Source organism: Massilia jejuensis (genome assembly GCF_042656795.1).
GTDB lineage: Bacteria > Pseudomonadota > Gammaproteobacteria > Burkholderiales > Burkholderiaceae_D > Telluria > Telluria jejuensis.
In genome coordinates this window covers 57,672-114,442 of the sequence record NZ_JBHSMS010000036.1, presented here as the reverse complement: position 1 = coordinate 114,442, position 56,771 = coordinate 57,672, and the positions used below count along the sequence as shown (strand labels likewise).

48 protein-coding genes and 1 tRNA gene (2 of these 49 cut by a window edge) are annotated in these 56,771 nt (G+C 65.7%); 15 read left to right on the top strand and 34 right to left on the bottom strand.

The window, feature by feature from the left end:
* Positions 1–1,512, top strand: partial view of a bifunctional diguanylate cyclase/phosphodiesterase gene (locus ACFPOU_RS11155; RefSeq protein ID WP_379720780.1) — the 3' portion only. 1,161 nt of this gene lie to the left of the window's left edge; only the last 1,512 of its 2,673 coding nucleotides appear in the window; its start codon lies off the left edge, out of view; it ends in the stop codon at positions 1,510–1,512.
* Between the two features lie 81 nt (positions 1,513–1,593).
* On the opposite strand, the gene ACFPOU_RS11150 is transcribed toward ACFPOU_RS11155, so the two are convergent.
* Entirely contained in the window at positions 1,594–3,102 is a 1,509-nt protein-coding gene (locus ACFPOU_RS11150) for a CYTH and CHAD domain-containing protein (RefSeq protein ID WP_379720777.1), read from the bottom strand.
* A 155-nt stretch (positions 3,103–3,257) separates the two neighbouring features.
* Between ACFPOU_RS11150 and ACFPOU_RS11145 the strand changes: the two genes are divergently transcribed.
* A complete protein-coding gene (locus tag ACFPOU_RS11145) occupies positions 3,258–4,712 on the top strand; it encodes a Ppx/GppA phosphatase family protein (RefSeq protein WP_379720774.1) in 1,455 nt (484 codons plus the stop codon).
* Between the two features lie 46 nt (positions 4,713–4,758).
* Here the strand turns inward: ACFPOU_RS11145 and ACFPOU_RS11140 are convergent, their stop codons facing one another.
* A complete protein-coding gene (locus ACFPOU_RS11140; RefSeq protein WP_379720771.1) occupies positions 4,759–5,220 on the bottom strand; it encodes a SixA phosphatase family protein in 462 nt (153 codons plus the stop codon).
* A 2-nt stretch (positions 5,221–5,222) separates the two neighbouring features.
* The gene (gene ppk1 / locus ACFPOU_RS11135) at positions 5,223–7,352 is read right to left on the bottom strand and encodes a polyphosphate kinase 1 (RefSeq protein ID WP_379720768.1); all 2,130 of its coding nucleotides are present in this window, start codon (positions 7,350–7,352) and stop codon (positions 5,223–5,225) included.
* A 164-nt stretch (positions 7,353–7,516) separates the two neighbouring features.
* Here ppk1 and ACFPOU_RS11130 point away from each other — a divergent pair, with 164 nt between their 5' ends.
* Positions 7,517–8,671: a DUF3616 domain-containing protein gene (locus ACFPOU_RS11130; protein ID WP_379720765.1), complete on the top strand. Its 1,155-nt coding sequence runs from the start codon at positions 7,517–7,519 to the stop codon at positions 8,669–8,671.
* Between the two features lie 20 nt (positions 8,672–8,691).
* Here the strand turns inward: ACFPOU_RS11130 and ACFPOU_RS11125 are convergent, their stop codons facing one another.
* Positions 8,692–9,837: a glycerophosphodiester phosphodiesterase family protein gene (locus ACFPOU_RS11125; RefSeq protein WP_379720762.1), complete on the bottom strand. Its 1,146-nt coding sequence runs from the start codon at positions 9,835–9,837 to the stop codon at positions 8,692–8,694.
* Positions 9,837–12,185, bottom strand: a complete 2,349-nt coding sequence (locus tag ACFPOU_RS11120) for a TonB-dependent receptor (protein WP_379720759.1) — start codon at positions 12,183–12,185, stop codon at positions 9,837–9,839. The genes ACFPOU_RS11125 and ACFPOU_RS11120 overlap by 1 nt, the downstream gene beginning before the upstream one ends.
* Positions 12,186–12,455: 270 nt before the next feature.
* Here ACFPOU_RS11120 and ACFPOU_RS11115 point away from each other — a divergent pair, with 270 nt between their 5' ends.
* Positions 12,456–12,662: a hypothetical protein gene (locus ACFPOU_RS11115; RefSeq protein ID WP_379720756.1), complete on the top strand. Its 207-nt coding sequence runs from the start codon at positions 12,456–12,458 to the stop codon at positions 12,660–12,662.
* A gap of 2 nt (positions 12,663–12,664) precedes the next feature.
* On the opposite strand, the gene ACFPOU_RS11110 is transcribed toward ACFPOU_RS11115, so the two are convergent.
* The 10 genes from ACFPOU_RS11110 to ACFPOU_RS11065 form a co-directional block, all read right to left on the bottom strand.
* Complete coding sequence (locus ACFPOU_RS11110) at positions 12,665–12,985, bottom strand: transposase (RefSeq protein WP_379720753.1); 321 nt, start codon at positions 12,983–12,985, stop codon at positions 12,665–12,667.
* An 82-nt stretch (positions 12,986–13,067) separates the two neighbouring features.
* On the bottom strand, positions 13,068–14,531 hold the full coding sequence (gene rng, locus ACFPOU_RS11105) for a ribonuclease G (protein WP_379720750.1): 1,464 nt from the start codon (positions 14,529–14,531) through the stop codon (positions 13,068–13,070).
* Between the two features lie 148 nt (positions 14,532–14,679).
* Complete coding sequence (locus tag ACFPOU_RS11100) at positions 14,680–15,297, bottom strand: Maf family protein (protein WP_379720747.1); 618 nt, start codon at positions 15,295–15,297, stop codon at positions 14,680–14,682.
* Positions 15,298–15,310: 13 nt separating this feature from the next.
* The gene (gene rlmH / locus ACFPOU_RS11095; RefSeq protein WP_379720744.1) at positions 15,311–15,781 is read right to left on the bottom strand and encodes a 23S rRNA (pseudouridine(1915)-N(3))-methyltransferase RlmH; all 471 of its coding nucleotides are present in this window, start codon (positions 15,779–15,781) and stop codon (positions 15,311–15,313) included.
* Positions 15,782–15,798: 17 nt separating this feature from the next.
* Positions 15,799–16,503: a ribosome silencing factor gene (gene rsfS, locus ACFPOU_RS11090; RefSeq protein ID WP_379720741.1), complete on the bottom strand. Its 705-nt coding sequence runs from the start codon at positions 16,501–16,503 to the stop codon at positions 15,799–15,801.
* Complete coding sequence (locus tag ACFPOU_RS11085; protein ID WP_379720738.1) at positions 16,503–17,174, bottom strand: nicotinate-nucleotide adenylyltransferase; 672 nt, start codon at positions 17,172–17,174, stop codon at positions 16,503–16,505. Before ACFPOU_RS11085 ends, rsfS begins: the two co-directional genes overlap by 1 nt.
* A gap of 20 nt (positions 17,175–17,194) precedes the next feature.
* A complete protein-coding gene (hemF, locus tag ACFPOU_RS11080) occupies positions 17,195–18,106 on the bottom strand; it encodes an oxygen-dependent coproporphyrinogen oxidase (RefSeq protein ID WP_379720735.1) in 912 nt (303 codons plus the stop codon).
* Positions 18,107–18,344: 238 nt separating this feature from the next.
* Positions 18,345–19,610 (bottom strand): phosphoribosylamine--glycine ligase, encoded by a 1,266-nt coding sequence (purD, locus tag ACFPOU_RS11075; RefSeq protein WP_379720732.1) that lies wholly within the window; start codon positions 19,608–19,610, stop codon positions 18,345–18,347.
* Positions 19,611–19,638: 28 nt separating this feature from the next.
* Positions 19,639–20,367 (bottom strand): YebC/PmpR family DNA-binding transcriptional regulator, encoded by a 729-nt coding sequence (locus ACFPOU_RS11070; protein ID WP_379720729.1) that lies wholly within the window; start codon positions 20,365–20,367, stop codon positions 19,639–19,641.
* Positions 20,368–20,444: 77 nt separating this feature from the next.
* A complete protein-coding gene (locus ACFPOU_RS11065; RefSeq protein WP_379720726.1) occupies positions 20,445–21,227 on the bottom strand; it encodes a DUF2182 domain-containing protein in 783 nt (260 codons plus the stop codon).
* Positions 21,228–21,487: 260 nt separating this feature from the next.
* On the opposite strand from ACFPOU_RS11065, the gene ACFPOU_RS11060 reads away from it, so the two are divergent.
* The 4 genes from ACFPOU_RS11060 to ACFPOU_RS11045 are packed head-to-tail and all read left to right on the top strand — an operon-like array spanning position 21,488 to position 23,908.
* Entirely contained in the window at positions 21,488–22,381 is an 894-nt protein-coding gene (locus ACFPOU_RS11060) for a DMT family transporter (protein ID WP_379720723.1), read from the top strand.
* 11 nt (positions 22,382–22,392) lie between these two features.
* Positions 22,393–22,794 (top strand): methylglyoxal synthase, encoded by a 402-nt coding sequence (locus ACFPOU_RS11055; RefSeq protein WP_379721234.1) that lies wholly within the window; start codon positions 22,393–22,395, stop codon positions 22,792–22,794.
* Positions 22,791–23,768 carry a quinone oxidoreductase family protein gene (locus ACFPOU_RS11050; RefSeq protein ID WP_379720720.1) on the top strand — a complete coding sequence of 326 codons (978 nt, stop codon included), beginning with the start codon at positions 22,791–22,793 and terminating at the stop codon, positions 23,766–23,768. Before ACFPOU_RS11055 ends, ACFPOU_RS11050 begins: the two co-directional genes overlap by 4 nt.
* On the top strand, positions 23,765–23,908 hold the full coding sequence (locus ACFPOU_RS11045) for a hypothetical protein (protein WP_379720717.1): 144 nt from the start codon (positions 23,765–23,767) through the stop codon (positions 23,906–23,908). The genes ACFPOU_RS11050 and ACFPOU_RS11045 overlap by 4 nt, the downstream gene beginning before the upstream one ends.
* A 70-nt stretch (positions 23,909–23,978) precedes the next feature.
* On the opposite strand, the gene ACFPOU_RS11040 is transcribed toward ACFPOU_RS11045, so the two are convergent.
* A complete protein-coding gene (locus tag ACFPOU_RS11040; protein ID WP_379720714.1) occupies positions 23,979–24,626 on the bottom strand; it encodes a DUF4136 domain-containing protein in 648 nt (215 codons plus the stop codon).
* Positions 24,627–24,818: 192 nt separating this feature from the next.
* Between ACFPOU_RS11040 and pepN the strand changes: the two genes are divergently transcribed.
* The 3 genes from pepN to ACFPOU_RS11025 all read left to right on the top strand — a co-directional run bounded on the left by pepN (position 24,819) and on the right by ACFPOU_RS11025 (position 28,680).
* Entirely contained in the window at positions 24,819–27,464 is a 2,646-nt protein-coding gene (pepN, locus tag ACFPOU_RS11035) for an aminopeptidase N (RefSeq protein ID WP_379720711.1), read from the top strand.
* Between the two features lie 34 nt (positions 27,465–27,498).
* Positions 27,499–28,500, top strand: a complete 1,002-nt coding sequence (locus ACFPOU_RS11030) for a class 1 fructose-bisphosphatase (RefSeq protein WP_379720709.1) — start codon at positions 27,499–27,501, stop codon at positions 28,498–28,500.
* Between the two features lie 104 nt (positions 28,501–28,604).
* Positions 28,605–28,680 (top strand) — tRNA-Thr (locus ACFPOU_RS11025).
* Positions 28,681–28,741: 61 nt separating this feature from the next.
* On the opposite strand, the gene ACFPOU_RS11020 is transcribed toward ACFPOU_RS11025, so the two are convergent.
* From ACFPOU_RS11020 to ACFPOU_RS10990, 7 genes are all read right to left on the bottom strand, one after another.
* Positions 28,742–29,092, bottom strand: a complete 351-nt coding sequence (locus tag ACFPOU_RS11020; RefSeq protein ID WP_379720706.1) for a DUF3147 family protein — start codon at positions 29,090–29,092, stop codon at positions 28,742–28,744.
* A 61-nt stretch (positions 29,093–29,153) separates the two neighbouring features.
* Positions 29,154–29,528: a hypothetical protein gene (locus ACFPOU_RS11015; RefSeq protein WP_379720703.1), complete on the bottom strand. Its 375-nt coding sequence runs from the start codon at positions 29,526–29,528 to the stop codon at positions 29,154–29,156.
* Between the two features lie 59 nt (positions 29,529–29,587).
* Entirely contained in the window at positions 29,588–32,686 is a 3,099-nt protein-coding gene (locus tag ACFPOU_RS11010) for an efflux RND transporter permease subunit (RefSeq protein WP_379720700.1), read from the bottom strand.
* A gap of 58 nt (positions 32,687–32,744) precedes the next feature.
* Positions 32,745–33,857 (bottom strand): efflux RND transporter periplasmic adaptor subunit, encoded by a 1,113-nt coding sequence (locus ACFPOU_RS11005; protein WP_379720697.1) that lies wholly within the window; start codon positions 33,855–33,857, stop codon positions 32,745–32,747.
* The gene (locus ACFPOU_RS11000) at positions 33,854–34,417 is read right to left on the bottom strand and encodes a hypothetical protein (protein ID WP_379720694.1); all 564 of its coding nucleotides are present in this window, start codon (positions 34,415–34,417) and stop codon (positions 33,854–33,856) included. Before ACFPOU_RS11000 ends, ACFPOU_RS11005 begins: the two co-directional genes overlap by 4 nt.
* Positions 34,414–35,631, bottom strand: coding sequence for a TolC family protein (locus ACFPOU_RS10995; RefSeq protein ID WP_379720691.1), 1,218 nt, complete (start codon positions 35,629–35,631; stop codon positions 34,414–34,416). The genes ACFPOU_RS11000 and ACFPOU_RS10995 overlap by 4 nt, the downstream gene beginning before the upstream one ends.
* 78 nt (positions 35,632–35,709) lie before the next feature.
* On the bottom strand, positions 35,710–36,093 hold the full coding sequence (locus tag ACFPOU_RS10990) for a hypothetical protein (protein ID WP_379720688.1): 384 nt from the start codon (positions 36,091–36,093) through the stop codon (positions 35,710–35,712).
* A gap of 533 nt (positions 36,094–36,626) precedes the next feature.
* Here ACFPOU_RS10990 and ACFPOU_RS10985 point away from each other — a divergent pair.
* Complete coding sequence (locus tag ACFPOU_RS10985; RefSeq protein ID WP_379720685.1) at positions 36,627–37,484, top strand: ElaB/YgaM/YqjD family protein; 858 nt, start codon at positions 36,627–36,629, stop codon at positions 37,482–37,484.
* Between the two features lie 156 nt (positions 37,485–37,640).
* Here the strand turns inward: ACFPOU_RS10985 and ACFPOU_RS10980 are convergent, their stop codons facing one another.
* Together ACFPOU_RS10980 and ACFPOU_RS10975 are read right to left on the bottom strand one after the other, a co-directional pair.
* Positions 37,641–40,754, bottom strand: coding sequence for an efflux RND transporter permease subunit (locus tag ACFPOU_RS10980; RefSeq protein ID WP_379720682.1), 3,114 nt, complete (start codon positions 40,752–40,754; stop codon positions 37,641–37,643).
* Between the two features lie 10 nt (positions 40,755–40,764).
* Entirely contained in the window at positions 40,765–41,925 is a 1,161-nt protein-coding gene (locus tag ACFPOU_RS10975) for an efflux RND transporter periplasmic adaptor subunit (protein ID WP_379720679.1), read from the bottom strand.
* A gap of 277 nt (positions 41,926–42,202) precedes the next feature.
* Here ACFPOU_RS10975 and ACFPOU_RS10970 point away from each other — a divergent pair, with 277 nt between their 5' ends.
* A complete protein-coding gene (locus ACFPOU_RS10970) occupies positions 42,203–42,556 on the top strand; it encodes a hypothetical protein (RefSeq protein ID WP_379720676.1) in 354 nt (117 codons plus the stop codon).
* Between the two features lie 305 nt (positions 42,557–42,861).
* On the opposite strand, the gene ACFPOU_RS10965 is transcribed toward ACFPOU_RS10970, so the two are convergent.
* From ACFPOU_RS10965 to ACFPOU_RS10925, 9 genes are all read right to left on the bottom strand, one after another.
* Positions 42,862–43,599, bottom strand: coding sequence for a 2OG-Fe dioxygenase family protein (locus ACFPOU_RS10965; RefSeq protein ID WP_379720674.1), 738 nt, complete (start codon positions 43,597–43,599; stop codon positions 42,862–42,864).
* 61 nt (positions 43,600–43,660) lie between these two features.
* On the bottom strand, positions 43,661–45,694 hold the full coding sequence (locus ACFPOU_RS10960; RefSeq protein WP_379720671.1) for a TonB-dependent receptor: 2,034 nt from the start codon (positions 45,692–45,694) through the stop codon (positions 43,661–43,663).
* Positions 45,695–45,701: 7 nt separating this feature from the next.
* Entirely contained in the window at positions 45,702–46,190 is a 489-nt protein-coding gene (locus ACFPOU_RS10955; protein ID WP_379720668.1) for a DUF6702 family protein, read from the bottom strand.
* Positions 46,191–48,581, bottom strand: coding sequence for a M1 family metallopeptidase (locus ACFPOU_RS10950; RefSeq protein WP_379721231.1), 2,391 nt, complete (start codon positions 48,579–48,581; stop codon positions 46,191–46,193). It abuts the gene before it with no gap.
* Positions 48,582–48,735: 154 nt separating this feature from the next.
* On the bottom strand, positions 48,736–51,126 hold the full coding sequence (locus tag ACFPOU_RS10945; RefSeq protein ID WP_379720665.1) for a M1 family metallopeptidase: 2,391 nt from the start codon (positions 51,124–51,126) through the stop codon (positions 48,736–48,738).
* Between the two features lie 133 nt (positions 51,127–51,259).
* On the bottom strand, positions 51,260–52,387 hold the full coding sequence (locus ACFPOU_RS10940; protein ID WP_379720662.1) for a HupE/UreJ family protein: 1,128 nt from the start codon (positions 52,385–52,387) through the stop codon (positions 51,260–51,262).
* Positions 52,384–53,556: a tetratricopeptide repeat protein gene (locus ACFPOU_RS10935; RefSeq protein ID WP_379720659.1), complete on the bottom strand. Its 1,173-nt coding sequence runs from the start codon at positions 53,554–53,556 to the stop codon at positions 52,384–52,386. The genes ACFPOU_RS10940 and ACFPOU_RS10935 overlap by 4 nt, the downstream gene beginning before the upstream one ends.
* Positions 53,557–53,626: 70 nt before the next feature.
* Positions 53,627–53,905 carry a hypothetical protein gene (locus ACFPOU_RS10930; RefSeq protein WP_379720656.1) on the bottom strand — a complete coding sequence of 93 codons (279 nt, stop codon included), beginning with the start codon at positions 53,903–53,905 and terminating at the stop codon, positions 53,627–53,629.
* A gap of 15 nt (positions 53,906–53,920) precedes the next feature.
* Positions 53,921–55,408: a DUF4331 domain-containing protein gene (locus tag ACFPOU_RS10925; RefSeq protein ID WP_379720653.1), complete on the bottom strand. Its 1,488-nt coding sequence runs from the start codon at positions 55,406–55,408 to the stop codon at positions 53,921–53,923.
* A 265-nt stretch (positions 55,409–55,673) separates the two neighbouring features.
* Here ACFPOU_RS10925 and ACFPOU_RS10920 point away from each other — a divergent pair, with 265 nt between their 5' ends.
* Complete coding sequence (locus tag ACFPOU_RS10920) at positions 55,674–56,258, top strand: sigma-70 family RNA polymerase sigma factor (RefSeq protein WP_379720650.1); 585 nt, start codon at positions 55,674–55,676, stop codon at positions 56,256–56,258.
* Positions 56,255–56,771 carry the 5' portion of an anti-sigma factor gene (locus ACFPOU_RS10915; RefSeq protein WP_379720647.1) on the top strand. It continues 188 nt past the right edge of the window, so the window shows 517 of its 705 coding nt (coding positions 1–517); it begins with the start codon at positions 56,255–56,257; the stop codon falls past the right edge of the window. The genes ACFPOU_RS10920 and ACFPOU_RS10915 overlap by 4 nt, the downstream gene beginning before the upstream one ends.

The window sequence follows — 56,771 nt, the reverse complement described above, 5'->3', positions numbered from 1 at the left end:
GTAGGTCAGGAGATCATCGATACCTACCGGCTGGCGATGTCGAACGGTTTCTACGAGGAAGACCGGCGTATGCCGGTGGACGACCGGCTCACGATCACCTGGGGGCGGCGGCGATTGGTACGTGTTGGCAATGGCTTGGCCATTACCTTGCAGGACATTAGCGAACGCAAGCGGCACGAGACCGACCTCGAGCGACTCGCCAACGAGGATGCGCTGACCGGCCTGCGTAATCGCAGCTGGCTGCTGCACTTTTTCCCGACGCTGCTTCGCGCTGTACCGAAGGCCGGCAGCGGCCTGGCCGTGCTGTTCATCGACCTGGACGAATTAAAGCAGGTCAACGATTCGTACGGCCATGTCGTCGGCGACCAGTTGCTGGCCGCAGCGGCGCGGCGGCTCGGCACCCTGCTGAGGCCGACCGACCAAGCGGTGCGCTTCGGGGGCGACGAATTCGTGGTATTGCTGCGCCCGGCCATCGACGAGCGCTCTATCGATGAGGGACATGTCGCGGCCGTAGCCGAGCGCATCGTCGCCACCTTCGCAACGCCCTTTGCTTTGGATAGTGGCGTGCAGGCGGTCACCGGGGCTTCAGTTGGTATCAGCCTGTACCCGCGCGATGGACTCGACGCCACCACCTTGCTGCGCAATGCCGATATCGCGATGTACGCAGCAAAGAACGAAGGCAAGGGGCACTACCGCTTCTTCGACCAGTTTCTGTCGGGACAGGCCGAACGGTGCGCCTTCCTCAAGGGACAGCTTGCACGGGCAATCGAGGCCGACCAGTTCCTGCTGCACTATCAGCCGCGGGTCGATACCGTGTCAGGCGCGCTGCTGAGCATGGAAGCGCTGCTGCGTTGGCAGCATCCCGAATTTGGAATGGTCCCGCCCGGCGAATTCATCCCGTTGGCTGAGTCGAGCGGTCTAATCCTGCAGATCGGCGCGCTCGTGATCGACAAGGCGTGCGCCCAGCTGGCCGCCTGGGGGGCGGCGGGCATGCAACCGGTGCCGGTATCGATCAACGTCTCGCCCAAGCAGTTTGGCCGCGGCGTCGTCGCCTGCCAGTTCGAGGCCGCGCTGCGTCGCCACGCTCTGCCGGCTGTGCTGGTGGAGGTCGAAATCACTGAGTCGGCAATGATGGGCGAGCATGCCGTAGTTCTGGCGGAGCTAGCTGGGCTGCATAAGCTCGGGATCAAGCTGCACCTGGACGATTTCGGCACGGGCTACTCGTCGCTGTCCCAGCTGCGCACGCTCAAGATGGACGTGCTGAAGGTCGACCGCGCTTTTACGAACGAACTCGAGCAGGGCGAGGGAAGGGTTTTTTTCGAGGCGATCGTTTCAATGGCGCACGCGTTGCGCATGACGGTCGTAGCCGAGGGCGTGGAAACGGCGGCGCAACTGCGAATCCTGCAGGAAATCGGCTGCGACGAGGTGCAGGGCTTCCATATATCGCGGCCGCTAGCGGCGCAGGACATCGAAGCGTGTTTCCTTGGCGCGCACCGAGTCGCCTGTGCCTGATATCTGCATTGAGACTGCCAGCCTGAAACCTGCGGCGGGCATGTTGCACGCGCCGCCGCATCCAGGTGTACCAGCGGGGCGCTATCGCGGCAGGCGCAGCTTGACCACCGCCTTCAGCGAGGCTGCCAGTTCGCCGTTGTCAGCTTCGGCAGTAGCGGCGAGATAGCCGCGTGCGTAGGCTGCCTGGCGTCCCAGTTCGCCAGTGCCTTTTTGAAGTTCAGGCAACAATTTGTCGGCCACGGCGAAATCGTTCAGCAGTCCCAAGCGGTCCTGAAGATCTGACAGCTGCGCAACATAATGCTTGACCTCCTTCGCCGGCAACAGGTCCCGGAAAAACTCGGCGCCATAGCGGGCTTTTTTGGCCGCGATCCGAATACGGTGGCGTTGCTCCGGTTCCTTGCCGTCGAAATCGGCGATGCGGCGGCTGAGACGCTTGTCTGCCTTGCGCAGTAGGGGCACGCAGGCTTTGGAGGCGCGCTCGGCCAACGACGAACGTTTAGGCAGCTTGCCTTCGGTACGCCACTGGCGTGCGTGCAGCCAGCCGTTAACGCTCAGCAAAACCTGCGTGAAGCGCGACGAATGCAGAGACTGCAGCAGTTCCTTGTGCAGCTTGTCGGCCCTGGCCCGCGCCGCTTGACGCAGCGCGGCCGGATCGATGCCGTGCACCTGGTCCAGCGTCGAGTCTGCGAGCACGTCCCAGTCGCGCGTGGCGCCGAGCGCTGCCGCCAGCCAGTCGAGTCCCTCGGCGATCTCGGCGGGTAGCGGCGCCAGTTCCTCGAACATATCGACCAGCGCGCGCAGGCGCCGCAGCCCAACGCGCATCTGGTGCAGGCTTTCGATATTCTGGTCGAGCACGCCCGGCACGTTGGCTTCCATCTGGCGCAAGCAGTTCAGGCCGATCGCCTGGAAGGTATCTTCTAGCGTGGCATGTCGGCCGAGCTCGACCGCTTGCGCCTTGACCGGCTGCGTCGCCGGGCGCTCGAGCATGGCAAAGCCGCGCGCCGCTTTGCTGTCATTCGACATGCGCAGCGGGATGTCAGCGTGTAACGCCAGTGCCAGTTCGAACAGGTGGGTCGACGAACCGTGCTTAATTTCCAGCTCGAGTTCAGCAATTTCAGTGTTGTTGCCGCCAGACTCGATGCGTCCGGCGTCGAGCGCGCATTCGACTTCGTCGCCGTTGGGCCAGCGTAGCGACCAGGTGGTGCGGCGCGTGAGGTTGCGGAAAATCGGCACCAGTTCGCGGGCCTCGGCATTCGCAAGCGCCTGCGACAGCGCCGCCTGTTTGATCTGGCGCGCCAGCAGTCCCGGCTGCGGTGTCGCATCAGGCAAGGCACACTCCCATTCGCCGCGTTCGTGCAAACCGGGGGAGGTGGGCGCCGCCGTCTTCACCGTTTGGATCCAGGCGCCACCGGACTCTCGCACGCGCAACGTCAGGCCTTGTTTCCACAGGTCGTGGGCGGCGGTGTCGTAATAGGTGTCAACCAGCTGGTGTTCATGGGCCCCATCGGGAGCGTGTTCTGCCAGCATCGGATGCTGGCGTATACGATCGAGCTGAGCGGGCGGTACCTGCAACTTAAGTTCGGTTTCCATATCAGTCCTTTTGACGGTATGAATGGTAGAGCGCACGGTGGCGCGCCCATTCGGAGTCAGCATTAATAGTAGTGTTGCATCCTACTCCATCCGTGTATCTACTGTCGCCCTTGCAGTTGTATACTTCGTCAATCAAGCTCACGAAAGAAACCAGTATGTTCGCAGCAGTAGACCTCGGTTCGAACAGTTTTCGCCTGCATATCGGCGAACCCGTCGCTGGCGACATGCGGATCGTGCGCAGTGCACGCGATCCGGTGCGCCTCGCCGCCGGTCTCGGCACGGACGGCAACCTCACGGCCGAGGCGATCGCGACGGCGCTCGGCAGCTTAGCGGGCTTTGCGCAGATCCTGCAGGAATACCGTCTGGACGATGTGCGTGTGGTCGGCACCAACACCCTGCGCGTGGCGCGCAATGCGCCCGAATTCCTGCCTCTGGCTGAAAAAGCGCTTGGTTATCCGATCGAGGTCATTTCCGGCGAAGAGGAGGGCCGTTTGGTGTATATGGGCGTAGCCCGCGCGCTGGGCGACACTGGCGAGCGGCGCCTGGTGATCGATATAGGGGGCGGCTCTACCGAAATAGTCGCAGGCAGCGGCAACGCGACCGCACTGGTGGAATCCTTTAGCATCGGCACCCAGCCCCAAGCTGCGCGCTTCTTCGCCGACGGATGCATTGAGCACGCTCGTTTCGAGGCGGCCACTACGATGGCGCGGGCAATGTTCGAGGATGCCGCCCCCGCATACCGCGCGCACGGCTGGAGCGCCGTATACGGCTCGTCTGGAACGATGCGCGCGATGGCCGAGGCGATCGCACGCGGCGCCCTAGGCGACGGCACGCTCTCGCTCGCGGGCCTTGGCGCGCTGCGCGCGGCGCTGGTCGCCTGCGGTCACGTCGACCGGGTCGACCTACCGGGGCTCAAGCGCGAGCGGGTGGTTGCGGTGCTCGGCGGCGTCGGCATCCTGACGGGCGCGATGCAGGAACTCGGGATCGAGCGTGTCTGTGCGATCAATGCCGGCCTGCGCCTGGGCGCCTTGTCCGACCTCGAGCTGCGCTCCCTACAGCATGACCGGCGCGAGCTCGCGATCCTGGCCTGCATGGACAGGTTCGGCGTCGATGCCACGCGCGCCGAACGCACCGCTGCCATCGCCTTGCGCCTGTACGGTCAGCTCGGCGCCGCGGACGCCAGTGGCCTGCACTACCTGGGCTGGGCTTGCATGCTGCACGAAATCGGCCTGGCGGTATCGCACACGGGCGCGCACAAGCACGGTGCCTACTTGGTCGAACATGTCGACCTGCCGGGTTTCACGACACGCGAACAGCGTCTGATGGCCACCTTGGTGCTAGGCCATAAAGGCAACTTGCGCAAAATCCGCGATGCATTGGGGGAGCCGGCGCTGGCGCGCATGGTGCTGGCCCTGCGCTTGGCGGTGGCCTGCATGCATGCACGCGTGGACGAGGACCTCGACGGCTTCAGGGTGCGCATGAAGAGCCGCATCGAGGTCGAGTTGGCGCCGGGCTGGTTGGCGACCCATCCAACTATGCGGTTCTGGCTCGAGCGGGAATGCACGGCCTGGGAAGACGCGGGCCAGACCTTCCAGTTCAGGGAGGCCTGAACGAAGGGGCGGGGCCAGGCTGTGCTGGCCAAACCGGTCCAGCGCGTCAACGCATCTTGCCGATCAGCTCCGGTCCGACTGCGAGCCGGATGAAGGGCGTGCTGTCCTCGGCGTCCGACCCTTTGATCCAGAACACGCTTGCCTTGCGGATCTTCCAGGGCTGCGGCGCGCCCGTTACGATCAGCGACGCCAGTTCGCCCAGCAGCGGCTGGTGGCCGATCAGCAAGGCGGGAAAGCGGTTTCCGGGCCAGCCGCAGACCTCGAGCATGCGTTCGGCTGTCGAATCGGTGTTCAGGGCTTCATGAATCGTGTAATGTCGCCTTAGGGCGTCCGCAGTCTGCAGGCAGCGCACGGCCGGACTGACCAGCACACGGCAATGTTCCGGTAGCTGATGATCGAGCCAGGCGCCGACGCGCGCCGCTTGGCGCCGCCCCTTCGAGGTGAGGGCACGCTTGGCGTCCCGTTCCCCGTCTTCCGCTTCGGCGTGGCGCCACAGAATTAGGTCCATGCCTATTCTCCTTTTGCCGGGTCGCCGTTGGCGCCCGCTCCAAGCATCTCCATCAGCGTTTCCTGCGCGTTGCAGGACTTTTGCCCGGAGCGCGGCTTGCGGCGCCGGTATTCACCGTCGCTTCCAAGCTCCCAGGCGCTGACATTGTCCTTCAGGTAGAGCTGCAGGCCTTCGCGCAGCAGTCGCTTCTTCAGCGCCGGTGAGTTGACCGGAAAAGCCACCTCAATTCGGCGCATCAGGTTGCGGTTCATCCAGTCGGCGCTGCTCAGGTAAATATCGTGCTTGAGGTTGTTGCGGAAGTAGAAAATGCGGGTATGTTCCAGAAAACGCCCTACGATAGAGCGCACCTTGATGTTGGCCGAGAGCCCTGGCACGCACGGTCGCAACGAGCAAGCGCCGCGGACGATGAGGTCGATCTTCACACCATCGGCAGAGGCTTCGTATAGGGCACGGATGACGGTTTCGTCGATCAGCGAATTCATCTTTGCAATGATGCGCGCGGGTTTCCCTTCCCGCGCGATCGCCGCTTCCTGGCGGATCGCGCGCACTATCTCCTTCTGTAGCGAAAACGGCGCTAGCCATATGCAGCTGAGCTGCTTGGGCTTGGTCATGCTGGTAAGGTGGATGAAGACCTCGTTGACGTCGGCGGTCAGGGCCGGGTCCGCCGTGAGCAGGCCAAAATCGGAGTAGAAGCGGGCCGTGGTCGGGTTGTAGTTTCCGGTGCCGAGGTGGGCATACGGGCGCAATCCGGCCGTTTCGCGGCGCAGTACCAGCGCCATCTTGGCGTGGGTCTTGAGGCCGACGACGCCGTACACCACCTGGGCGCCGGCTTCTTCGAGGCGCTCAGCCCAGTTGATGTTCGCTTCCTCGTCGAAGCGCGCCATTAATTCGACGATCACCGTCACTTCCTTGCCTCGCTGGGCGGCGCTGATCAGCGCTTCCATCAGCTCCGAGTTCATGCCCGCGCGGTAAATCGTCTGCTTGATCGCCACGACCGCCGGATCGGTCGCCGCAGCCTGGATGAAGTCGATCACGGGCTGGAACGATTGGAAGGGATGATGAAGAAGCACGTCCTGGCGCGCCAAGGTACCGAAGATGTCGTGCGGGTTGAGCTTGGCCGGAAAGCCCGGTGCGAAGGGCGCGAACTTCAGTTCGGGCCTAGCATGGCTGTTGACGATTTCAAGCAGGCGGCCCATGTTGACAGGACCATCGACGGCAAATACCCTGCTGTCCTCAATGCAGAACTGATCGCGCAGGAAATTCGAGAGGTGCGCCGGGCAGCCGCGCCCGACTTCGAGGCGGACCGCGAAGCCGTATTGTCGGCTGTGCAGCTCGCTTTGAAGCGCCTGGCGCAGGTTTTTCACTTCTTCTTCGTCGACCCATAAATCGCTGTTGCGCGTTACCCGGAACTGCGAATAGGCGACGACCTCGCGCCCGGTGAACAAGTCCGGCAAATGGGCCTGGATTACCGAGGATAACAGGCAATAGGAGGCTCCCGGCCGGTCCGACAGCTCATCGGGCAGGCGGATCACGCGCGGCAGCACGCGCGGCGCCTTCATAACGGCGATAGCGGTGCCGCGTCCGAAGGCATCCTTGCCGGAGAGCTCGACGATGAAGTTCAAGCTCTTGTTGACCACACGCGGGAAGGGGTGGGCCGGATCGAGCCCGACCGGGGTTAGCAGAGGCCGCACTTCCTTGTCAAAGTATTGTTTCACCCAGGCGCGCTGGGCCGGATTGCGGTCGCCGCGACGCAGCATGTGAATGCCGTTTTCGGACAGGCGCGGCAAGATGTCGTGGTTAAGGAGCGCATACTGGCGAGCGATCAGGCGCCGGCATTCCTCGCTCGCGCGGGCCAGCGTTGCCGCGAGTGTTTGCGGCATGCCGTCCATGCCGCGGTCCATTCTGTGCTGGGCCAGCAGGCTGGCAACCCGCACTTCGAAAAATTCGTCGAGATTGGTACTGACAATGCACAGGAAGCGCAGTCGCTCCAGTAAAGGCACCCGCTCGTCCTCGGCTTGGCTCAGGACACGTCGATTAAATTCAAGAAGGGACAGTTCACGGTTCAGGAACTGGCTTGCGCGGTCGAGCACGGGCGCCGGGCGCGCCTCGTCATGTTTCACCTTCTTTTCCATTTTGCGGCGCGAATTCATGCGAAAAGATCAGTATCGTTGCCAAATGTGTCAGGCATGTTACATACGGTTCAGGCTGAACACGGAAGATTATCATCAGCGCAGTTTCGGGCGCGCGCAGCTCGGCAATAGCGCGTATGCTGCCAGAAATCACCATTGGAGAGCACATGCATCCGACGAATATCGTCTTGCTTCAGTTTCATGCGGAGCACGACAATCTCACGCACGACAAGGAACTGCGCGATGGCCTCTCGGTTGTGCTGCGCATGGGCCGCACGCTTTGGCTGGCCAACGACGAGACGGTCAGCTTGGAGCGCCTGACGCTGGAGGAAACAGACAGCACCGGTCGCACCAGCTTTACGCGCGACCACCGGCAGTACAGGCTACACGACTTCCTGCGGCTGCCGCTTCCGCCACATGGCGAAACGCCGGCCGACATCAACGAGGTCGACATCGAAGGCCTGGCCTGCGACAGCAAATATTTATGGCTGACGGGCTCGCACAGCCTGCGGCGCAAGCAGCCCAGGCATGATGACAGCGTGAAAAAGGCTCACAAGCGGCTGTGTTCGGTGAGTGCGGACGGCAACCGCTACCTGATTGCGCGCATTCCATTCGTCGAGGACGACGAACAGCCAGGAACTTCCACCCTGATCAGGGAAACGGGCCGCAAGGGCAGGATGCGCACTGCGGCAATGCTGCGCGGGGACGAGCACGGCAACGAGCTGACCATTTTGCTGGCCGCCGACCCACATTTTGGCCCCTTCCTGGCAATTCCGGGCAAGGATAACGGCTTTGACATCGAGGGTATCGCGGTGGTCGGCAAGAATTTGCTCCTGGGACTGCGCGGCCCGGTGCTGCGGGGCTGGGCGGCGATCGTCGAGATCGCGCCGGTCGATGATGCCGAGGCTGGATGGTTGCGGCTGGGGCCGGTCGACGCCGATGGACAGTTGCTACGCAAGCACTTCCTCGACCTGGGAGGGCTGGGCATCCGCGATCTGTGCGTGCAGGGCGACGACTTGTTGATTCTCGCCGGGCCGACCATGGCCCTGGACGGGCCGGTGTACGTTTACCGCTGGGTCGGCGGCGCATTGGCGCAGAGGGATGCCGTAGTATCGGCGGACCGGCTCGAACGTGTCCTGGCGCTGCCGTACGGCGCGGGAGTAGACCATCCTGAAGGCATCGCCCTGTTCCACGACAAAAGCGGCGCCAGCGACGAGCTGATGGTGGTCTACGATGCCGCCTCGCCCGGGCGCCAGATCGGCGAGAGCACGGTGCTGGCCGACGTGTTCGCCCTGCCGCGTTCTAAGAAGCGCAAGGGCTGACGGCGCCCGAAGGTGCCGCCTCAGGGGCCGATCGCGCTGCGTGCCAGCGCGCTGTCGTCGGAAAACAGACCATCGATGCCGGTCTCGAGGTAGCGCCGCATCTCGGCGACGGAGCCAGCTTCGTTGCGTGCGTCCGGGCCGTCGCCATTGCGGAAGTCCGCTGGTAGGAAAGCGTTCTCGGGACGGAAGGTCCAGGCCACGACCTGAAGTCCGGCCCGGTGGGCGTCCGCCACCAGGGTTGTCGGCTTGGCAAGGCGCTCGTCGGTGCCGAGCGGGATGACGGCGCGCGTGATCGGCGCCAGGACATCGGCGTATTCCGCCAGCTGGCGCAAGCCTCGGGGCGACACCATCTCGCCATAGGTCAGGCTGCCGCCGGACAAGGCTACGTCGGCTGGGCGAACGGCATCATAGCGGCCGCCCGCCACAACCAGCTGGGCCAGTCGCACGTGTGTCGAGCGACCCAGGGTCTTCCTCAGTGCCTTGAGATTCGCCGTTTCGAACGACTGTACCGTTACGGGGGCGCGCCGGGTGTAGGCGTGCGCGTTCAGGGTCGATACCAAGCGCTCTTCGAGCGCCAGGCCGGCGGTGGCAAACCAGGTCGAGTGCTTCAGCTCCGGGATCAAGCCGATCGTGCGGCCGCGTGCAGCCGCCTCAGCGGCGACGAAATCAATGATTTCTTCGAGGCTGACTACTTGAAACTGGCCGTCGTGGCAGGTACCACGCATCTTCGGCAGCCGTTCCACGGCGCGCAGCATCTTTAGTTCGTCCAGGGTAAAGTCGGAGACGAACCAGCCCTCGTGCGCTTCGCCGTCAATGAGTTTGCGTGTCTTGCGGTGGGCGAACTCTGCGTGGGCTGCGACGTCGGTGGTGTCGGTGATCGCGTTCTCGTGGCGCGCCACCAGCACACCGTCCTTCGTACAGACGAGGTCTGGCTCGACGTAGTCGGCGCCGTCCGCGATTGCCTTGGCATAGGCGGCCAGCGTGTGCTCGGGGAAGAGGGCGCTGGCGCCGCGGTGGGCGTAGAGGGACGGCGTCGGGCCCGGTATTGGACGCGTGGCCGGGGACTGCCCCAAGGCCAGACGCGGGAACGCCGTCAGCGCCATGATGCCGCCGAAGCCCCGCAGCAAGCCGCGCCGGGCCGCGCCGGCAGGAAGGATGATCGGCATCAGATATCCGCCTTCAAGTTAAAGAAACCCATGCGCGGCGGGATCGGATAGGTAGCGTAGCTGCCGCCGGCCTGACCCACGTTCGGCTGAAGCACGCCCTTGCGGTTGGCCAGGTTGGTCACGTTAACGCTCCAGCGCATGTTCTTCAGCAGGCTAGTGGTCAGCGGTACCTTGCCCGAGACGTTCAGGCCGAGCAGGAAGTAGCTACCCACGTTCAGGTCGTTGGTATAGGTCGCGTAGCGCTTGCCGACGTAGTCTCCATGCAGTTGAATCTCAATGTCCGCGCCCGCCTTGAGCGTGGCGATGAACTTGTTCATCCATTCGGGCGTGTTCGGCACGGTCTTGCCTGCGGTAGGGACGGTGGTCGTGCCTGAAAGGTAGCTGTCCTGGTAGCGCGAGCGGTTGTACGACACCGCATCATAAAACGAGAACGCGCTGCCGAAGTGGAAGGTGCCGCCCAGGTCGACACCGTCGGTCTTCACGCTACCGACGTTCGACAGGATGGTGGTGCCGCCTGCGAACGAGGTGATGATCGGGTTTGAGCTGATCGCGAGCTGGCGGTCGCGGAAGTCGACGTGGTATAGGGCCACCTGGCCGTCGAAGCCGGTAAGCGGGCCGAGGCCAAGCTTGCGCGAGCCACGCAGTCCGAGCTCATAGGTGACGGACGTTTCCGGTTTCGCAGTGGCCTTGAAGTAGTCGAAGGCCGCCTGCGAAGACAGGCTCCACGGCGAATTGCCGCCACCGCCGTAGGTAACGAACTGGCGCATGTTCTTCTGGATGTTGGCAAACACTTGGACGCTATCGGACATGTCCCAGCGCGCGCCGACTTGCGGCAGTAGCCATTTTTTGGTGGTGATCTTCCCTTCCGGTAGTCCTTGCGAGCCACCGCTGAGGGTCGCAGGCAACTGCTGCACCGGGAAGATACCCTCGGCGAATTGCAGGCTCGACTTGACGCCGCCCTGCAGCGTCAGGTCCGGGCGCAGCTTCCATTCATCCTGCAGGTGCAGCTGGACGACGTTGTTGTCGATGTCGCTGCCGTACTGCGTGATGAGCGGGTTCGACGGGCGCTGGTAAGGCGTGCTCGGACTGTTCACGTCGAGTGGGTACCAGCGTCGGTAGGCGCCAGAATTATTATGCTCGAACCAGAAACCAGCCTGGATGCGGTGCGCGCCCAAGTCCCAGCGCAATGTCGATGTCAGGCCCTGGCGGTTGATCTTGTACTCGGTGGTGCGGGTCGCGTAGCCGGAATTGCCGAACACGGTTTTTAGATTTTGGTTCGGATAGTAAGCGCGGAACAGCGCAGGCAGGCCGGCCTGGTTGATTGGACCGGCTACCACCCCGACGCCGTCGTTGTGGTGGAAATAGTACTGGTTGGTCCAGGTGACGTCATCGTTGAAGTAGGCGTCGTACCTGACGTAGGCCAGCTTGTCGGTGCGCTGAGCGTCGCTGTAGTAGTTGCGGAAATTCGCACCAACGGCTGCTGGTGGCGCACCGTTCGCATCGAGGTAGGTGAGCGCGGCCGCGAAATCCGGATACAGGAAAGGGCGCGTGTAGGGAGCGGCCATGCCGGCCTGGTGCAAGGTCGAATCTTCGTTCGGTTCGATCTTGTCTGACCAGTCCGCAAAAATGGTCAGCTTGCCGCTGTCGCTCTGGTGCACGAACTTGGCGTTGATCTGGTCATTGCTTTGGCGGCCATCGAAATCCCACGCCTTGGCTTCGTGGCGCAGGCCCGAGATATAGAAACGGTTGCCGCCTCCGAGCTCGCCCGAATCGAAACGCAAGAAGCTACGGCTGGTTTCGTGGCTGCCCACGGTCTGCTGCAGGTTGACGTTGCGGCGGCTTTGCGGCTCGATGGAATAGGTTTCGATAGTGCCGCCCAGGTTACTGGTCGAGGGCGTACCGATATCGCCGGCGCCCGTCGACAGGACGACGCTCCTGACGTTCTCGCTGGTAAGGGCGCGCTGGGGCGCCAGCCCGTTGTAGTTGCCGTATTGCTGATCGCCGAGCGGAACGCCGTCCATTGTATAGCCAAGCTGCTGGCCGTTGAAGCCATGCACGAACAGCGACAGGTTCTGCTCGTTGTTGCCCCATGGGTCGGCGGTCTGGAAGCTGACGCCGGGCAATGCCTGCAGGGCTTTTAGCGGGTTTACGCCCGGCATCACTTTCTGAATCTCGGTGCCCGACATGGCCACCGCGGAGCGTGTCTTGCGGGTCGATATCTCCACGGTAGCAACGGCACCTGCCGGCGGGGTGTCCTGGATGATCGGTGCCTCGGCTGCGGCGGCCTCGTCGGCCGGGGCGGCGTGTGCCAGGGAAGCGCACAAGGCGCCGGCGGCAATGGCAATCATGGAAGGGCGTATGATCGCGGAAAGGTGGCACTGTTTCATAAGCTTCATCAGGTAGGTTGGAAGTAACTGAAGCGTAAGCTTGCAAGATGACTAACACGTGACAGCGCGATGACCCTTTAATGACGGGTATCATGCGCCTGTCGCTGCCAACACACTGTCATCATGCTGTCATGATGTCGGTGCATCCTGAGGCATGCGCCAGGCACGAGCGCTCGATCCTCGTCCTGGGTAAGGAAGACGAGTAGGCTTTATGACTAGTGGGATATATTGATGAATGCATCAACAATCGAACGGCGTTCTCTTTCGCACACCGGCACCAGCGGCGCCGAATACGATGCCTGCATCGTGGAGTGGGGACTCAAGTTGCAGCAGAGTGCGAGTACCGTCAGCGCGGTCGAATACATGAAAAACCGCGGGGTCGACGCTGCGGTGATCGTTCGCGTCCTGACCAGTTGCGGCAGGCGTATCGTCGACTAAAGTCAAACGGTCGGCTTCCTGATGACGTGGTCATCGAAGCCGTCCATACGGCGCCGGTGGTTCGCCACCAGCTTGGTTTCGAACCTGCCTGAACGGTCGTGCGGAATCGTCAGGCGCATCCGCGCCCCGCGTTCCAGGACGGTCTTGCGGCCGCTGCCATTGCGGTGCTTACCCTCGTCTTCCTTGTCTGCCAGGTAATGGCTCAGCTCGGCCGCCGGCATGCGCTGTGCCCGCATCTTCTCGAGTTTGCCGGCCAGGCCTGATTTGCCAAGGATCGATTCGGCACCCTTGTTCTCGACCTGGTCCAGCAGCTGATCGATCAACGCGACGGGGACGACGCCATGTCGTTGAGTGATTATTTCACAATAAGAATTATTAGGTCTCTGATTTGATGTCAGATTCTGCTTACATAAGAATCACGTCGTACTGTTCCTGGTGGTAACCCTTTTCCACCTGCAGCGAGATTTTCTTGCCGATGAAGTCGCCCAGCATCGCGAGGTGCTGCGATTCTTCTTCCAAGAACAGGTCGACCACTTCCTGCGAGGCAAGGATGCGGAATTCGCGCGGATTGAATTGCTTCGCCTCGCGCAGCAGTTCGCGCAGGATTTCATAGCAGATCGTGCGCGAGGTCTTGACCTGGCCCTTGCCGGAGCAGGCCGGGCAGGGCTCGCACAGGATGTGGGCCAGCGACTCGCGCGTGCGCTTGCGGGTCATCTCGACCAGGCCGAGCGCCGAAAAGCCGCTTACCGAGACCTTGGTGCGGTCGCGCGCCAGGGTTTTCTTGAGTTCGGCGAGTACCTGGTTGCGGTGCTCGCTGTTTTCCATGTCGATGAAGTCGAGGATGATGATGCCCCCCAGGTTGCGCAGGCGCAGCTGGCGCGCGATCGCATGCGCCGCCTCCAGGTCCGTCTTGAAGATGGTATCGGCAAAATTGCGTCCGCCGACATAGCCGCCGGTATTCACGTCGATCGTCGTCATCGCCTCGGTCTGGTCGACGATCAGGTAGCCGCCCGATTTCAAGTCCACGCGCCGGCCCAGCGCGCGCAGGATTTCTTCTTCGACGCCGTACAGGTCGAACAGCGGACGCTCGCCCGTGTAATGCTGCAAGCGCGCCAGCACGCTCGGCGTGTAGACCTTCGCGAATTCCACCAGCATGGCATGGTTTTCGCGCGAGTCGACCTGGATCGTCGCCGTTTCGTCGTGCACGAAATCGCGCAGCACGCGCTGGGCCAGGTTCAAGTCCTGGTACAGCAGGCTGGTGGCCGGACGGGTGCGGGCGCCGGCCTGGATCGCGGCCCAGGTCTTGCGCAGGTAATCGATGTCGGCGGCAAGGTCGGTGTCGGACGCTTCCTCGGCCTGGGTGCGCACGATATAGCCGCCTTTTTCATCGGCCGGCAGCAAGAGCGCCATGCGCGAGCGCAGCAGTTCGCGGTCGGCTTCCTTTTCGATCTTTTGCGAGATGCCGATGTGGTTATCCTGGGGCAGGTACACCAGCATGCGCCCGGCGATCGAGATCTGGGTCGACAGGCGCGCACCCTTGGTGCCGATCGGGTCCTTGATCACCTGCACCGTCAGCACCTGGCCGTCGAAGAGCAGCTTTTCGATCGGCGTGGGCGGGGTATTCGAATTGTCGTGCGGGCGCGCTTCCCAGATGTCGGCCACGTGCAGGAAGGCCGCGCGTTCCAGGCCGATGTCGATGAAGGCCGACTGCATCCCCGGCAGCACGCGCACGACCTTGCCCGAATAGACATTGCCGGCCAGGCCGCGCGTGAGCGTGCGTTCGATGTGCAACTCCTGCACCGCGCCCTGCAGGACCAGCGCCACGCGCGTTTCCTGCGGAGTGATATTGATGAGGATGTCTTCGTTCATGGCACGTCGCGCACTGGGATATTGTTCAGAGTGCCATGATACACGCTGGGCAAGGCGGAAGGCGGGGGATCTGGCGGTTGCAGGGATGAAGCGTGCCTCCCGACTCCGCGCGGCATGCCGGCACCGCGGCCGTGCCGCGGTGCGGCGCCTAGATCAATACGCCGGCCTTGCGCAGCAAGCCCGCCGTCTCGAACAAGGGCAAGCCCATGATGCCCGAATGGCTGCCCTCGATATGCTCGACGAACAGCGCCGCCATGCCCTGGATGCCGTAAGCGCCCGCCTTGTCGTAGGGCTCGGGCGTGGCGCAATAGGCGCGGATCGCCTGCGGGGTCAGGCGCGCGAAGCGCACGTTCGACACCTGCGTCACATGCTCGGCCATGTCGGTGAAATGCACCGCCACCGTGGTCAAGACCTGGTGGGTGCGGCCCGACAGGCGCTCGAGCATCGCCATCGCCTGCGCCGGGTTGCCGGGTTTGCCGAGGATCTCGTCGTCCAGCGTCACGGTCGTGTCGGCCGTGAGCACGGGACGCAGCGGCTGGCGGCGCTGTTGCAGCATGTTCCAGGCGAAGGCGCCTTTCTCGAGCGCCACGCGCACCACGTATTCGTGGGCCGGTTCGGCCACGTGCACCTCTTCCGTGACGTCGGCCCCGCGCGCGGGATCGCTGCGTAGCATCAGCAAGTCGAAGTCCACGCCGACCTGGCGCAGCAGTTCGCGCCGACGCGGACTTTTCGAGGCGAGATAGATTTTTTTGTCGAGCACTTTCATGGGGGACCTGGCGTCAGACGCGGTGGTACGGATGGTGTTGGGTGATGGACCAGGCGCGGTACAGCTGTTCGGCCAGCATCACGCGCACGACGCCGTGTGGAAGCGTCATGCTGGAAATGCGGATCAGGCCGTCGGCGCGCGCCTTGAGTTCAGGGTCGAGGCCGTCGGCCCCGCCGATCAGGAAGGCCGTATCGCGGCCGTCCTGCTGCCAGCCCAGCAATTGCTGGGACAGGCCGACACTGGTCAGGTCCTTGCCGCGTTCGTCGAGCGCGATGATGCGCACGCCTTTCGGCAAGGCCGCTTCGATGCGGTCGCGTTCGAGGGCCATCGCGGTGGCGGCGGTCTTGCTGCCGGAACGTTCGACCGGCTTGATTTCCTTGAGCACGATGCGCAGCTCGGGCGGCATGCGCTTCGTGTACTCGGAAAAACCGGTTTCGATCCAGGCAGGCATTTTATGGCCGACCGCGGCGATGATCAGTTGCATTGAAACGTACAGGTAGATTACTCGGCGGCCTTCTTGGCCACGCGCTTGATGACTTTCTTCACCGGTGCGGCCTCGGCTGCCGCGGCGGGCACGGCGACCTTGCGCTTGGGCGGCTTGGCCTTGGTGGCCTCGACGGCGGCGATCTCGGTCCGGCTAGGCGCGACCGTGATGGTCTTGCCGACGGCTTTCGAGACGGCCTTGGCAGCAGGCTTTTTGGCCGGCGCCTTGGTCGCAGCGGTCTTGAGCGCCGTGGCGCGCTTGGCGGCAGGCTTGCGCTCATTGACCGGCTTGACTTCCGGCGCCTCCTGGTTCGCGGCCAGGTGCTTCGACTTCACCTTCGGCTCGGCGGCATCGAGCGCTTCGGCGGTCGACTTGCGCTTGGCGGCGCCGAGCTTGACCGGCTTCTCGCCCCAGATCTCTTCGAGACGGTAGTACTGGCGAATCGCCGGCTGCATGATGTGGACGATCATGTCGCCCAGGTCGACCAGCACCCATTCACCGGTGTCCTCGCCTTCCATGCCGACGATGTCGCCGCCGGCTTCCTTGACCTTGTCGCGCACTGAAGCGGCCAGCGCCTTGGTCTGGCGGTTCGAGGTCCCCGAGACGACCGCAATCCGGTCGAACAGGCTGGTCAGCCCGGTCGTATCGAACAGCACGATCTCCTGGCCCTTGACGTCTTCGAGGGCGTCGACGACGACCGTTTGCAGTTTTTTGATATCCATTAGCTCTTGTATAAATTATGTTGTTGAATATAGTCTAGCACTACCGGCGGGACGAGCGAGTTCAAGACCGCCCTGGCGTCCGTGCCCGGTTCGCCACCTCCGTGCAGCAGCGCGCGCACCTGCGTGGCCGAGATATCGACCGCCAGGGTGTGCGCCAGGCACACCAGGCCGGCAGGCGTGGCGCGCACCCGTTCCGCCGGCGCCAGGCGCGGCGCCAGTTCCTGCGCCACCGCGGGCGGCAGCGCTTCCTGGTCCAGGGTGTAGCCGGGCCGCGCCGCCACCCCGATGTTGGCCAGCTCGAACAGCGCGCGCCAGTCGCGCCAGCTGTCGAGGTTCTGCAACTGGTCGGCGCCCATCAGGAAGACGATCGAAGCATCCGGCCCGAGTTCCGCGCGCAGTGTGCGCAGTGTCTCGACCGTATAGGTCGGGGTGCCGCGCGCGAGTTCGCGCCCGTCGACGGTCACCGGCAAGCCGCTGTCGCGAAAGGCCAGTTCCAGCATCGCCACCCGCGCCGCGTCGCTCGCCTGCAAGGCCGATTTCTGCCATGGCCTGGCCGGCAGCACGCGCAGCTGGCGCGGCTGCAGCAAGGCGCAGAACAGCCGCGCCAGCGCGACGTGGCCATGGTGGACCGGATCGAAACTGCCCCCGAGCAGGGCGACGCAGGCGCTCACGCTCGCACTCGCTGACTGGCTCACCGGGCGAGCCAGTCCCGGTGCGGCAGGAAGTCGGTGTACAGCGCCGCCTCGGCGCTGCCCGGTTCAGGGTGCCAGTCGTAGCGCCATTTCACGATCGGCGGCAGCGACATCAGGATCGCTTCCGTGCGTCCGCCCGACTGCAGCCCGAAGTGGGTGCCGCGGTCCCAGACCAGGTTGAACTCGACATAGCGGCCCCGGCGGTAGGCCTGGAAATCGCGTTCGCGCTCGCCGTACGGCGTATCCTTGCGCGCTTCCAGGATCGGCAGGTAGGCTTTCAGGAAGCCGTCGCCGACGCTGCGCACCAGCGCGAACGCCTCGTCGAAGGGCAGCTGGTTGAAGTCGTCGAAGAAAATCCCGCCGATGCCGCGTGCTTCCTTGCGGTGTCTGATATAAAAATATTCGTCGCACCACTTCTTGAAACGGCCGTGCAGCGCCTCGCCGAAAGGCGCCAGCGCATCGTGGCAGACCTGGTGGAAATGGCGCGCGTCGCCCGCATTGCCGTAATAGGGCGTGAGGTCCATGCCGCCGCCGAACCACCAAACCGGCTCCTGTCCGGCGGCGGTCGCCTCGAAAAAACGCACGTTCATGTGGACCGTCGGCGCATACGGGTTACGCGGATGCAGTACCAGCGACACGCCCATCGCTTCCCAGGCGCGCCCGGCCAGTTCCGGGCGCGCGGCCGCCGCCGATGGCGGCAGGCTGAGGCCGGTCACATGCGAAAAATTCACGCCGCCGCGCTCGAGCACATTGCCTTCCTCGATCAGGCGCGATATGCCGCCGCCGCCTTCGGGCCGCTCCCAGCTGTCCGTCAGGAACGGCTTGCCGTCCACCGCTTCCAGGCCCGCGACAATGCTTGCCTGGAGGTCGAGCAGCCAGGTTTTGATGGCGGTTGGGGAGGGCGTGGACATGGTGGAACGGATCGGGAAAGAAAAACAAGAGGGCGATTGTACACTGCGGCGTGGCGTGGCGGTACGAATCGGGCCGCGTTTGACGGCATGGCGTTCGCCTGGCGCCGGCATTCGGCGCGGCACGCCGGTGCCGGAATCGACACGCCGTGCCTGCCAAGCGCCGCGGTCGTGAAAAAAAACGCGCCGCCGGACGAAGGGTCAGGCGGCGCGCGGCAACAAACCGTTTAGTCACTTTCCGTTATTTCAGCCCGCGCCACCCGATATCGCGCCGGAGCTGCGCACCATCGAAGCGAATCTTGTCCACGCCCTCGTAGGCCTGCTTCTGCGCCATCCTGACGCTGTCGCCCAGGCCCACCACGCAAAGCACGCGCCCGCCATTGGTCTGCAGCGTGCCGCCGACGATGGCCGTGCCGGCATGGAAGGTCACGCATTCGGGCGTCTCGGCGGGAATTCCCTCGATCGCGTCGCCCTTGCGCGGATCGTCCGGATAGCCGGCGGCGGCCATCACCACGCCGACCGCCGTGCGCCGGTCCCATTCGAGTTCGACCGCATCGAGGGTGCCGTTGCAGGCATGTTCCAGCACGGTGAGGTAATCGCTTTTCAGGCGCGTCATGATCGGCTGGGTTTCCGGGTCGCCCATGCGGCAATTGAATTCCAGCGTGCGCGGGTTGCCTTCGCTATCGATCATCAGGCCGGCGTACAGGAAGCCGGTAAACACGATGCCATCCTTGGCCATGCCGGCAATGGTCGGGTTGATGATCTCGCGCATCACGCGCGCATGCATGGCCGGCGTGACGATCGGGGCGGGGGAGTAGGCGCCCATGCCGCCCGTATTCGGGCCTTCGTCGTGGTCCTTCAGGCGCTTGTGGTCTTGCGAGGTGGCCATCGGCAGGATGTTCTTGCCGTCGCACATGACGATGAAGCTCGCTTCCTCGCCGGCCAGGAATTCCTCGATCACGATGCGCGCGCCGGCGTCGCCGAAGGCGTTATCGGACAGCATGTTGTCAACCGCCGCATGCGCTTCCTCGAGCGACATGGCCACGACGACACCCTTGCCGGCCGCCAGGCCGTCGGCCTTGATGACGATCGGCGCGCCATGGGCGTCGATGTAGGCGTGGGCCTGGTCGGGGCGGGTAAAGGTCTGGTACTTCGCGGTCGGAATGCCATGGCGCTGCATGAAGGCCTTGGCGAAATCCTTCGAGCTTTCCAGCTGCGCCGCTTCGCGCGTGGGTCCGAAAATCTTCAGGCCGCGGGCGCGGAACAGGTTGACGATGCCGGCCGCCAGCGGCGCTTCCGGACCGACCAGGGTCAGGGCGACGTGCTCGGCCACCACGAAATCGGCAAGGGCCGCCGGGTCGGTGATCTCGACATTGACAAGGCGCGGGTCGGCTGCGGTGCCGCCATTGCCAGGCGCGACATAGACTATCTGCACGCGTTCGGATTGGGCCAGTTTCCAGGCCAGGGCGTGTTCACGGCCGCCAGAGCCGACTACCAGGATCTTCATAGGGGTGCTCGCGCTTATGTTCGTCAGCTTATTCGTCGTCGATGACGGCGTTGGTATAGACTTCCTGCACGTCGTCCAGGTTTTCCAGCGCGTCGAGCAGCTTTTGCATCTTCAGTGCGTCGTCGCCGGCAAATACGGTTTCGGTGGCAGGCTTCATGATGACTTCGGCCACTTCGGCCTTGAAGCCGGCCTTTTCCAGCGCGTCCTTCACGCCGGAGAAGGCGAATGGATCGCACAGCACTTCGAAGCCGCCTTCCTCGTCCTGCAGCACGTCTTCGGCGCCCGCTTCGAGGGCGGCTTCCATCAGCTTGTCCTCGTCCACGCCGGGCGCGAACAGGAACTGGCCGGTATGCTTGAACATGAAGGCGACCGAGCCCTCGGTGCCCATGTTGCCGCCAAACTTGCTGAAGGCATGGCGCACTTCGGCCACGGTGCGCACGCGGTTGTCGGTCATGCAGTCGACGATGATCGCCGCACCGCCGATGCCATAGCCTTCGTAGCGTACTTCTTCGTAGTTGACGCCTTCGAGTTCGCCCGAACCGCGCTGGATGGCACGGGTGACGTTATCCTTGGGCATGTTGGCATCGGCCGCCTTGTCGATGGCCAGGCGCAGACGCGGGTTGGCATTGATGTCGCCGCCGCCCATGCGTGCGGCGACCGTGATTTCCTTGATCAGTCGGGTCCAGATCTTGCCGCGCTTGGCATCGGTCGCGGCTTTCTTATGCTTGATATTGGCCCATTTGCTGTGTCCAGCCATGTCGAGAATTCCTTAGACGGTATGCAAGAATGGCCGACATTCTAGCATGCGACCCGTCCGCCAAAGGGCATTCCATCTTATGGAAACAGCAACAGTGTCCCCCACGCAACTAGGCCCAGCCCACCCACGCAGGCGACGACCGAACCGGCCGGCATCAGCTTTTCCAGCATCACCAGCGCCGCCAGGCCCAGCAGCGCGCCCAGGTGGGTGACGCCGGCGGCAAACAGCAGCAGCATCAGCAGCCCCCAGCAGCCGACACAGTACAGGCCGTGCGTGCAGCCCATGCGCAGCGCGCCGCGCAAGCCGGGACGCCAGCCGGTCAGCACGAAGGTCAGTGGCGCCCGGCAATGGCGCAGGCAGGCGTGCTTGGCCGGCGTCCACTGGTAGGTGCCGGCGGCCACCAGGGCCAGCCCGCAGGCGCTCGGGTTGACGATGGCCATGCCGGTATCGAGTGCGCCGGCGTCGTGCAGCGCCCATTGGGCCAGCGTGGCGCAGGCGCCGAAGCCGATCCAGACGAACAGGTAGCCGAGCACGAACGCGAGCGTGCCGAGATTCGGGAAGCGCACCGCCTGCGCCAGCCGGTTGACGTGGGCGAACAGCAGGATGACCGGCGTGGCCGCCGGCAGGGTGATGGCCGAGAGCATCGCGCCCCACATCGCCGCCACCAGCACCAGCTCGGGCATGCGATACGGCTGGGGGATGAGCGGCAGCGGCGCCGACATCGCCGGGTCGAGCGTGGCGATGCGCAGGGCGCGAAATACCAGGCAGGCCCAGCAGGTGGCGACGAGCAGGGCCAGGCAGGCGATGAGCAGCGCACGCTCGCGCCCGGGCTGGGTGTCGACGCGGATCAGGGAATTCATCGGAACGCTCCCCGGCGGGCCGGCGGCCCGCCGCGGCAGGGACGCGGCCCATCATGGCCAGGCCACGGAAGGCCGGCCCACGGAAGGCCGGACGACTGCTTCATGCTCGAGTTCGGCATTGTTCCTCCGCAAGGTAAATGGTTGTCCAGTTTGGACTGCGGAGTCGGCCTTGCGTTCCGAGGCATTGCCGAGCCCGATTTTGTGCTTGGCCGTACAATCGTCGGATGACCCTGCCTGAACCCGCCGCGACTGCAACCTCCATGCCACGCTCGGCATTGATTGCCGGCCTTGCCATTGCCATCGGCGGCGCTGTTTTGTTTTCCACAAAGGCCGTGGTCGCCAAACTGCTGTACCGGCACCACATCGATGCAGTGACATTGATCGCCTTCAGAATGCTGTTCTCGCTTCCGGTGTTTGCCGCCGTCGCCTATTGGAAGATGCGCACCGAGGCGCCGCTCAGTGGGGCGGACCGCTGGCGCATCGCCGGCCTCGGCCTGGTCGGCTACTACCTGTCGAGCACGCTCGATTTCCTGGGCCTGCAGTACATCTCGGCCGGGCTCGAGCGCCTGATCCTGTTTCTGACGCCCACTTTCGTGCTGGTCATCAGCGCCACCGTTTTCAAAAAACGCATCGGCCCGTTCGAATGGGGCGCCCTCGGGCTGTCCTACTGCGGCATCGTGCTGGTGTTCTTGCACGACCTGGCCGGCGGTGCCGGCGGCGCCGGCGGCACGGCGACCGGCGCGCTGTTCGTGTTCGGCTCGGCGGTCTGCTATGCCGTCTACCTGCTCGGCACGGGCGAGATGGTGCGCCGGGTCGGCTCGCTGCGCCTGGTCGCCTACGCGATGTGCGTTTCCAGCCTGGCGTGCCTGGCGCAATTTTTCCTCCTGCGGCCGGTGCAATTGCTGGTGCAGCCGCTGCCGGTGTACGCCCTCTCGCTCGTGAACGGCATTTTCTGTACTATCTTCCCGGTGTTCATGACGATGGCGGCGGTCGGGCGCATCGGCGCGGCTACCGCCTCCCAGGCCGGCATGGTCGGCCCGGTGTCGACGCTGTTCCTGGGTTATCTGGTGCTGGGCGAGCCGGTCACGGCGGTGCAACTGTTCGGCACCGGCCTGGTGCTGTCAGGCATCGCCTTGCTGTCCCTGAAAAAATAAGGAAAGAGGCAATAAGCATGAAGCCACGCATCGCCCTCATTGCGCACGACAAGAAAAAAGACGACATGGTCACCCTCGCCGGCGAATATCGCGAGTTCCTGGCCGGCTGCACGCTCACCGCCACCGGCACCACCGGGGCGCGCCTGATCAACGAGTTGGGCCTGGCGGTCGAATGCATGCATTCCGGCCCGTTCGGGGGCGACCTGCAGATCGGCGCCCAGCTCGTCATGGGAAACATCGACTGCGTGGTGTTCCTGCGCGACCCGATGACGCCGCAGCCGCACGAACCCGATATCAACGCGCTGGTGCGCGCCTGCGACGTGCACGACATCGCCTGCGCCACCAATGTATCGACGGCCCACCTGGTACTGGGCCAACTCATGTTAATTAACAACAAGGAGATTCAGGCATGAAGGCCAAGGCAATCCGCATGACCCGCACCGGCGGGCCGGAAGTACTGGAATACGTCGACGTCGAGGTGGGAGAGCCGGGGCCCGGCGAGGCGCGCGTGCGCCAGCATGCGATCGGCCTGAATTTCATCGACGTCTATTTCCGTACCGGGCTGTATCCGATGCCGCTGCCTTCCGGCCTGGGGCAGGAAGGCGCGGGCGTGGTCGAGGCGGTGGGCGAGGGCGTCACGCACGTGGCGCCGGGCGACCGCGTCGTCTATGCCGGGCGTCCGAACGGCGCCTACAGCGCGCTGCGCACCATGCCGGCCGATATCCTGGTGCGCCTGCCGGACGCCATCGGGTTCGAGACGGCCGCCGCCATGATGCTGCAGGGCCTGACGGTGCAATACCTGTTCAACGGTACTTGCCAGGTCAAGCCCGGCCAGACCATCCTGTTCCATGCGGCCGCCGGCGGCGTCGGGCTGATCGCCTGCCAGTGGGCGCGCGCGCTCGGGGTGAACCTGATCGGCACGGTCGGGTCCAAGGAAAAGGCGGCGCTGGCGACGGCAGCCGGCGCCGCGCACGTGATCAACTACAACGAGGAAGACATCGTGGCGCGCGTGCTCGAGATCACCGATGGCGCGAAGCTGCCGGTCGTCTACGACTCGGTCGGCAAGGATACCTTCATCCATTCGCTCGACTGCCTGCAGCCGCGCGGGCTGATGGTCAGTTTCGGCAATTCGTCGGGCGCGGTGCCGCCGTTCTCGCTGGGCGAGTTGGCCGCGCGCGGCTCGCTCTACATCACGCGGCCTTCGCTGGCGGCCTACACCGCCACCCGCGCCGAGCTCGAAGCACGCGCGGCCGACCTGTTCGCGATGGTCGAGAGCGGTAAAGTGCGCATCGACATCCGCCAGCGCTTCCCATTGGCCGAGGCCGCCGCCGCCCACACCGCGCTGGAAGCGCGCCGGACCACCGGTTCGACGATCTTGCTGCCATGAGGGAGTTCAGCGACGATAACGAGCCGCAGGAGCCGGGCACGGTCGGCGAACCGAAGTTCGGGCGCCTGCTCATCGTGCTGCTGCTGGCGGTGCTGCTGGTGGTGGCCATCACGTTCGCGTCGGAAGCGTATTTTTCATGACGCGCGCAGCGCGATGCATGTCAAGGCCGGAACGCGAAGGTTCCGGCCTTGACATGCATCGCGCTGCCGTTCATCCATGCTTGCGCTGCAGCTCCACCCGCCGCGCCACGCCGCTCGGCCCCGGGAAGCCCGCGAACGCGCTCTGCACCAGCGCCGGCATCACCACCGGCGTCGACAGCTCGCCGCTCATGTTGTGGACGGTGACGTCGAACAGGCGTTTGCCGGTCGCGTCCTTGATCGAGACCTGCAATTCCCGCCGGTACTGGTGCTCGATCGAGACCTGGTAGGCCGGGAACGGGTTCCAGAACGGGTCGTAGAACGGGTGGTGCCAGCCGGCCCAGCGGCCGCGCGGACCGAAGCGCGGACCGAACCGGGGGCCGAAGCGGTGGTAGGAATAATCGTAGAACGGCGGCGTCACCGGATGCACGACGCGCACCGGCACCTCGGTGGTACTGAAGCGCATTGCCACCTTCAGGGCGGCCGCGCCCAGGTTGGCCTCACGGAAACCCAATTGCGCCAGTTGCCCGCGCACCAGGTTTTGGTAGCTCTGGTATTCGAGCGTATTGTCGACGCTCGGCGGCGCTTCGAAGACATAGCTCTTGTCCTGGATCTGGGCAGGCCACTGGTGGAAGGTCGTGACATCCGAACGGATGGTGGTGGCACACCCGCCCAGCAACAGCGCGGCGAGCGCCATTGTGACTGCGATCAAGCGTTTCATGCGGTTTCTCTCCGGTTTACTGACCTTCTATGCCCAGAATCAGGGTGCGCCAGTTCGTCAATTTTCGCAGATAAATTTACACCTAGTTACCAAGACCACACTCCGACACAGTCGGCCGCAAAAAAAACGCGCGAGCCAGGCAAACCCTTGTTGGTAAAATACGCGCTTCTTGACTGTATTTTCGGACATCCCATGCGCACCGACACGCCCCAGACGGTCTACCGGAAAGACTACACCCCGCCCAGCTACCTCGTGGAAACCGTCGAACTCGGCTTCGACCTCGCACCCGCGCGCACCATCGTCGCCAACCGGATGACGATGCGGCGCAACCCGGACAGTGCCCAGCGCGAGATCGAGCTCTACGGCGAGAACCTGGAACTGGTGGCGCTGCGCATGAACGGCAAGCCCCTGGCCGAGGGCGACTACCGCATCGAAGGCAGCCTGCTGACGATTCCCGATACCCCCGAAGAAGTGACGCTCGAAATCGAGACGATCTGCGTGCCCGAGCAAAACACTACGCTCAACGGCCTGTACACGTCGAACGGCAATTTCTACACCCAGTGCGAAGCCGAAGGGTTCCGCGCGATCACCTGGTTCCCCGACCGTCCGGACGTGATGGCCGTCTTTACCGTCATGCTGCGTGCCGACAAGGAAAACTACCCGGTGCTGTTGTCGAACGGCAACCTGGTCGAGGAGGGCGATCTGGGCGACGGGCGCCACTATGCCAAATGGGAAGATCCATTCAAGAAGCCGAGCTACCTGTTCGCCCTGGTCGCCGCGCGCCTGGTCTGCCAGGAAGAAACGTTCAGCTTGAAGGACGGGCGCGATGCGCTGCTCCAGGTCTGGGTCGAGGACGGCAACCTCGACAAGACCGACTACGCCATGCAGTCGCTGAAGAACAGCATCCGCTGGGACGAGGAACGCTGGGGCCTGGAACTCGACCTGGACCGCTTCATGATCGTCGCGGTGAGCGACTTCAACATGGGCGCCATGGAAAATAAGGGCTTGAACATCTTCAATACCAAGTTCGTGCTGGCCAATCCGCGGGTGGCGACCGACATCGACTTCCAGGGCATCGAAGCGGTGGTCGGCCACGAATACTTCCACAACTGGACCGGCAACCGCGTCACCTGCCGCGACTGGTTCCAGCTGTCGCTGAAGGAAGGCTTGACGGTCTTCCGCGACCAGGAATTTTCGGCCGACATGATCGGCACCGAGAGCGGCCGCGCGGTGGGGCGCATCGACCAGGTGCGCACCTTGCGCCAGGCCCAGTTTCCCGAAGATGCCGGCCCGATGGCGCACCCGGTGCGTCCCGACTCCTTTGTCGAAATTAACAATTTTTATACCGTCACGGTCTACGAGAAAGGCGCCGAAGTCGTGCGCATGGTCCAGACCCTGCTCGGCCGCGAAGGTTTTCGCAAGGGCATGGACCTGTATTTCGAGCGCCATGACGGCCAGGCCGTGACCTGCGACGATTTCCGCCGCGCCATGGCCGACGCCGGCGGGCGCGACCTGACCCAGTTCGAGCGCTGGTACAGCCAGGCCGGCACCCCGGTGGTGCGCGCCGAAACCCGCTACGACGAGCGCGGCAAGACCTACACGATCACCCTGTTCCAGTCGTGCCCGCCGACGCCCGGCCAGCCGAACAAGCTGCCCTTCCACATTCCGGTGGCCGTCGGTTTGCTGGGCGCGGACGGGCGCGACATGGCGCTCAGGATCGGCGGCAAGGATGCCGGCACCACCACCGTGCTCGAGCTGACGCAGGCCGAGCAAAGCTTCGTCTTCGAAAATATCGCCGAGCAGCCGACGCCTTCGATCCTGCGCGACTTTTCCGCGCCGATCGTCCTCGATTTCAATTACGGAGACGCCGACCTGCTGCACCTGTTCAGCCACGACAGCGATGCCGTGAACCGCTGGGAAGCCGGCCAGCGCCTGGCAATGGGCCGCTTGCTGAGGCTGACCGGGGAAGCGGGCATCGATGCGCCGCTGAACCTGGACGATACTTTCCTGATGGCACTCGGCAAGATCCTGAATGACGAAACGCTCGACCCGGCGTTTCGCGAGCAGGCGCTCCTGTTGCCCTCGGAAGGCATGATCGCCGAGCAGATCGAGGTGGTGAACCCGATGTCGATCCACCTGGCGCGCCAGTTTATGCGCGCCAACATCGGCGCCCGCCTGCGCGCCGAACTGCTGGCGCAGTACGCGGCGAACGCGACCCCGGGCGAGTACAGCCCGGATGCTTTGTCGGCCGGCAAGCGTGCCCTGAAAAACCTGTGCCTGGCCTACCTGACCGCGGCCCAGGATGAAGAGGGCCTCGCGCTGGCCCAGCGGCAGTTCGACGAAGCCGGCAACATGACCGACCGCGTCGCCGCCCTCGGCGCGCTGGTCCATGCGCGCGCGCCGGGTGCCGACGCCGCCCTGCAGCGGTTCTACGACGACTTCCAGGACGAGCCGCTCGTCATCGATAAATGGTTCGCGATGCAAGCCTCGAACGCGACCACCGACGTGCCGGCCGTGCGCGGCCTGATGCGCCATCCGGCCTTCAACCTGCGCAATCCGAACCGCGCGCGCAGCCTGATCTCGAATTTCTGCGCCGCCAATCCGGTCCAGTTCCACGCACCGGACGGCAGCGGCTATGCCTTCTGGGCCGAGCAGGTGATCGCGCTCGACGCCCTCAACCCGCAGGTGGCCAGCCGCCTGGCGCGCACGATGGACCGCTGGCGCCGTTACACGCCAGAGCTGCAGGAGCAGATGAAGAAGGCCTTGCAGCAGGTCGCCGGGCAGCAGCGCCTGTCGAACGACGTGCGCGAAGTCGTGGGCAAGGCGCTCGCCAATTAAAATCAGACACATCAATCCAAGCAAAAGGAAGTTCATGAAACGCGTCAGTCTCACGCAGCACCTGGTGGAGCAGCAGCGCCTCCACAATTCCATCCCGGCCGAACTGCGCCTCCTGATCGAGGTCGTGGCCCGTGCCTGCAAGCGCATCAGCTATGAAGTGAGCAAGGGCGCGCTGGGCGACATCCTCGGCAGCGCCGACACCGAGAACATCCAGGGCGAAGTCCAGAAGAAGCTCGACGTGATCTCGAACGAGATCCTGCTCGAAGCGAACGAATGGGGCGGCCACCTGGCGGCCATGGCCTCGGAAGAGATGGAAAGCATCCACCCGATCCCGAACCGTTATCCGAAGGGCGAGTACATGCTGCTCTTCGATCCGCTCGACGGCTCCTCGAACATCGACGTCAACGTCTCGATCGGGACCATCTTTTCGGTCTTGAAGGCGCCGGAAGGCATGGGCGAGCCGACCGAGGAAGCCTTCCTGCAGCCGGGTTCGGCCCAGGTTGCCGCCGGCTACGCCGTGTACGGCCCGCAGACCATGCTGGTGCTGACCACCGGCGACGGCGTGCACTGCTTCACGCTCGACCGCGAGCAGGGTTCCTGGGTGCTCACCCAAAGCGACATCCAGATCCCGGCCACAACGAAAGAGTTCGCCATCAACATGTCGAACAAGCGCCACTGGCAGCCGCCGGTGCAGCGCTATATCGACGAGATGCTGGCCGGTAAAACCGGCGCGCGCGGCAAGGATTTCAACATGCGCTGGATCGCCTCGATGGTGGCCGACGTGCACCGCATCCTGAACCGCGGCGGCGTCTTCATGTACCCGGCCGACATGCGCGACCCGTCGCAGCCGGGCAAGCTGCGCCTGATGTACGAAGCGAACCCGATGGCGATGATCGTCGAGCAGGCCGGCGGCGCCGCCACCGACGGCGTCAACCGCATCATGGACATCGCCCCGCACAAGCTGCACCAGCGCGTGCCGGTCTTCCTCGGCTCGAAGGAAGAGGTCGAACTCGTCACCCGTTACCACGCCGAGTAGGCAGCTTTTTTGGCTACACCAGCGAGAAATTGCAGAGTCGCACTAGCAAGTTCGGTCGGTTGTTTGCTAGAATACGGCTCTTCGTCGGGTTCGCCCGGTGTAGAGCCGCTGTAGCTCAGTTGGTAGAGCAGCGCATTCGTAATGCGAAGGTCGCCAGTTCGATTCCGGCCAGCGGCACCAGGACATGCAGTAAGAGAAAAGGGTTGCAGGCGAAAGCGTGCAACCCTTTTTTCATGCCTGCTCAAAGCAGCACGATGCCGAAGCGTTTCAGCACGAGCGCGAATGCGCCGAAACAGGCCACCGTGATCAGGGCGCAGGCCCCGAAGGTCCACCAGAATCCCAGGCGCGGCAGCAGCCAGGGAAAGGCCAGGAACATCGGCAGGGTCGGCACGACATACCAGAACGTGTACCAGGCATGGTTGGCCAGCCTGGCCTCGCTCTGGTGTTCCAGGTGCAGCCAGACCAGGGTCAGGAGCGTCACCAGCGGCAGCGCGGCGATGAAGCCGCCGAGGCGGTCGCTGCGCTTGGCCGCCTCCGATATCAGCACGACCAGCGCCGCCGTGATCAGGTATTTCGTGATGAGCCACTTCATAGTCTCTCCCTCGATCAGCCGATGGCGGCCGGGGCGGCCACCGGCGCCGTCCTGGCCCGGTTCATTTGATCGAGAAGCGCACGCTGACGGCCTTCGCGTCCGCAAACGTGATGGCGGCGACCGCCTTGCTGCCCGCGGCCAGGTTGGCGCCGCCCTTGACGACCAGCGTGTTGCCGCCGCCGGCCGCGAGCGGCAGCGCGGTCTTTTGCTTACCCTTGAGTACGGTCAGGGTGCCCGTCGCGCCAGCGGTCGGCAAGGCCTTGCCGTGGTCGTCGACGTAGATCGTGGCGGTGCCGTCCTTGGCCACCAGCTCGAAGGCCAGGTCGCCCGCGCTTTGCACGATGCCGCCGTGCTTGGGCTTGGCGCCATGGGCGAACACGTTGCCAGAGAAGGCGATACTGGCCGCGAGGGCGGCGGCCGCGAAGAGGTTTTTCATTTCAAACTCCAGAAAATTGGGGCGGCTCGCAATGGGCGCCGCCACGGTGCCCGTGTCATTCAATAAGCGTCGCCGCCTTGTTCCGCCAGCAGCCGCTCCAGGGGGCGGCGGCCGACTTTCCAGAAGATGAGCGGCGTGAGCAGCGAGTCCAGCAGTGTCGAACTGATCAGCCCCCCGAAGATCACGACCGCGACCGGATGCAGGATCTCCTTGCCGGGCGCGTCCGCGGCCAGCAGCAGCGGCGTCAGTGCGAACGCGGCGACCAGCGCCGTCATCAGCACCGGCGTCAGGCGTTCGATCGAGCCGCGCACGATCATCGGCCAGCCGAAGGTTTCGCCCTCGAACTTGCACAAGTTGATGTAATGGCTGACCTTGAGGATGCCGTTGCGGGTCGCGATGCCGGCCAGGGTGATGAAGCCGACCATCGAGGCGACCGACAGCGAGACGCCGGCGATCCACATGGCCGCCACGCTGCCGACCAGGGCGAACGGGATGTTGCCCATGATGACCAGCGCCAGCGTCGACGACCGGTAGCGCGAGTACAGCACCAGGAAGATCAGCACGAGCGAGGCCAGCGACAGGCCGACGATGCGCTGCTGCGCCTGTTCCTGGGCCTGGAACTGTCCTTCGACGCTGACAAAATAGCCGCCTGGAAGCCGGCTGGTGCCGACCGTCCTGCGCACGTCCTCGATGATGCGCGACATGTTCGAGCCGTCGGTATTGGCATACACGACGATGCGGCGGCGGCCGTTTTCGCGGCCGATCTGGTTCGGCCCGTCGCCTTCTTCCACCGTGGCGACGCTCGACAGGGGAATCGGTCCGGCCGGGCTGGCGAGCATCACCCGCGCCAGGTCCTGGGGCGAGCGGTCGACGTCGGCCAGGCGCACCACCAGGTCGAAGCGGCGCGCGCCGTCGATGACCTGGGTCACGCGCGTGCCTTCGGCCAGCGCCTGCAGCGCCTGCAGCACGTCGCCCGCCGCCAGGCCATGCTGCGCCGCCTTGCGGTAGTCGATGCGCACCTTGATTTGCGGGATCAGGACCTGGCGCTCGACCGACAGGTCGACCAGGCCCGGCACCGCGCGCAGGCGTCCCTGCAGGCCGTCGGCCAGGCCGCGCAGGGTGTCGAGGTCGTCGCCATAGATCTTCAGGGCGATCTGCGCGCGCACGCCCGAGAGCAGGTGGTCGAGCCGGTGCGAGATCGGCTGGCCGATCGCGATCGAGGCCGGAATCGCGGCAAGCCGGGCGCGGATGGCCGCCATGACCGCTTCGCGCGAGCGCCCGGACGGTTCCAGGTCGATGTCGAGCTCGGACGAATGCACGCCTTCGGCATGTTCGTCCAGCTCGGCGCGGCCGGTGCGGCGGCCGACCCGGGTCACTTCCGGCACCTGGGCGATCAGCGTCTCGGCCAGGGCGCCCATGCGGTTCGCTTCCGCCAGCGAGGTGCCCGGCGTGAAGGTCATGCCCATTACCAGCGAGCCCTCGTTGAATGCCGGCAGGAAGGCGCGCGGGAAGAAGGGCACCGATGCCGCCGCCGCCAGCACCGCGATCAGGGCCACGGCCAGCAGCATGCGGATGCGCGGGAAGGTCCAGTGCAGGGCGGCCGTGTCCCAGGCCTTCATGCGGCGCACGATCGGACTGTCGCCGCGGTGCAGGCTCTTCATGCGCGGCAGCAGGTAGTAGGCCAGGGCCGGCGTGACGGTCATGGAGACCAGCATCGACGCCAGGATCGACGCGATGTAGGCGATCCCCAGCGGCGCGAACAGCCGGCCTTCGATGCCCGGCAGGGCGAACAGGGGCACGAACACGAGCACCACGATGACGGTGGCGTAGACGATGCCCGAGCGTACCTCGACCGAGGCATGCCAGATCACCTCCAGCACCGACTGGCCGTGTTCCCGGCGCTGCTTGAGCCTGCGCACGATGTTTTCCACGTCCACGACCGCGTCGTCGACCAGTTCGCCGATGGCGATCGCCAGGCCGCCCAGGGTCATCACGTTGATCGACTGGCCGAGCAGATGAAAGGCCAGCGCCGTCACCGCCAGCGAGAGCGGGATGGCGATCAGCGAGATCAGCGTCGTGCGCAGGCTCAGCAGGAAGGCGAACAGCACGATCGCCACCAGGATGGCGCCGTCGCGCAGGGCCTCGACGACGTTGCCGATCGCGTTATCGATGAAATCGGCCTGGCGGAACAGGACCACCGGCTGCGCGATGCCGGCCGGGAGTCCCTGTTTCAGTTCCGCCAGCGCGGCCTCGATGTCGCGCGTCAGGCGCACCGTGTCGCCGGCCGGCTGCTTCTGGACGCTGACGATGACCGCCGGCTTGCCGTTCAGGCCGGCGTCGCCGCGCTTGAAGGCAGGCGCATAGCGCACGCTGGCCACCTGTTCGAGCAGCACCGGCGTGCCGTTGCGGTAGCCGACCGCCAGGCCCTGGATGTCGTCGAGGCGATTCGTGCGGCCCAGGTTGCGGATCAGGTATTCGCGGTTGTTCAGGTCGACGAAGCCGCCGCTGGTGTTGGCCGCGAAGCCGCGCAGCGCCGCCGTCACCTGGTCGAGCGAGACGCCGAACTGCGCCATGCGCGCCGTGTCCGGCTCGATCCGCAGCTGGCGCACCTCGCCGCCGATCGGGATCACCTGCGACACGCCCGGAATCGACAGCAGGCGCGGGCGCAGCACGAAGTCGGCATACTCGCGCGCCTGCATCGGGTCGGTCCGGGCGACGTCGATCGGCAGCGCGATCAGCATGATCTCGCCCATGATCGAGGACACCGGTCCCATCACGGGCGAAATGGCGCCCGGCAGCTGCTCCTTGACCAGCGTGATGCGTTCCGAGACCAGCTGGCGGTTGCGGTAGACATCGGTGCCCCAGTCGAACTCGGCATACACGATCGACAGGCCGACGCCCGAGACCGAGCGCACCCGCGTCACGCCCGGCATGCCGTTGAGTGCCGTCTCGATCGGAAATGAGACGAGTTGTTCCACTTCCTCCGGCGCCATGCCTCCCGCTTCGGCCAGCACCGTCACGACCGGCTTGTTCAGGTCGGGGAAGACGTCCACCGGCGTACGCCATGCCGTCATGGCGCCGTAAACCATCAGCATCAGCGCCGCCGCCAGGACGAACAGGCGGTTGCGCAGGCTGAAGCGCACTATCGAATCAAACATGAATGGTCACCTGGTCCGCGTATCTGATCTGCTCATCTGATCTGCTCATCTGATCTGCTCATCTAATCTGATTAATCAGGGAAGTCCCGCCGACCACCACCCTGTTGTCGGGGCTGAGCCCCTTGGTCACGACGACGGTGCGGGCGTCGAGCGCGCTCGCTTCCACCGGCAGGGCGATGAAGCGCTCGGCGCCCGACTTGATCCAGACCACCGTCTCGTTGGCCGGGTTGCGCGCCAGCGCCGCCGCCGGCAGGGCGATGCCCTTGACGGTGGTATCGAGCCTGGCCAGCACCGTCACCGGCTGGCCCAACGCCAGGTCGAGGTGCGCGCCGCGCGCACGGAAGCTGACCGGCACGGCGCCGTCGCGCAGGCTGCGCCCGCCCCCGAGCAGGGTCAGCGCGACATCCGGCATGCCGGCGAGCGTCGCCGCGCTGATCCTGCGGGCGACACCCGCGTCCGTCGACAAGGCCTCGATCAGCATGCGCTGCGGATCGACGATCTCGAACAGCACGTCGCGCGGCTCGACGATCTGGCCGTTGAGCACCGACGCGCTGGCGATGACGCCGCTGGCAGGGGCAAGGATGGCCTGGCTGCCGCCAATCGAGGCGGCGACCGCGCGCTCCTGGCCGATATTGGCCTTCAGCTCGGCCCGGGCGGCCTCGATTTCCTTGGCCGGCACCACGCCTTCGAGCGATGCCAGGCGTTCGACCCGTTTCGCCAGCAGGCCGCGCTGGGCGCGCAACTGCGCCAGCTGCGCCGCCTGGTTGCCGCGCTCGATGGCGTCGCCCGCCGGGCGCAGGCGGGCCAGCACCTGGCCCTGGACCACGCGCTGGCCCGCGACCGGCAGCCCGTTCGGCCCCGGCGCGATCTGTCCCGCGAAAGGCGCCTGCACCCGGCCGCCCGCGTTCGGATCGATGCTGACCCGGCCGTTCAGGGCGACCGTGCGCGCGTGCTCGCCTTCCCCGGCCAGCAGCGTGCGCACGCCCATGCGGCGCTGGGCCAGCTTCGGTACATTCACGCTGCCGTCGGGCAGGCGCGCCAGGCCGCCGCCGGCGGCCGGCTGGCCGTCCAGGTGCTCGCCGTTCGGGCCGTGCGCGCCGGGCGCGGCGAACAATGCGGTCGCGTATATGCCTGCGGCAAGGCCGGCAAGGATGTGTCGGATCATGGTCATGCCGGGCTCCCTTGTCCCTGGCGCCGGCGGCGCACGATGAATGCCGCTGCGCCGGCCAGGACGGCGGCGCCGCCCCCTGCCAGCAGCCAGCGGCGGCTTTCCGGATGCGCGTGCCCGTGCTCGTCGGCGGCCTGCGCGACCGTCAGCGTGCCTTCGAGCAGGTCGCTTTCCTCGCCGGCCACCAGGGTGAACAACAAGGCGTGAGCGCCCGGCTTCGAGATGGCTGCCAGGAACGCCGGATCGTCGACGGCGTAGTCGCCCTGGTCGGCATGGAAGGCCGCCTTGGCCTTCAAATCCTTGTACTGGACCTCGAGCGAGGCGCCCAGCACCGGCTCGTTGGTCTCGTAGCGGTCGACCATGATCGAGAGCTCGCCGCCGGACAGGTGGCCGAGCAGTTCGAACGCTTCGGTAAAGGTCTCGATGCGGGGCGCCGACGCGCCGTCGCCGGCGGCGCCCGCCTGGGCGTCGAGGTGTTCGCCGTTCGGGCCGTGGGCGCCGGGGCTGGCGAATGCCGGCGGCATGACGAGCATGGCGGCCAACAACAGGTTCAGGTAGGTCATGGAAGAATTCCTAGGGCTTGATTGAGCAGGGCATGCGCGAGCCCGAGCGCGACTTGTTGCTGGGCCACGGCGACATCGGCCTCGTGGGTGAGGGCGCGCGAACGCAGCAGGTCGGCCAGCCCGCGCTCGCCCGCGCGGAAGGCTTTTTCGAACAGCGCGGTATGTTCGTGCAGGGCGGTGGCGCGCTCGCTGGCGGCGCCGAGCGCGGCGCGCGCATTGGCCAGCCTTTCCCGCGCGATCTCGATCCCGGCGTCGGCGTCGGCCTGGATCTCGGCCGCCTCGGCGGCGGCCGTCGCGATCGCGGTGCGCGCCTGGGCTTCGGCGCCGCGGTTGCGCGCGGCGCTCCCGAGCGGAATCTGGAGCCTGACGCCGATGCTGTCGACGGGGGCGCGCAGCAAGCGCTCTTCTTCCCGGCGCAGCGCCAGTTCGACCGTTGGCGGCGCCCTGCGCGTGGCCGCGGCCAGGCGCAGGGCGGCGTGCGCCCGCTGTTCGGAAGCCTGGGCGGCCGCCAGGCGCGGGTTCGCGGAAGCGCCCGTATCGTGCAGCGCTTCGGGTTCGAGGGCCGGCAGGCTGGCGAAACCGGTCGTGCTCCGGTAGCGCGCGAGCGCCTCGGTGTGCGCGGTGCGGGCCTGCGTGACCTCGACGCGCGCGGCCAGCACTTCCTGCCGCGCGAGCAGGGCGTCGCTGCGTGCCAGGTCGCCGGCCTTCACGCGCCGCTCGACCTCGTCGGCGAGTCCCTCGAGGTGGTGCAGGTGGTCCTGCTTTTCCTGGAGCCCGACCTGGGCCGCGGCGGCTTCCCACAGGCGGTTGCGCACCACGCCGGCCACGGCCAGCCGCGTGGCGCCGATGTGGGCGGCGACTTCCTCGCCGCCGCGCGCGGCCAGCGCTTCGCGGGCGCTTTTCTGGCCCGGCAGCCAGAACGAGGAGCCGATCGAGATCTCGGATTCGCGCTGGCCGCGCTCGGACGCGCCGCGGTCGCTTCGCCGCGACACGCCGAGCGCCGGGTTCGCGGCCAGCCAGGAACGCGCGCTGTCGCGTGCGGCCAGCACTTCATCCTGGCGTGCTTCGAGCGTGCGGGCGGCCGGCGCGCGCCGCCACGCACTCTCGACGGCTTGCTGCAAGGTGGCGCCGCTCGCGTCCGGCGCTGCCAGGATCGGGCAGGGCAGGGCCAGGAGGGCACCGGTCAGGTACAGGGACAGGCGGCAAATGCGCATGTGTTCTCCATCGGATGATAGTCAGGATCACCGAGGGCGAGCACGCCGGCGCGGCAGTGGCCGCGTCCGAATGGTTGATTATGCGTGCAGCGCTCCCCCGGCAGCATGGCCGGGGGCGAAGGCAGGGGGTCTGTGCGGTCCGTCCAGGAAGGGTTCGGGCACGGCCTGGACAAGGTAGGCGCCGGTTGCGGACGCGGCCCGTTCGGGCGCGATCGTCAGGCGCGGAAAACCGCAGCCGGCCGGCTGGCAGGAAGACGAATGCTCCTGGGCGTGATCGAGGGATGCATCCGATTCGTCGTAGTGGACCGAGCCGTCCTGCTCGTGGTGATGGTGGATGCCCTCGTCGTGCGCCAGCGCGTGCGCGAGCGGCGCCGCGCCGGCGACGGGCGGCAGGCTGCCCTGCATGGCGAAACCATACAAGGGCAAGCAGAACAGCAGGAGGATGTGGACAATCCGGCGCACGGGCATCACCAAGCGAATGTTGCGCGATTATATCAGCTGCGCCCGCCGCGCCGCATGCGTCCTACCCGGTCCGGCAGCGCGTATCGACCAGAAGATGCGCACCAGGGCGCTATTGCGTCCGTCAGGAAACACATCGAAGCGGTTGCCAACATATCGCGCCATGTTCCGGGACCTTTCTCAGCTTTTAGCCTCCGAAGCCGCAGCTCTGTTAGTCAACGCACGGTCCGGCTAGCTCATTCGTTATATTTTTTGTATCGCGACACGGTAACCCGACAGCTGCAATCGTGCGGTACGCCGGATCGGCGTACTCTTGCAAAACGGGATGCGAAAGTGACGTGGCTGGTTGAAGGAACTTTTGATCTTTCCTGAGGTCGTCGATGTAATTCATTGACCGAGGGCATGATCCGAACGATCCATTGATGTAGCGCAGTTCATTTTCGCGCCTCCGTTTTGTTTCGAGCGGAATCGAGGAAGAATGTGGGTCGGGTACCGGTCTACTCCGCGTTGGTCTACATTTTACAAGGACAAAAGTCATGGATAATCAGAAGTCGAGCGAGGGAAAAGGCGTTGATGCCGGTAAGCAGGGCAACGGCAGCAGCATGGGTAAGGACCAGTCGGGCTTCGGCAAGGACGACAAGTCGGGCAGCCTGAACAAGAGCATGCCGGGTTCGTCGGCCAGCGCCGGTTCGTCGGGCAGCCTGTCGGGCAGCGCATCGTCGAGCTCCAGCCCGTCGACGGGTTCGAGCATCAGCGGTTCCGGCAATGCCGGCTCCACCGGCAGCATGGGTTCGAGCGGCTCGTCGAGCGGCTCGTCGATGGGCTCGACCGGCGGTTCGTCGTCGACCGGCTCGTCCGGTTCGTCGTTGTCGGGCACCGCCGGCACGTCGGGCGTGGGCTCCTCGAGCACGGGTTCGAGCACGAGCTCGTCGGGTGCGATGGGTTCGTCGTCGTCGGGCACCGGTTCGCTGGGCAGCCCGTCGGTCACCGATTCGTCGGGCTCGGCCGGCGGTTCGTCGTCGGGCGCCATGGGCGGCGCGACCGGCGCCAGCACCGGCACCGGCGATACTTCGTCGAAATCGGGCATGATGGCTTCGATCAAGCCTGAAGAAATGCACAAGACGATCGACAGGGCTGCCGAAGCGGCCCAGCCGGTGGTCGAGCGCGTGGTGAGCAGCGCTCACGCCGGCGTCGACAAGCTGAGCGGCCTGCTCAGCGGCGCATCGGAAACCTTCAGCGCCCGTTCCGCACAAATGAACGACACCTACCAGCAACTGGCTGACTCGGGTCGCGAATACGTGCGCACCAAGCCGGGTACCGCCGTGGCCATCGCCCTCGGCGCCGGCTACATCCTGGCCAAGCTGCTTGGCGGCAGCCGCCGCCGCGACTACTAATCAGTAGCGCTCCACTGGACCTGTCCCGGCCGGCATCATGCCCGGCCGGGCGTCCGGTTTTCGAACGGAATAATCCAGGCGTATCCGTACCAGCTCGATCAACGGGCACGACGACGCACGTCCTACGCAGGCCATGCCGTCGCAAGGGTGACGGGTTCACTTCGCCGCCGTCACTTCGCCACCGCGCACCGGCTCCTTTGGCTGGCGCCGCATCTTGCGCACCCCCCGGTCCAGCAGCAGCTTGACATCGTCCACATAGGTAAATACCGCCGGCACCACCAGAAGGCTCAGCAGCGTGGAAGTGATCAATCCCCCGATCACGGCAATCGCCATCGGCGAGCGGAAACTCGGGTCGCCTGAGAAGCCCAGCGCCAGCGGCAGCATGCCCGCGCCCATCGCGATGGTGGTCATGATGATCGGCCGGCTGCGCTTGTGGCAGGCGTCGACCAGGGCATCGAAGCGGTTCATGCCCGCCGCGCGCGCCAGGATCGCGTAGTCGACCAGCAGGATCGAGTTCTTGGTCACGATCCCCATCAGCATGATCAGGCCGATCATGGTCGGCATCGACAGCGCGCTGCCGGTCAGGAGCAGGGCGATGAAGGCGCCGCCGATCGACAGCGGCAGCGCCGCCAGGATCGTGAGCGGCTGCATGAAGTCGTGGAACAGCAGCACCAGCACCCCGTAGATGCACAGCACGCCGATCGCCATCGCCACGCCGAAGCTGGCGAACAGCGCCTGCATTTCCTGGGCGTCGCCCAGTTCGGCGATCTGTACCGAAGCCGGCAGCGAAGTCAACGCGGGCAGGGCGCGCGCTTCGCTGTTGACGTCGCCGAGCGAGCGGCCGCCCAGTTCGACGTCGAGCGTGACGTTGCGGCTGCGGTTCAGGCGGTCGATCTGGGCCGGGCCGCTTTCCATCGTGATGTCGGCCACGCTCGACAGCAGCACCGGTCCCTTCGATCCCGGCACCGTCAGGCGGCCGATGGCGTCGAGGTCGGCGCGCACGCTGTCGGGCAGCTTGACGCGGATCGGTACCTGGCGCTCCGACAGGTTCATTTTCGCGAGCGCCTGCTCGTAATCGCCGGCCGTGGCCACGCGCACGGTCTCGCCGATGGCGGCGGCGGTCACGCCCAGGTCGGCGGCGCGCGCGAAGTCCGGGCGCACGATGATCTCGGGGCGCACCAGCGAGGCGCTCGAGCTGACGTTGCCGATGCCGGACAGCGTGCGCAGTTCGCGCTCGGCGCGCTGGGCGGCGGCGGTCAGGGCGGCCGGGTCTTCGCTGCGCAGCACCAGTTGCAGCTTGCCGCCGGTGTCGGCCTGGCCGACGGAAAAGCGTGCGCCGGGAATGCCGGAGAGCTGCGTGCGTATCTGGCGCTCAAGGTCGGAGAGCGACTCGTCGCGGTCGCTGCGGTGCGTGGTGGTCACCGTCAGCACCGCGCGCCGCGCTTCGGCCGAGGCGCCGGGCGCGAAGGCGTCGCCGCTGGAGCCGCCGCCGATCGAGCTGAAGACGCTTTTGACGCCGGGCACGCGCATGGCCGCCAGGCGCGCCTGCTCGGCCACGCTCCGGGTCTGCGCGAGCGTCGAGCCGGGCGCCAGTTCGACGTTGACGATGGTCTGGCCGCGGTCGGCGGCCGGCACGAAGCCGGTCGGCAGCAGCGGCACCAGCGCGAGCGAGCCGGCAAAGAACAGCAGCGAGGCGAGCGCCGTGACGCGGCGGTGGCGCAGGCACCACTGCATGCTGCTCATGTAGCGACGCATGATGGCCCCATCCTTTTCCACCTGCGGCTTGGCCGGTTTCATGATGTAGGCCGCCATCATCGGCGTGAGCAGGCGCGCCACCACCAGCGAGGCCAGGATCGCCAGCACCGCCGTCCAGCCGAACTGCTTGAAGAAGCGCCCCGGGATGCCGCCCATGAAGGCGGTCGGCAGGAACACGGCCACCAGCGAGAAGGTCGTCGCGATGACCGCCATCCCGATTTCGTCGGCCGCTTCCAGCGCCGCCTGCATCGGGCTCTTTCCCATGTGCAGGTGGCGCGCGATGTTTTCGATCTCGACGATGGCGTCGTCGACCAGCACGCCGACCACCAGCGCCAGCGACAGCAGGGTGACCATGTTGAGCGTGTAGCCGAACAGGTACTGGCCAAGGAAGGCGGGAATCACCGATAGCGGCAGGGCGGCGGCGGCCACGAAGGTGGCGCGCCAGTCGCGCAGGAACCACCACACCACCAGTACGGCCAGCACCGCGCCTTCGTAGAGCATCTCCATCGAGGCGTCGAAGTTTTCCTGCACCGGCGCGGCATTGTCGACCACCTCTTCCAGCACCAGGTTCGGGTGCGCCTTCTGCAGTTCGGCGACGGCCGCGCGCGCGCCGTCGGCGACTTCGGTCTCGCTGGCGCCGCGGGTACGGAAGACTTCGAAGCCGACCACCTTGCGCCCGTCCCGCTCGGCCAGCGAGCGCGGCTCGGAGACGGTGTCGATCACGGTCGCCACTTCGTCCAGGCGCACGCGGCGCCCGTCCGGCAGCGGGATGTCCATGCGGGCGAGTTCCTGCGCGCTGGCGACGGTGGCCAGGGTGCGGACCGACTGTTCGGCGCCGCTGACGTCGCCGCGTCCGCCCGGCGCCTCGCGCTGCACGTTGCGCAACTGGCGCGACACGTCCAGCGCCGACACCCGCAGCGCGGCCATGCGCGCCTCGTTGAGTTCGACCCGCACTTCGCGGTCGGCGCCGCCCACGCGCTTCACCGCGCCCAGGCCCGGTACGCTCAGCAGGCGCTTGGCGACGGTATTGTCGACGAACCAGGACAGCTCCTGGTCGTCGAGTCCGGCGCCGCCCGGCCTGGCCACGGCGGTAAAGGTGAGGATCGAACGGCCGGCGGTGGCGGCCTTGGTCACGCTCGGCTCGCGCATCTCGGGCGGCAGGTCGGAGCGCACCTGCGAGACGGCGTCGCGCACGTCGTTGACGGCGTCCGACAGGTTCTTCTCTAGGATGAACTCGACGGTGACGGTGGCCACGCCGTCGAGCACCTTGGTATAGATGTTCTTCACCCCTTGCAGCGTGGCGACCGAATTCTCGATCTTGCGCGCGACCTCGGTTTCGAGCTGGGCGGGCGCGGCGCCCTCGAGCGTGGCGGTGACGGTCACGATCGGCAGTTCGATATCGGGGAAGAACTGGACCTTGTTGGCCTTGAAGGCCAGCAGGCCGGCCAGCGTGAGCAGGGCGAACAGCAGGATCGCCGGGATCGGATTACGGATCGAAAGAGCGGAAAAATTCATGGCCCGTCCTTCAGCGCGCCGCGACCTTGGCCGGCGCGGCAGGCGCCGCCGGCGCATTCCTCGCCGGATCCGCTACCTGGCGTACCAGATCCCCATCGTTGAGGAAGCCGGCGCCGGTGACGACGATCTGCGCCTCGGGCGCGAGGCCCTTGACTACTTCGATGCGCTCGCCCAGGCGGCGTCCGGTGTCGATCTTCACCTGGCTCACGCGGCTGTCCGGATTCAGGCGGAACACATAGCTGAAACCGTCGCGCACGGCGATCGCCTGCTGCGGCACGGTCAGCGCGTTCGAGGCGCCCAGTTCGAATTCGCCGCCGGCGAACATGCCGGCCTTTAGCGGCGCGTTCGACGACAGGCTGGGGGGCAGGTCGACATAGACCAGCGTGGTACGCGTTTGCGGATCGACCGTCGGCGCGACCGTGCGCACCTTGCCCACGACCTCGCTGCCGTTGGCGCCCTTGACGCGCACGCGCGTGCCCGGCTTGACGCGGCCGATGTCGGAGGCCGGCAGCTCGGCGCGCCATTCCAGGCGGCCCTGGCGGATCAGGCGAAACAGTTCGGTGCCCACGCCGACCACGGCGCCGACGGTGGCGCTGCGCGCCGAGATGACGCCGCCGTCGGGCGCGATCACCCGGGTGTATTTCAGGCGCAGCTGCTGCTGGGTGAGCGTGGCCTTGGCGGCGGCCACGCGCGCCTGGGCCGTGCGCGCGGCGGTGGCCCATTGCGTCGCTTGCTGCTCGCTGACGGCGCCGGAACTCTTGAGGTCCTGGCCGCGTTTCGCGTTGGCCGCGGCCTCGGCGGCATTGGCCTGCGCTTCCTGCACGGCGGCGCGCGCCTGCTCGACATCGGCATTGACCGTATCGGCCGAGAACACGGCCAGCACGTCGCCCTTGCGGACGATGTCGCCCACGTTCACCCGCACCTCCAGCAGGCGCAAGCCGCCCGACTCGCTGCCGATGACCGCTTCCTGCCAGGCGGCGACGTTGCCATTGGCGCCGAGCTTGAGCGGCAGGCTGGCCGTGGCCGGACGCGCCGTGGTGACAGTCAGGGCCGGCGTCGCGGGCGCGGTCCCCTTCCTCGCCTCGTCCTCGTCCTTGCCGCATCCGGCCAGTACGAAACAGAGCAGGGCGGCCGAGCCGAGGAGGAAAATACGTGGTGTCGGTAAAGGCATGGGCTTGGTTCCGGGTCCGTGATCAGGCGGGATGCCGTGGCATGATCGGCAATGAAACAGTTTATCAAAGGGACGGCAAGTTGACGCGAACTCACGTGCCGCGTGCGGGCGCCATTCCACCGAAAGCCTCGCTACAATAGCTTTTTTAACCTATCCCGGCAGGGAATGCGTCGTTGCCGACGCGCCTGACAGGCGGGTGCCGCGTTGCGCCCGCTCGCCATGCATCGTCGCCACCTTCGTCGTTCTGGCCGAGATCGGTTTTCAGAGGGAGTCTTCCATGAACAAGCCGGGATTGCTTGCCGTTCTGTCCGTCATTGCGCCGCTGTGCGCCGCTGCGCCGCAGGAGCCGGCGCCTCCTACGCCGCCGCCCGACTGCGGCGGCGCCGACGACACCTGGCGCGCATCGGGCGCCCTGCCGGCGCGCGCCAGCGTCGCGCCCGCGCCGCACCTGGGCAGTGTGGCGCCGGCCAACCGGGTGCTGTCGCATACCGAGACGCCATCGATGCGTGCGATGCGCGCGGCGCGCGAGAAAGAGGCGGCACGGGAGGGCGGCCGCGCACCGGAGGCGCAGTCCCAGTCCGGCACCCCATGTGTCCCGAAAACCGGACCGCAGGACGACAAACAGCGGTGACTTGCACCAATCTGGTGCATTTTTTGGCGCATGCTGCACGCGCATGATGCGGTGCGTCAAATCCGCCCCGCGATGCAGGTCGAAGCTCTCCGTCGTCCAGCGTATTGCAGAGCCAAGCTACGGCAGGCGTACCGTAGTTCTACCGTATTGCGATGCACAATGAACTGCAGTATATTAGAACTGTCTCCTCCAGTTTTTCTCCGAAATTCTGGATTACCGCCCGCTACCGTCAGGTACGCGGGCGTTTTTTTGCCTGACGCGAGGACGGCGCCGAAGCGGCGGGTGGCAAGGCCGGGCGGGTGCGTTCATGCGTCCTCGCCCTGGAACGACTGCGCGCGCCAGGTCAGCACCAGCGTATCGCGGTAACCGTGCCCGGCCAGCGGCTGGATCGGCGTCGACTCATGGATCACCGCCGCATCGTCGAGCAGCAGCAGGGTCCACGGTTGCGTCATCGTGAAGCGCTGGCCGCGCGGACCGTGAGCGTCGAACACGCGCGTCTCGCCGCCCTTGATGCCGGTGCGCCCGACCAGGATCACGGCCACGAAATCGACGCCGTCGCGGTGCGCGCCCTCCGGGGTCGGGCGGCCGATGCCGTCGGCGGTGTCGATGCGGAACTGGTGCGCTTCCACATACCAGGGACGCGCGTCTTTCACCTGCGAGCAGATGGCGCCGAGCGAACGCACCAGTTGCTGCCAGGCCGGCCGGGCGACGGTATCGCCGTCGATCGGTTCGAACATCCGGTGCATGCCGCCGTGCAGGGCGTTGTACTCGACCGGCTGCCAGTGCGCGCGGTGCGGCGTCGGGATCAGCGCCTTGCCGTCATCGACGAAGCAGGAATGGCGCCGGCGGCGGTAGCGGCCGCCGTCCTTCAGGTAGTGGTCGAGTGCCAAATGGTCCCAGCTCGGCGCCAGCGCATCGAGGTCGGCCAGCGTGCAGCCGGCAAGGCGCGCGACCTCGAGAGGACGCAGCAGCGCATAGCCGTTGCCGACCAGGGCTTGGGCCAGGCGGGAAGGATCGGTGTAGGGCAGTTCGGATGGTGTCATGCCCCGCAGCCTAGCATTTTTTGCCGGGGCCGGTGAAGACCGGCTCCGCGCGGGCGTCCACCTACCAGGTCCTGGTGAGCGTCAGGCGCAGCGAGCGCGGCTCGATCGGATGCAAGTGGATATCGTCGCGCGCCGTCGGCTCCCCGGCCAGCTGCGACGCATAATAGTAGTCGATCGCCGAATCGCGCCGGTTGGTGAGGTTGAAGGCTTCCAGCTCGAGCTGCCAGTCCTTGCCGGCCTTGTAGCCGATACGCCCGTTGAGCGTGGTGCTGGCGCTGGAGCGCACGCTGTTGTCTTCGACCAGCGGACGCGGGCCGAAATAGCGCAGGCGCAGCGCGCCCGACCACGGCCCCAGCTTGTCCGCGGTCAGCGCCAGCTGGCCCACGCCTTCCACGGCGCCGGGAATGTGGTCGCCGTTCCGCGACCGCGCACGCGCATAGGCCGCGTCGAAGTCGACCGACAGCCATTTCATGGGCCGCCAGTAATGCGACAACTCGACGCCGTAGCGCCGGCTGGCGCCGCCCGCTTCGGTCGTGCCCGCATCGCCGATATAGGTCAGCTCCGAATCGAAGTCGAGCCGGTAGAGCGAGACGGCCGTCTGCATCTTCCGCACGGCTTCCGTGCGCATCCCCAGTTCCATGCCGCGCGCGCGCGCCAGGCCCGGCGCGCGCTCCAACGGATCGCGCGTCTTGGGGTCGATGCTTGCCACCGTGCCGCGCGCGTCGTTGCTGTGGAAGCCGTGGCCGTAGTTCACATAAAACTCGGTCGAGGCCAGCGGCGCGAAGATCAGGCTGAACGAGGGACTTGCCTGCGTATCGTAGGCCCGCCCGGTGTTGACGGCCAGGTCGCTCTCGACATCGAAGCGGAAGCGGTCGACACGCACGCCGGCCACGCCGCGCAGGGCCTCGCCCCAGCGCATGGCGCTTTCGACGAACAGGCCGCCGCTGGTCTCGACGATATGGTCTTCACGGGTGGTGGCGAGGCGCCGGCGCGCGCGGGTGTCGTACAAGCCGTTGAAGATGTTGTCGTTCTGGAGCCGCGCGCCGACCGTCAGGTCCGAGGCCATGCGCGTGCCGCGGTGCAGGTGGAAGGTGTGGGCCGCGTCCAGGCCGCTCGTGACGCGCCGGTCGGGCTGGGCAAACTGGTCGCCGTTGACCGGGTCGTTCATGAAATAGGTGAAATTCGAGTACAGGTCGAGCTGGTTGCGGATCACATACGCGCTTGCTTTGGAAGTCGAATCGGTCCCGCTCTGGCGCCAGTTGCCCGACAGGCTGTAGCGGCGCGCACTACCGCCGCTGCTGCCGTCGACCGCGTCGAAGCGTCCCAGGCTGCCATCCTCGAGCGCGCGCAACGGAATCTGGTCGGTCGCGTTCCAGGTGCCGCGATAGGCCATCGCCGTCACGCTCCAGCCGTTGTTGGCATAGCCGCGGCTGTAGCGCAGCACGCCGTTGCGCTTGCGGTAGTCATCGGGCCGGGTCCAGGGACCGTCGTTGTTCATCAGCTCGAGCGCGTAGAGCAGGGTGCCGCCGGCGACGTCGGGCGAACCGGCCAGCACGGTACGCGCGAAGCCGTGCTGGCCCGCGGTAACGCCTGCGACGCTCTTGACCAGGCGGTTCACATAGCTGATCTCGGCGCTGCCGGCCGCGGCGAAGTCGCCGTCGTGCGACGCGTACGGCCCCTTGCGGTAGTCGAGGCGGCCGACCACTTCCGGAATCAGGAAGTTCACGTCGGTCCATCCCTGGCCGTGCGCATGGCTGCGCTGGTTGACCGGCATGCCGTCGACCCAGGTGGCCAGGTCGGTGCCGTGGTCGAGATTGAAGCCGCGCAGGTAGAACTGGTTCGCCTTGCCCTCGCCGCTGTGCTGGCTGGCGATCAGGCCGGGCATCGCTTCCAGCATCTCGCCCGGGCGGTAAGTGGTGCGCGCTGCCAGCTCCTTCTGCCCGACCGAGCCGGCATTGGCCGATTCGGCGATGCCGAGCTGGCTCAGGCGCGAGCCTTCGACCAGCACGCGCTGCAGCACCAGGTCATCGGCGAGCGCGGGGGAGACGGAAAACAGCGCGGCCAGCGCGCAGGGCAGGGGACGGATAGTCGGCATGAAGTATTCAGCGCGTCGGCTGTTCCAGTTGATGGCGGTCGAAAGTGAGCGTGCGTACGGCATTGTCCTCGCTCAGGTTGACCGTATTGACCTGCTCGGGAATGAAATCGATCAGCACGCTATCGTGGATGGCGCCGGCCTTCGACAGCGGGGTCTGCTCAATCTCCTGGAACACGGTGACCTTCTCGGCATCGGCCCTGATGCCGACCCAGCGCAGCGGCAGGCGCGCCTGATCCGGGCCCAGCACGCGGAAGCGCTCCTCGACATACGTGCGCAGCACCTGCTGGTCGTCCGCGTCGGCGAGGTCGAGCGCACGCCCGTACAGGTTCGCCAGCAAGGCCTCGACATCGTGCGCCATGTAGGTGTGGACGATCTCGGTATTGCCGGTGCGGACATTGAAGGCGATGTCGGTGATCCCCGCATGGAAGCGGTGCGCGCAGGCCATCGCGCTGCACAGCAGCAGCGCGGCGGCGAGCAGCGTCTTCAGGCCGCGCATCTACTGTCCCGCCTTCGCTGCAGGCTCGGATTTCTTCAGGGGCGTATTAAAATCCTTCATCATGTCGTTGCCGCCGCGTTCGGTCTTGAACAGCTCCAGGCGCGATGGCGCCGGCTTGCGCGGCCAGGCGTTGTTGTCCTGGTCGATGTCGGCCGTCTCCCAGAACGGATCCTGGGTCAGGCCGGTCATCGGTTCGTCGGTGACGACCAGTTTCGTGATCTTCCTCGGCGAGTAGCGCCACACTTCGGCCGGAATGCGCTCGATGTACTTCTTGCCGCTGGCCAGCGTGATTTCCAGCACCAGCGGCGTCACCAGCCCGCCGACGTTGCTGAAGTCGACCAGGTACAGGTGCTTGCCCGACGAGAGCAGCGCCTTTTCCCAGTCTTCCAGCTTTTCCTGCGACTCGGCGAACTTGTTGCGATCGGCGTTGGTGACGGTGAAGTCGTCGTACCGGTTATAGAAATCCTTCAGCTCGGGATGGGCGTCGACGCGGCGCGGCATGCCCTTGTTGCGCTGGTCGGTCAGCGAGACCGGCTCGGCCTGTTTCATCTTGCGGCGCCAGGCCTTTTCGGTTTCCGGATTCTGCGAGCTGATCGTGTACTCGCTGATGCCGTCCACGCGCACGTCGACGGCGTCGGTGGTATAGAACCAGCCGCGCCAGAACCAGTCGAGGTCGGTGCCGGACGCGTCTTCCATGGTGCGGAAGAAGTCGGCCGGGGTCGGGCGCTTGAACTTCCAGCGGCGTCCATATTCCTTGAAGGCGAAGTCGAACAGTTCACGCCCCAGCACCGTTTCACGCAGGATGTTCAGGGCGGTCGCCGGCTTGCCGTAGGCGTTCGGACCGCGCTGCAAGACCGATTCCGAATTCGTCATGACCGGCACCTGGTTGCGGCTCTTCATGTAGTCGACGATGTCGCGCGGCTCGCCGCGCCGCGCCGGGTAGTTGTCTTCCCAGGCCTCCTCGGCCAGGAACTGGAGGAAGGAGTTCAGGCCCTCGTCCATCCAGGTCCATTGGCGCTCGTCAGAGTTGACGATCATCGGATAATAGTTGTGGCCGACCTCGTGGATGATCACGCTGATCAGGCCATATTTGGTCGCCTTCGAATAGGTCGGCTCGCCCGTTTTCTTGTCTTTCGTCGGACGCGGGCCGTTGAACGAGATCATCGGGTATTCCATGCCGCCGATAGGACCGTTCACGGAAATCGCGGTCGGGTACGGATAGTCGAACGAATACCTGTTGTACTGCTCGATGGTGTGGACGATCGCCTGCGTGGAGTATTTCTCCCACAGCGGATTGCCTTCCTTCGGATAGTAGGACATCGCCATCACATCGAGCTCGCCGCTTTTCAATCCCTGCGCGTCCCAGATGAACTTGCGGCTCGACGCGAACGCGAAGTCGCGCACGTTGTTGGCCTTGAAGCGCCAGGTCTTCATGGTGCTCGCACGCGTCTTCTCGGCCTGCTCGGCTTCCGCCTGGGTGACGATGAGCACCGGCTTGTTCGACTTCCTCGCGCGTTCCAGGCGCTCGCGCTGGGCGGCGCTTAATACTTCGCGCGGATTTTGCAGCACGCCGGTCGAGGCGACGATGTGGTCGGCCGGGACCGTGATGGCGACATCGTAGTCGCCGAATTCGAGCGTGAATTCGCCGTCGCCGAGATACTGCTTGTTCTGCCAGCCGTAGGTGTCGTAATAGGCGGCCATGCGCGGGAACCACTGGGCGATCTCGAACAGGTCGTTCCGGTCTTCCTGGTCGAAGCGCTCGTAGCCCATGCGGCGCCCGAGCACGCTGGCCTCGGGGATGTTGAATCTCCACTCCAGCGCGAACGAGAAGCGCTGGCCCGGTTTCAGCGGCTGCGGCAGGTCGACGCGCATCATCGTCTTGTTGATCGTGTGGCGCAACGGGCGCCCGTCGGCATTCTTGACGCTCTTGAGCTGGAAGCCGCCTTCGAAGACGCGGCTCTCGAAGGCGAAGCGGATCGCGTCGAACTTCACGCCTTCGGGGCCGCCTTTTTGCCAGGATTCGCGTGAGGGAATGGTCGAGATGTTGCGGTTGTCCGAGTCGCCGCGGAACATGTTCTGGTCCAGCTGCACCCACAGGTAGTGCAGGGTGTCGGGTGAATTGTTGTGGTAGGTGATGGTGCCGGCGCCGGTGATGGCGCGGTTCGCCTCGTCGAGCGTGGCGCGCAGCTTGTAGTCGGCGCGCTGCTGCCAGTAGGCGTGGCCCGGCGCGCCCGAGGCGCTGCGGGTGCTCGATGCCGTCGGCAGCAGCTCGTCGAGCTGGCGGAACTTGTCGTCGAACTTGTCGGCGGCGCGGGCGCCCGCGCACAAGGCCAGGGTCAGCGCCAGGGTCAGCGGCACGGTCAGCAAAGAAAGGCGGGCGAGGTGAATCATGGTCATGGGTATTCTGGTTGGTTCCAAACGAAGCGACGGTGGCCGCGCTTATCATGCGCGGCCACCGGCTTCAATCCGGGCGGACGGCGCTGCCGTCCGCCCGGCGAGCGTGCAAAAACCGCCGTGGCGACCTCTCGCACGCTGGGCCGCATCGTCACTGTATCTTCGGCACCGTGTCCTTCTCTTTCTTTGCGTCCTCGGCCGCTCTTTCTTCCTTGGTCTTCAGCTTGGCATTGAAGTCCTTCATCATGTCGTTGCCGCCGCGTTCGGTCTTGAACAGCTCCAGGCGCGATGGCGCCGGCTTGCGCGGCCAGGCGTTGTTGTCCTGGTCGATGTCGGCCGTCTCCCAGAACGGATCCTGGGTCAGGCCGGTCATCGGTTCGTCGGTGACGACCAGTTTCGTGATCTTCTTCGGCGAGTAGCGCCACACTTCGGCCGGGATGCGCTCGATGTACTTCTTGCCGCTGGCCAGCGTGATTTCCAGCACCAGCGGCGTCACTAGCCCGCCGACGTTGCTGAAGTCGACCAGGTACAGGTGCTTGCCCGACGAGAGCAGCGCCTTTTCCCAGTCTTCCAGCTTTTCCTGCGACTCGGCGAACTTGTTGCGGTCCGCGTTGGTGACGGTGAAGTCGTCGTACCGGTTATAGAAATCCTTCAGCTCGGGATGGGCGTCGACGCGGCGCGGCATGCCCTTGTTGCGCTGGTCGGTCAGCGAGACCGGCTCGGCCTGTTTCATCCTGCGGCGCCAGGCCTTTTCGGTTTCGGGATTCTGCGAGCTGATCGTGTACTCGCTGATGCCGTCCACGCTCACGTCGACGGCGTCGGTGGTGTAGAACCAGCCGCGCCAGAACCAGTCGAGGTCGGTGCCGGACGCGTCTTCCATGGTGCGGAAGAAGTCGGCCGGGGTCGGGCGCTTGAACTTCCAGCGCCGGGCGTATTCGCGGAAGGCGAAGTCGAACAGTTCGCGCCCCAGCACCGTCTCGCGCAGCACCGTCAGGGCGGCGGCCGGCTTGGCATAGGCGTTGTTGCCGAACTGGAGCAGCGACTCCGAATTGGTCATGATCGGCACCTGGTTGCGGCTCTTCATGTAGTCGGTGATCAAGCGCGGCTCGCCGCGCATTTCCGGCCAGTTTTCTTCCCAGGCTTCTTGGGCCAGCGTCTGCACGAAGGAGTTCAGGCCCTCGTCCATCCAGGTCCACTGGCGCTCGTCCGAGTTGACGATCATCGGGAAGTAGTTGTGGCCCACTTCGTGGATGATCACGCCGATCAGGCCGTACTTGGTGCGCTTCGAATAGGTCAGCTCGCCCGTCTTCTTGTCTTTCGTCGGACGCGGGCCGTTGAACGAGATCATCGGATATTCCATGCCGCCCACCGGGCCGTTCACGGAAATCGCGGTCGGGTACGGATAGTCGAACGAATACTTGTTGTACTGCTCGATGGTGTGGACGATCGCGTGCGTGGAGTATTTCTCCCACAGCGGATTGCCTTCCTTCGGATAGTAGGACATCGCCATCACATCGAGCTCGCCGCTTTTCAATCCCTGCGCGTCCCAGATGAACTTGCGGCTCGACGCGAACGCGAAGTCGCGCACGTTGTTCGCCTTGAAGCGCCAGGTCTTCATGGTGCTCGCACGCGTCTTCTCGGCCTGCTCGGCTTCCGCCTGGGTGACGATGAGCACCGGCTTGTTCGACTTCTTCGCGCGTTCCAGGCGCTCGCGCTGGGCGGCGCTCAATACTTCGCGCGGATTTTGCAGCACGCCGGTCGAGGCGACGATGTGGTCGGCCGGGACCGTGATGGCGACATCGTAGTCGCCGAATTCGAGCGTGAATTCGCCGGCGCCGAGGAACTGCTTGTGCTGCCAGCCGTAGGTGTCGTAATAGGCGGCCATGCGCGGGAAGAACTGGGCGATCTCGAACAGGTCGTTCTTGTCGTCGAATTTCTCGAAGCCCGAACGCCCTCCCAGCACCTTCTGCTCGTTGATCCGGTAGTTCCATTCGACGTCGAACGAGAAGCGCTGGCCCGGCTTGAGGGGCTGCGGCAGGTCGATGCGCATCATCGTGCGGTTGATGACGTGGGCCAGCTGGCGCCCGCCCGACTTCACGCTCGTGATGTTGAAGCCGCCCTCGAAGGTGAAGCCCTCGAAGGTCGCGCGCAGGGCGTCGAATTTCAGGCCTTCTTCCGGATTGCGCGGCTTGGCCCAGGCTTCGCGGGCGACCGTCGTCGACATGCGGGCGTCCGAATTCGGCTTGTAGATGTTCTGGTCGAGCTGCACCCACAGGTAGTGCAGGGTGTCGGGGGAATTGTTATGGTAGGTGACCGTCCCGGCGCCGCGGATCGAACGGTTCGCTTCGTCGAGCGTGGCGCGGATCGTGTAGTCCGCGCGCTGCTGCCAATAGGCCTGGCCAGGCGCACCGGAGGCGGTGCGGATGGTCGACGCCGGCGGCAGCAATTCGTCGAGCTGGCGGAACTTGTCGTCGAATGGGTCGGCTGCGAAAGTGGAGACGCTGAGGCACAGCGCAGCCAGGGCGAATGGCAAACGGATCATGTTTCCCTGTTTTTATCATTAATTTTGGAGAAACCATTCTAATGGTATCTTTCAGGCAAGCATTCTCTCTATTTGTAAAAAAGCTGATACATGGTGCATATGCACCACGCATCCTTGCGCCCCCGATACCGCTTCACGCCAGCAGCTTCAGGTCGAAGGCGCGCTCGGTGAACCACACCGCGGCAAGCAGCGCGATCAGCGCCGAGCCGCCGGTAAATACCACGCGCCGGTAGAATCGCCCGTGCCGCAGGGCGTAGGCCAGCGGCAGGAACACGGCGACGATCGCCAGCTGCCCCAGTTCGACCCCGACATTGAAGCCCACCAGCGACACCACCAGCGCGTCCTGCGGCAGGCCCAGGTCGGCCAGCACGCTGGCAAAGCCGAAGCCGTGGATCAGGCCGAAAACGAAAGCGACCAGCGCGCGCCAGCGGTGCACCAGCGGCCACAGGTTGTTCAGGGCCGCCAGCACCACGGAGGCGGCGATCGCCGACTCCACCAGGCGCGAGGGCAGGCTCAAGGCGCCCAGCGCGGCCAGGCTCAAGGTCAGCGAGTGCGCCAGCGTAAAGGCGGTCACGATCTTCAGCACATCGATCGCCGAGGCCTTCAGGGTCTCGCGGCCTTGCCACTGGCCGCTGCTTCTCACCAGCACGGCCGGCAGCAGCAGCGAAACCAGGAACAGGATGTGGTCGAAGCCGATCCAGATATGCCAGACCCCGTGGCGCACATAGTCGGCGAACTGGCGCCAGCGCGCCGGCGCCGCCACCTGCAGCGCCTGCGCGCGCGCATCTGGGGCGAAGATGGCGCTGCTGGTGGCCGCGCCATGGGTCAGGCGCAGCAAGCCCTTGTGCTGCGGGTCGATCTCGAACAGCAGGTTGTAGCCGACGTCCAGGGTGCTCACCGGCGCGGCGCAGGCGCCCTGCAGGCGCAGCACCGCGTAGGCGCCATCGGTATGGTTGTCGATCAGGTGCTGCGTCACGTTCAAGGCGCAGGGCTGCCCGCCGCTGGCGAGCGTCAGGCGCGCCAGCGCATAGGCGGCGATGGCTTCATGGCGGGTGCGCACCTCGTCCCAGGTGATCGCGGCGTCGCCATTGGCGTCGAGCCCGATCGCCATCTCGAGGTCGCGCAGGGCGATGTCCCACTGGCCGTCGATGCGCTCGCCCTGTACCGTCAAGCTCAGGTAGCTGTCGCTCGCCTTGTGCGCCTGCGCGGGGAGCGCGCAGGAAAACACCAGCGCCAGCAGGAGCAGGCAGCGGCGCATCATGCCTTGTCTCCGAGCCGTGCGGCGATGGAGGCGATGGCCGCGTCCTCGATCCGGCTGGTTTTCAGCCAGTCGCGCACCAGGGTACGCGCTTCCTTATCCCCGCTGTCGACGGCCGCCTGGGCCAGGATGCGCAAGTCCGCCGGTTCCTTCTGCACCGCCCAGTTCAGCTTGGCCAGGCGGACCGCGGCGCGCGCGTCGCCGCGCACGGCCAGTTCGTAGCGCGCCTGTTCGCGCTGGTGCACGTTATCGCGGCGGCGCAGGGCGGCGTCGAAGCGCGCGGCCAGTTCGGCGCTGGCCTGCGCCGCTTGCGGCTGGCCCGCCTGCTTCAGGGCGATGGCATAACGCAGCAGCAGCGCATCGGCCGCGGTCTTGTCTTTCAGGAGCTGGACGACCTGCGCCGCGCGGCCGCGGTCGAGCAGCAGGTCGGCATAGGCGCCCAGCAGGTAGCTGTCGAGCGGATCGAGCGCGAGCGCTTCGCGGAAATGGGCTTCGGCCGCATCGAGGCGGCCCAGGCGGGCAGCCATTTCGCCGAGCAGGGTGGCGACCCAGGCGCGGATGTCCGCGCCGGACTCGGGGCGTGCGGCGTAGGTCTGGCGCAGGCGCTCGTAGCTGCCGGCGGCCTGGCCGCTGACGCTGCCGACGCTCGAGAGGCAGGCCTGCACCACCAGTTCGGGCGCGCGCGAATACAGGCGCATGCAACTGGCGCGCGCGCCGGCGAAGTCGCCGGTGATGGTTTGCACGGTGGCGCGCGTGAGCCAGGCCTGGCTATTGCCGCTGTCGCGTTGGAGAACCGTGTCGAGGTCCGCCAGCGCGGCCCCGAACTGGTGCGTGCTCTGGCGCAGCGTGGCGCGCAGCACGAGCACGGGGGAGGGGGGCTGGGGCTGCGCATACCAGGGCGCAAGCGCCGCCTGGGCGTAGCCGAGATAGCGCGGGTCGCCGTCGCGCCGGCTTTGTTCGATATAGCGTTGGGCCAGCGTGGTGGCCAGGTTCAGGTCCTGCGGGTTGGCGCTGACGGCGCTACGCAGGCCTTGCAGTTCGCGCTGGACGGGATTGGCGCCGCCGGGGAGGCGCTCCAGCACCTGGGCGCCGTTGGCCGGGAGATACGGCGCCGCGTTCGCGGTCGAGAGAATGCAGGCGCACGAAAGCAAACAGAAAGTCTTGCCAAACATGAAAACTCCGAAAGGAGAAAACGCGGGGACGGTAGACCGTCCCCGCGCGAGACGTGGCAAAAGCGCCGGATCAGCCGAGCGGTTTCGGCTCGGTGTCTTCTGGCTTGGTCTCGGTGACGCCGTCGATCGCGGCCGGTTCCTCGTTGTCGAGCAGCGCGTTCACACGTGCCAGCACGTAGTCAAAGAACGAGTCGCTGGCCGCCGGTGGGGTCGGCGAGCCGCCCGTCGGCGGCGGCTCGGGTAAGCGCGTCTTGTTGTCGCCGCCGCAAGCGCTCAGGGCCAGCGCCGTGCACAGGGCCGCCGCACGGAGCGCGCCGCGTGGCAGGCGGGGAAGGAGATGGTTGGACATGGATGCTCTCCTCGCTTACTGGTTGCCTGGCAGCGGCGTGTTCATGTAAGGGAAGGCGGCCTTGTAGCTGTTCGCATCCTTGCGCACGCCATCGGTCAGCGGCAGGCCGCCGGCCGGCGCATCGGCGGGCTTGCAACCGACGCCGAGCGCATCGTTGGCGCCGGTCAGCACGCACAGGGCGCCCATCGCAACGCGCAGCGAGACGTCGACGATATCGTCGGCCGGACGGCGTCCGTTCGGGAAGCCCGCATTGTCGCCGGCGGCCACGCCCAGCGGATTTTGCGATGCCTGCGCGGTCGGCTCGATGCTGGTGTTCAGGCGCAGCATCTCGGAAGCGACGACGTTCTTAGGCTGGTTCAGGCCGGGAATGCCCTTGAGGAAGGCGGTGACCAGGTCGGTACGCGGGAAGTTGGTCGGCGCCTTGGCCGATGGGAACAGCGATTCGACGACCGCCGGCAGCACCGGATTGGTCACGTAGTTGAGCCACTGCGTATCGTCCTTCGGCTTGGAGGTATTGAAGCGGTCCTTGTCGTCCATGCCGATGATGACTTCGTTCACGAGCGGCATGCCGAGGCGCGACACCTGGGCCCAGGCGCCGCCTTCCTTGACGGCGCTGTTGATGCCGGAGGCAGGGTTCGGATTGATCAGGCGTGCCTGGCGCATGCTGGCCGTGGCATAGGCGCCGATCACCGGTTCGCCGGCGACCGCCAGGCAGCCGACCGGCAGTTCCATGGCGATCGAGCTGACGTTCTTGTTTTCCAGGTCGTTCTTGTTACCGCCCGATTCTGCGCCCAGCGGGTTCAGGTTGAACAGGTCGAAGATCTTGCCGACCGCGATATAGAAGGATTCCTTGCGCTGGCCGACGAACACGCGGCCGGTGCCGCAGCCGGGCACGTTGACGTCGAAGATGTGCTGGTTGGCATAGGTTTCATAGCCGCCGGCGCCGCCGAAGACCTTGTCGCCGATGTTGTCGACCGGCTTGTCGAATTCGGTGGCGCCGTTGGCGGCGGCCAGGCGGGTGCGGGTGCCGCTGCGGCGGTCGCCCTTGACCATGTCGATGGTGTAGGTCTCGCGCACGTTCAGCGAAGCCGGGTTGACGCCGCTGATTGTCGACGAATTGATCAGCGGGATCAGTACCTGCTTGCCGCCGATGGTGAGCGCGGTGCGCTTGGAGGTGTTCTTGAAGCGGATCTGGAAGGTGATGTCTTCCTTGGCGTCGCCGTTGTTATCGACGTGGATTTCGTAGAGCGCGTTCTGGTCGAACTGGTAGAAGTTCGGTCCACCCTGCGGGTCCTGGAAGGGCGTGAAGTTGGCGATCATCGTCACGAAGCCGGCACGGCCCGGGGCATAGCTGCGGAACATGTAGAAGTCGGTACCGTCTACTTTCGGCGCATTCGTCAAAAACGGTGCTTCGCGGTGGCTCGATGCACTTGCCGGGCTCGACAGCGCCATGAGCGCCGTTCCCGTCACAATTGCCGCCGTCCATAGGGATTTCTTCTGCATTATTCTCATCATGCTCTCCGGGTAAAAAGGGTGGTTTGATTTTTTGTTCACGTTCGAATTCGATGATATTGATTATCATACAAGCCCGTCGCACGTTTGTTCGGGCACGCGAGTCATCCCGTGCAAGCAAGCCGTATCGATATATACGCGGCGGCAGGCCGATCGGATTCAAAATATTTTTGTTGGGTTGTACAGTGCTTAATTATGGTATTTTCCTCCGCGACATGACTTCGACCTCAACCATGACTTTCACTGCGAGCGCAACTTGAACACGGCAGCAACCCATTCCGACCCCGCCCAGTTGCGGGCCTGGCTGCACGGCGCGGCCCACCGCGACCGGGCGGCATTTCGCGCGTTGTACGACGCCAGTTCACCCCGGCTCTATGGCCTGGCGCTGCGTATCCTCGGCCGGCGCGAACTGGCCGAAGAGGTGCTGCAAGAGAGTTTTGTCGCGATCTGGCACCACGCCGTCGACTACGAAAGCGCGCTCTCGGCGCCGATGACCTGGATGACGACGATCGTGCGCAACCGCGCCTTCGACCTGTTGCGCCGCGCCCGCCACGACGGCGAGGCCGACGCGGCCGACAGCCACGCGATGGAGTCGCTGGTCGACATGGCGGCCACGCCGGCCGAGCGCCTGCAGATGAGCAGCGAAGCGCAGGCCCTGGCCGACTGCATGGCCGCGCTCGAGGAAAAGCACCGCGAAGTGGTCGGCATGGCCTTCTTCCATGACCTGTCGCACAGCGACGTCGCCGAGAAACTGACGCTGCCGCTCGGTACCGTGAAAACCTGGATCCGGCGCAGCCTGGCGCGCCTGCATGCCTGCCTGAGCGCGCGGGGTGCCGCATGAATTTGCGCGGCAACGAACCCCTGCGCGAGCGCCTCGCCGCCGAATATGTGCTGGGCACACTGCGCGGACGCGCACGGCGCCGCTTCGAGGGCTTGATGCACCAGGACGCGGCCCTGCGCCGCACCACCCGTGAATGGAACGAGCGCCTCGGCGCGATGGCCGAATTCGCGCCGCCCGTGGCGCCCGACCGGCAGGCCTGGCACGCGATCGAGCGCCGCCTCGGCTTGCAGCCGGAGGCGCCGCGCTGGCAATTCTGGCGCCACGGCTCGCTCGGTCTGTGGCGCGGCTTCGGCCTGGCCTCGTCGGCGCTGGCGGCCCTGCTGCTGGTGACGGTGTCCGTCGAGCGTCCCGGCACGGCGCGCACCAGCGACATCGCCAGCCTGACGGACGAACAGGCGCGTCCGGCACTGGTGGTGACGGCCGACCGCGCGCGCGGCGTGATGACGGTGAAGGTGGTGGCCCAGGCACCGCTGACGGCCGGACAGGCCTTGCAGCTGTGGGCGGTGCCGCGTG

Excerpts from the sequence above, each read along its gene's own strand:
- ACFPOU_RS11150 (WP_379720777.1), bottom strand. The coding sequence starts at position 3,102 with ATGGAAACCGAACTTAAGTTGCAGGTACCGCCCGCTCAGCTCGATCGT.
- ACFPOU_RS11145 (WP_379720774.1), top strand. The coding sequence starts at position 3,258 with ATGTTCGCAGCAGTAGACCTCGGTTCGAACAGTTTTCGCCTGCATATC.
- ACFPOU_RS11140 (WP_379720771.1), bottom strand. The coding sequence starts at position 5,220 with ATGGACCTAATTCTGTGGCGCCACGCCGAAGCGGAAGACGGGGAACGG.
- ppk1 (WP_379720768.1), bottom strand. The coding sequence starts at position 7,352 with ATGGAAAAGAAGGTGAAACATGACGAGGCGCGCCCGGCGCCCGTGCTC.
- ACFPOU_RS11130 (WP_379720765.1), top strand. The coding sequence starts at position 7,517 with ATGCATCCGACGAATATCGTCTTGCTTCAGTTTCATGCGGAGCACGAC.
- ACFPOU_RS11125 (WP_379720762.1), bottom strand. The coding sequence starts at position 9,837 with ATGCCGATCATCCTTCCTGCCGGCGCGGCCCGGCGCGGCTTGCTGCGG.
- ACFPOU_RS11120 (WP_379720759.1), bottom strand. The coding sequence starts at position 12,185 with ATGATTGCCATTGCCGCCGGCGCCTTGTGCGCTTCCCTGGCACACGCC.
- ACFPOU_RS11115 (WP_379720756.1), top strand. The coding sequence starts at position 12,456 with ATGAATGCATCAACAATCGAACGGCGTTCTCTTTCGCACACCGGCACC.
- rng (WP_379720750.1), bottom strand. The coding sequence starts at position 14,531 with ATGAACGAAGACATCCTCATCAATATCACTCCGCAGGAAACGCGCGTG.
- ACFPOU_RS11100 (WP_379720747.1), bottom strand. The coding sequence starts at position 15,297 with ATGAAAGTGCTCGACAAAAAAATCTATCTCGCCTCGAAAAGTCCGCGT.
- rlmH (WP_379720744.1), bottom strand. The coding sequence starts at position 15,781 with ATGCAACTGATCATCGCCGCGGTCGGCCATAAAATGCCTGCCTGGATC.
- rsfS (WP_379720741.1), bottom strand. The coding sequence starts at position 16,503 with ATGGATATCAAAAAACTGCAAACGGTCGTCGTCGACGCCCTCGAAGAC.
- hemF (WP_379720735.1), bottom strand. The coding sequence starts at position 18,106 with ATGTCCACGCCCTCCCCAACCGCCATCAAAACCTGGCTGCTCGACCTC.
- purD (WP_379720732.1), bottom strand. The coding sequence starts at position 19,610 with ATGAAGATCCTGGTAGTCGGCTCTGGCGGCCGTGAACACGCCCTGGCC.
- ACFPOU_RS11070 (WP_379720729.1), bottom strand. The coding sequence starts at position 20,367 with ATGGCTGGACACAGCAAATGGGCCAATATCAAGCATAAGAAAGCCGCG.
- ACFPOU_RS11065 (WP_379720726.1), bottom strand. The coding sequence starts at position 21,227 with ATGAATTCCCTGATCCGCGTCGACACCCAGCCCGGGCGCGAGCGTGCG.
- ACFPOU_RS11060 (WP_379720723.1), top strand. The coding sequence starts at position 21,488 with ATGCCACGCTCGGCATTGATTGCCGGCCTTGCCATTGCCATCGGCGGC.
- ACFPOU_RS11050 (WP_379720720.1), top strand. The coding sequence starts at position 22,791 with ATGAAGGCCAAGGCAATCCGCATGACCCGCACCGGCGGGCCGGAAGTA.
- ACFPOU_RS11045 (WP_379720717.1), top strand. The coding sequence starts at position 23,765 with ATGAGGGAGTTCAGCGACGATAACGAGCCGCAGGAGCCGGGCACGGTC.
- ACFPOU_RS11040 (WP_379720714.1), bottom strand. The coding sequence starts at position 24,626 with ATGAAACGCTTGATCGCAGTCACAATGGCGCTCGCCGCGCTGTTGCTG.
- pepN (WP_379720711.1), top strand. The coding sequence starts at position 24,819 with ATGCGCACCGACACGCCCCAGACGGTCTACCGGAAAGACTACACCCCG.
- ACFPOU_RS11030 (WP_379720709.1), top strand. The coding sequence starts at position 27,499 with ATGAAACGCGTCAGTCTCACGCAGCACCTGGTGGAGCAGCAGCGCCTC.
- ACFPOU_RS11020 (WP_379720706.1), bottom strand. The coding sequence starts at position 29,092 with ATGAAGTGGCTCATCACGAAATACCTGATCACGGCGGCGCTGGTCGTG.
- ACFPOU_RS11015 (WP_379720703.1), bottom strand. The coding sequence starts at position 29,528 with ATGAAAAACCTCTTCGCGGCCGCCGCCCTCGCGGCCAGTATCGCCTTC.
- ACFPOU_RS11010 (WP_379720700.1), bottom strand. The coding sequence starts at position 32,686 with ATGTTTGATTCGATAGTGCGCTTCAGCCTGCGCAACCGCCTGTTCGTC.
- ACFPOU_RS11005 (WP_379720697.1), bottom strand. The coding sequence starts at position 33,857 with ATGACCATGATCCGACACATCCTTGCCGGCCTTGCCGCAGGCATATAC.
- ACFPOU_RS11000 (WP_379720694.1), bottom strand. The coding sequence starts at position 34,417 with ATGACCTACCTGAACCTGTTGTTGGCCGCCATGCTCGTCATGCCGCCG.
- ACFPOU_RS10995 (WP_379720691.1), bottom strand. The coding sequence starts at position 35,631 with ATGCGCATTTGCCGCCTGTCCCTGTACCTGACCGGTGCCCTCCTGGCC.
- ACFPOU_RS10985 (WP_379720685.1), top strand. The coding sequence starts at position 36,627 with ATGGATAATCAGAAGTCGAGCGAGGGAAAAGGCGTTGATGCCGGTAAG.
- ACFPOU_RS10980 (WP_379720682.1), bottom strand. The coding sequence starts at position 40,754 with ATGAATTTTTCCGCTCTTTCGATCCGTAATCCGATCCCGGCGATCCTG.
- ACFPOU_RS10975 (WP_379720679.1), bottom strand. The coding sequence starts at position 41,925 with ATGCCTTTACCGACACCACGTATTTTCCTCCTCGGCTCGGCCGCCCTG.
- ACFPOU_RS10970 (WP_379720676.1), top strand. The coding sequence starts at position 42,203 with ATGAACAAGCCGGGATTGCTTGCCGTTCTGTCCGTCATTGCGCCGCTG.
- ACFPOU_RS10965 (WP_379720674.1), bottom strand. The coding sequence starts at position 43,599 with ATGACACCATCCGAACTGCCCTACACCGATCCTTCCCGCCTGGCCCAA.
- ACFPOU_RS10960 (WP_379720671.1), bottom strand. The coding sequence starts at position 45,694 with ATGCCGACTATCCGTCCCCTGCCCTGCGCGCTGGCCGCGCTGTTTTCC.
- ACFPOU_RS10955 (WP_379720668.1), bottom strand. The coding sequence starts at position 46,190 with ATGCGCGGCCTGAAGACGCTGCTCGCCGCCGCGCTGCTGCTGTGCAGC.
- ACFPOU_RS10950 (WP_379721231.1), bottom strand. The coding sequence starts at position 48,581 with ATGATTCACCTCGCCCGCCTTTCTTTGCTGACCGTGCCGCTGACCCTG.
- ACFPOU_RS10945 (WP_379720665.1), bottom strand. The coding sequence starts at position 51,126 with ATGATCCGTTTGCCATTCGCCCTGGCTGCGCTGTGCCTCAGCGTCTCC.
- ACFPOU_RS10940 (WP_379720662.1), bottom strand. The coding sequence starts at position 52,387 with ATGATGCGCCGCTGCCTGCTCCTGCTGGCGCTGGTGTTTTCCTGCGCG.
- ACFPOU_RS10935 (WP_379720659.1), bottom strand. The coding sequence starts at position 53,556 with ATGTTTGGCAAGACTTTCTGTTTGCTTTCGTGCGCCTGCATTCTCTCG.
- ACFPOU_RS10930 (WP_379720656.1), bottom strand. The coding sequence starts at position 53,905 with ATGTCCAACCATCTCCTTCCCCGCCTGCCACGCGGCGCGCTCCGTGCG.
- ACFPOU_RS10925 (WP_379720653.1), bottom strand. The coding sequence starts at position 55,408 with ATGCAGAAGAAATCCCTATGGACGGCGGCAATTGTGACGGGAACGGCG.